This is a genomic window from Curtobacterium sp. 'Ferrero', assembly GCF_002412165.1.
Lineage (GTDB): Bacteria > Actinomycetota > Actinomycetes > Actinomycetales > Microbacteriaceae > Curtobacterium.
This window is the reverse complement of the sequence record NZ_NXIA01000013.1, coordinates 1-57,671: the sequence shown is the minus strand read 5'-3', so window position 1 is coordinate 57,671 and position 57,671 is coordinate 1. Positions and strand designations below refer to the sequence as shown.

Below are 57,671 nucleotides of genomic sequence, written 5' to 3'. Positions count from 1 at the left end.
GTTCAGTCGCGGGCATGCGAGGCCTCGGCTCCTCGGGCGCGACGGACGCGGTTGTGCCGCCGGTTGGCCTCGCGAACGGTGTCGATGCGCCGGGAGATGACCTCGGCGTGCCAAGGGCTCGGCGCCTCGGTGAGAAGCGCGTTCAGCTTGACGATGCTCGTGGGGAGGCTGTTTCGATAGGCAGCAACCGCGCGATCGTTCGCCTTCTTGCGGGCCCAAGCTCGACGTTCGGCGCGGGTGGGCGCGGAATCGACCTTGGGGAGTTCGATCATTGTGCGCATGGGAACGCTCCAATCCGTATACGGAGAAAGCCCCCGAGCCCACCCGCCGCCTGCCAGCGCGAGTAGGCCCGGGGGCCGGTCATGATCCCCATCGTCTGCGGGCAGGCGGTGATGGGGTGAAGCTTGGTGATGGTTCTAATGTGTCGCGGAATCGGGCTGAATCAGGCCGTCCCGGAGGACTCCAGTCGATGGGCCAGGTTGCGGGCCTTGTTCGCCTCACGCCACTTGCGCATGGACTCGGCGCGGGCCTGCCGACCCTCGGGGGTTTGGCGGTACTCGCGATTGAGGCGGTTGTGACAGGGCTTGCATCGGTGGCCGTGGCCGTCAAGAGCGCCAGCGTCAAACGGGAACTGGTCGATGGCCTTGACCTCGTGGCATGTCGAGCACGACTTTGAGGATGGGTAGTACATCAGCCCTCCAGGGCGATCAAGCGCTATATAAGGCTCACGCGGGCGCGCGTGATGGGGTGGCGGGCTCGTACACACATCACCAGTAGCCGGGACTTCGTCCTGGTGACGTCGGCCCGCAGGACTCAGGGCCCCCTACCCCGGGTGAGGTTCCGACTTGGAGCTCGACGCCAGGAGACACCAACCAAAGACCAGCGGAGCTCGCAAGCCAGGAAGATCGTGGGAGCCCGACTGCAACCGGCCTTCCAAGACGTTGCAGTCGGGCTTGTGGCCACGGGACCGAAGGAAGAATCCCCACCACTCTCGGGGTTGGACTGACCCGAGTGAGTGCCTGACCAGGCTTTGACACTTGGCCAGGCTGGAAGCTGATTAGCTCAGCTGCCGAAGCTGTGGAGTGGTCAGGCCGCGGTCGAGACCTTGACGACTGCCTCGGGCAGAACCACGTCGGTGGCGAACCGGGCCTCGACGCGAGCCGTCACCTGGTTCTTTGTGAACCCGGTGTACGGGTCCCACGCGACCTCCATGCCCTGCTTGTCCGTGGACAGGTTCACAGCACCCTGGCCGAGGACTAGAGCCGTGCCGGCCGGGACGTCCGGCGACGTGAGGGTCGGAACGCCCCAGAGCGCGAAGTCATCGCCGAAGAAGGCGCTGTCTCCCAGGATGTACCGGCCGTCCGCATCCTTGAGGAGGCGAATGCTGTTGTACGTCTCGTTGGGAAGCACGATCACCGAGGCGGTGTAGCCGAAGTCCCGCAGGGTGCTCTTCGCGAGGTAGAGCGAGTCAGCAGCCGAGCCGGAGAAGGCCTGAGTGCGAATTCCCGAAGTACCGAGGATGTCGCTGACCGCCAGCGAGGTCACCTTGCGGATGATGCCGTTGCGCATCTCGTTTTCGAGGAAGGCCTGGAGGTCCTCGTTGTCGAGAAGCAGGTACTTGTCGATGGGCTCGCTGGTGTGGGCCACAACGTCAAGGGTGTTCTGGACTTCCGCGACTGTGTACACGGACACCGGCTTGGTTGCTCCGGGAGCGACCTTGTCGGCGTTGTTCTGACGCACGGTTTGAGTGAGGTGCGAGTACGACCGGGTACCCCGGGCACGCGTCTCGATGTACGAGAGAAGGCCGAAGCCGTTCTCGCCCTTCGTGACCGGCTTCGTGTCCAGAGCAATCGGGGTTGCGGTCGACCCTTCGGCCACGAGGGACTTGAAGTCTCGCGAGGACGCGGCCGCAGCCGTGGCCTTGAGGGACGCGGGGGTCAGGAACCCCTTGCGCTCCTCGTGGCGGGTGAAGCTCACTCCGTCGATGCCGTTCGGGAATTCGGTGGAAGTTGCGCCGCCGAGGTCGCCGAGTCGGGCGAGGACGTCAGCGTTCTTCTGTCCGCGCTCGACCGCAGCCTTGAGCAGGATGAGGCGGGAGTTGCCCTCTTCGAGCGTGTTGAGCTCGTCAGGGGTGAGGTCACGGTTCTCGGCCTTGACCGAGGTGACGATGGTGGAGAGACGAGCCTTGAGCTCGCGGAGTTCCTTGATGGGATCCATCAGTGGGTGTCCTTTGCAGGTAGCACTTGAGTGCGATCGTCTGATCGCGTGAAGTGCCTGCCGCTGTCTACGAAGTACGGGAGTTGCCTGGCCAACCCAGGTCTCTGGCCCTCGCTTGACGCCGGTGTCCGGATCGACAACCCCTCGCTCACCAAGAGCCCTCAGGGTGCCGGGGACGCGGCTGATGCTCGCGGACGCTGGGGCGGATCGGGCTCCAGGTCGGCGCGCAGGATGATTGTGGCGCGGTTTATGCGCCTGGGGACGTGTCCCCGTGGAGGTCCAGGCTGCAGAGTTGAGCCTGTTTCTGCCTCCACACGTTATAGAGCATCTTTCGGGTGCGACTGAAGCGCCCAAAACGACCCGTTTAGCCAGATTGTGCGCAGTTGTTAGCGCGGTGTTAGCGCAGGGATGCCGGCGAGCTTGTCGCGGGCACCAAATGCTGGAACTGGCTGGGGAGGGCCCCAGCGCCCACTCGCTTCACTCGTAGCCTCTCGGGTGACTCGGGTCAGACGCTTGACGCGGGGCTCGGCGGGTCAGGCCGGGGGAGTCGGCTTGGTCGGGCGCTTGCGCCGAGAGGGCCGAGAGGATCGGCTGAGCGAGGGGGTCGCTGGGGCTCAGGCTCCGCCCGTGATGACTTGGTCCACGTGGTTGCGTCGATCCTTCCGGACGCGCTCGCGGGATGCCCTCGTGGCGCGGGAGCCGGCCCTGAGCTTGCCGGCCGCCGCCGTCTCGTCGGAAACGTAGAACCCCGGGTACCCGGGGACGCCCTTGCGGGTGGTGCGGGGAAGCCCCCGGGTGCTGAGCTCCCGGTTCAGCTGCTGGGAGCTGAGGGGCGGGAGGCCCTGGTCCGCCAGGTAGCCGGCGGCGACTCGGCGGATTGCAGTGACAGGGGCCCAGGCGTCGGGGTCGAGGACAAGGACCTCGGCGAGGTTGCGCGGAAGCAGGAGGAGCGGGGGGATGGTCACGGGCACCCGGACGCGGGAGTAGTAGATGGTCAGGGGCGTCGAGGTGAACACGCCAGCCCGGGTCCATCGCGGAGACCGGGTGATTCGGATGAGCTGGTCAACTGTGGCGGCGGGGATGCCCGCGGCCTTCATCCAGGCGATGGGGTCGTGGTCGCTCTTGGAACGGTTGCAGGGACCACACGCAGGGACCAGGTTCCACGGGAGGTCCGCGCCCCCGCGTTCGCGAGGCACGAAGTGGTCTACGTGGCCATCAGGGATCGAGCGCCCGCAGTAGACGCAGGACCAGTGCCAGCTGGGTCCCCAGCGGTCCTCGGCGAGCTTGCGGAGGGTGGGGGAGTCGAGCCATCGCGTCATCGCGGGCGCTCCTTTCATGAGGGGCGGGGTGTGAAAGTGAGACATACGTCTCATATATGTCAGGGCTCTTGCCCCCGAAGTTGCCCTGTTGGAGGTCGGACGGGCCCGGATGCCTTTGGTTGCAAGGGATTTGCTCGATGCGGGCGTGGGGCGAAACTGCCCTGGAACTTGCCCTGCGATGCTCTGGGGTGCGCCACTTTCACACCCCCGCTGGGTTAATTGTGCCGTGGATTCGTCGCTCGGAGCCCGCTCCCAGGAACTTCATAGGGTGAGCCAGACGCTTCGTTCCGGTGACACTATTGGTGTTCCTCGACGAGGCGCCGGAGTTCCCGCGCGCCGTGCTCGACGCGCTCCGGCAGCCCCTCGAGTCCGGACGGATCACCGTGCACCGCTCGGCGGGCACGGTGGCCTTCCCTGCGCACTGCCAGGTCGTGCTGGCCGCGAACCCGTGCCCGTGCGGCAACGCCGGTGTCGCGCACGCCCAGGCCTGCGAGTGCACGCCGAGCACGGTGCGGCGGTACCTCGCCCGGCTGTCCGGTCCGCTGCTCGACCGCATCGACATCCGGGTGCCGATCCCGCGCGTCACGAACGCCGCGGTGCGGCGCGCCGATGAGGGGGCGCCCAGCACGGCGGCGGGGCGGGCGCTCGTCGCCGAGGCACGGGATCGCATGGCCGCACGGCTCGCCGGGACCGGATGGGACACCAACGCCGAGGTCAGCGGGCGGTGGCTCCGCGAGGACGGCCGTGCCGAGCCGGGTGCGACCGTCGACCTGGACGGAGCGCTCGACCGCGGGACCCTCACCATGCGCGGCTGGGACCGGGTGATGCGGCTGGCGTGGACCCTCGCCGACCTGGCCCGTGCCGAGCGGCCCGGGGTCGAGCACGTCCGCGAGGCCCTGGCCCTCCGGAGCGCACTGTGAACGGCGCGGCCGTGGCCCCGGACCTCCGAGCCGCGGTGCGGGAAGCGCTCGGCCGACCGGGACCCGGACCGGTCGTGGACGATCCGGTCGACCCGGTCGAGGTCGCGACACGGGTGGCGTGGAGCGTGCTCGTCGAGCCGGGGGACGCCATCGCCGGAGCCCTCGTCGACGGGCTCGGTCCCGCCCACGCCTTCGAGGCGGTCCTGCGAGCCGACGACGACGGCGTGGACGGGCTCCTGGCGCAGTGCGTCGAGCACGGCGTCACGGGCACGGACGACACGGGGCGCTTCGGCGCTGCGCTCACAGCGGCCCTCGCGCGGTGGTCGCCACGCCTCCCCGGTGTCGACGTCCTCGGGGTCCTCGACGCGGCCGCGACCGTCGGTGCCCGGCTGCTCGTCCCCGGCGCTCCCGGGTGGCCGGAGGGCGTGGGCGACCTCGGCGTGCACGCACCGCTCGTCCTCTGGGCGCGGTCCGGCGGTCGTGACCGCCCGGACGTGTCCGACGGCCCCTTCGACGCCCCGACCGTCGCCGTGGTGGGTTCACGAGCGAACACGGTCGCGGGGGCGGAGGCCGCGGGGGAGATCACCTCACGTGCCGCCGACGCCGGGTGCACCGTGGTCAGCGGCGGAGCGTACGGCATCGACGCCACCGCGCACCGGGTGGCGATCGCGGCCGGGGCCACGACGGTCGCGGTGCTCGCCGGCGGGATCGACCAGCTCTACCCAGCGGGCAACGTGGACCTGCTGCGGAACGTGGTGCAGTGCGGGGCGGTCGTCGCCGAGTCACCCCCGGGGACCCGTCCGTCGCGGTGGCGGTTCCTCGCGAGGAACCGGTTGATCGCCGCCATGGCCGACGTGACGGTCGTCGTCGAGGCCGGGGCGCGCTCGGGGGCGCTGAACACCGCGCACCACGCGGGGCAGCTCGGGCGGACGGTGTTCGCGGTTCCCGGTCCGTTCGCGTCGTCGGCGTCGGTGGGGTGCCACCGCCTGGTCGCGGACGGGCGCGCACAGCTCATGGTCCATCCCGGCGACGCCACGGCCGAAGCGCTCCGGGTCCGGGGTGGCCCGGCGCCGATCAGCGCCGCGACACCCATCGCCGCCGCACGGACCGATCCCGAGGTGGTGCGGGCGCTGGACGCACTCGGACGGCGGGCCCTCCCGGTCGAGGAGGTCGCTCGGCGCAGCGGTATGTCCCTGGCCGAGACGACGGACGCGTTGGCGCTGGCGCAGATCCAGGGGCTGGCGCAGTACGGAGTCGGCGGGTGGTCCGGGGTGCCGGGCGGGTGAGTCGTAGCCTGGTGCGGTGGCGGAGCCGACCGGAACGCACCTCGACCGTGCCGTCGAGGCGTTCCTCGCGCACGGCCGGCACGCGCGCGGGCTCAGCGAGCAGACGGTCCGGGCGTACGCGAGCGACCTCGAGCAGTTCGTGGGGTTCGCCCGGGAGCGCGGAGCCGGCGCGGTCGGCGACGTGTCCCTCGAGTTGCTCCGCGACTGGTTGTGGGAGGCGGACCGCCGAGGGCTGGCACGCTCGACGATCGCGCGTCGCTCGGCGTCCGTCCGCGCGTTCACCCGGTGGGCGAGCGAGAGCGGTGTCCTCGCCTCCGATCCGGGAGCACGGCTCCGCGCTCCGAAGGGGGCCGCGCACCTGCCACGGGTCGTGGCGTCCGACCAGGTACGCACGCTGCTCGACGGACTCGCCGCACGTGCGGCCACGGGCGACCCGGGCGCGCTCCGGGACCTCGCGGTCGTCGAGCTGCTGTACGCCGCCGCCATCCGGGTGAGCGAGCTCGTCGGCATCGACACCGTCGACGTCGACCGCTCGCGGCTCACCGTCCGCGTGCTCGGCAAGGGCGGGAAGGAGCGGGTGGTGCCGTTCGGGGTGCCGGCTCGGGACGCGCTGGAGGACTGGTTGCACCGGGGCCGACCGGTGCTGCTCGCGCGGGCGGCCGACCGGAGCGGTGCGCGCGGTGGTGGGCAGGGCGCGGCGCCGAGTGACGGCTCGAGCGGCAGGGGCGGCGGCGAGCGTGCGCTGTTCCTCGGCGACCGTGGTGCCCGGCTGGGCGTCCGCGGAGCCCACCGGATCGTGGCCCGGCTGCTGCAGGACCTGCCGGGGGAAGGCCCCGCCGGCCCCCACACGTTCCGGCACACCGCGGCGACGCACCTGCTCGACGGGGGAGCGGACCTGCGGGCGGTGCAGGAACTCCTCGGACACGCGAGCCTCGGTACGACGCAGATCTACACCCACGTGTCCTCGGCGCGGTTGCGCGAGGTCTACCGGACGGCGCATCCCCGCGCCTGACGACGACCGCAGCAGCCCGCCGTGCGGGATCAGCCCACCAGCCAGCCCGCCCGCCCGCCCGCGATCACCCGTCCGCCCGCGATCACCCGTCCGCGCGTGATCAGCCCGCGCGCCAGCCTGCCCGCGATCACCCCGTCCGCGCGTGATCAGCCCGGCCACGCGGACTCCGGGAGCAGCACCGGCCACGCGGCCGCGGGCAGGTAGGGTGCCGGATCGACGTACCGTTCGTCGAGCCGGGCGCCGAGGTGCACGCAGGGGTCGTTCGCCGGGCAGTGCCCGACCGCGACGATCCCGACCGTCTGACCCTGCGTCACCTCGTCACCCGTCGAGACCGTGGGCGCCACCGAGTCCAGGGTGCTGACCAGCCCGTGCCCGTGGTCGATCGACACGACGGACCGTCCCGCGACGGCACCGGCGAACGTCACCGTGCCGTCGGCGACGGCCACGGCCGGCGTTCCCAGCGCCGCGCGGACGTCGATCCCGCGGTGCCCGGCCGCGTACTCGTCCTCGGGTGCCTCCCACGGCCGCGAGACGACCCTCGACCCGGTCGGCCACACCCACGGTGCACCGGGCTGCACCGCCCCCGCGGCACCGGGCTCCTGCGCAGACGCCGCACGCTCGGCACGCGCTCTCCCGCCGCCCGTCCCGACCCAGGTGCCGTCCCACAGACCGCCTCCGGTCCCGCCCAGTGCCCACGCCCCACCGATCAACGAGGCGAGCACCGCCCAGCACACGGCCCACCGTCCGAGCACCGCCCAGCACCCGGCCCACCGTCCGACGACCGCCCTCGTCCTGTCTCCCATGCCTCGAGCGTCCCGTGCCCACCCGACCACGTGGCGGGGCGAGAGCCGATCCGTGGACGGTGAGCCGTGCCTCCCGACCGGTGCAGGAATGACGGACGCCGACGGCACGCGCGCCCACCAGCACGCGGGGCACGCGGGGCACGCGCGGCACACGCAGCACGCGGGGCACGCGCGGCACGCGCGCCGAGCACGCCGCCCCGACCCTCCCGGTTGGGACCGGACACCTGTCGGGGAGTACAGTCGGGGCCGCTCCGGACCACGCAACGCCGCTCGGACGGCGAACCAGCCGACCGCCGGGGCACCGTGCACCACCCAGCACGGCGGCAGGAACCAGGAGCACCGTGTCGAACACGTCCACCCAGCACGGTGAGGACCGTGCGTTCAAGGGGAAGGTCACCGCGTTCGCGATCGCCGCGGCGGTCGGCGGCTTCCTCTTCGGATTCGACTCGTCGGTCATCAACGGCGCGGTCGACGCGATCAAGAACGAGTTCGGCCTGTCCGACGCCGCGAGCGGCTTCGCGGTCGCCTCGGCACTGATCGGCTGCGCCTTCGGCGCGTACTTCGCCGGCCGTCTCGCGGACCGCTGGGGCCGCACCCGTGTGATGTTCTGGGCCGCCGTCCTGTTCTTCGTCAGCTCGATCGGGAGCGCGTTCGCGTTCGCGACCTGGGACCTCGTGGTCTGGCGCCTCATCGGCGGTCTCGGCATCGGCACCGCCTCGGTGATCGCGCCGGCCTACATCTCCGAGGTCGCCCCGAAGCAGATCCGCGGCACGCTGGCGTCGTTCCAGCAGCTCGCCATCACCATCGGCATCTTCGCCGCCCTGCTGTCCGACCAGCTCTTCGCGGTCACGGCGGGCGGCGCGTCCGAGGTCGTCCTCGGGCTCCCGGCCTGGCGCTGGATGTTCCTCGTCGGCGTCGTCCCGTCGGTGGTCTACGGCATCCTCGCGATCACGCTGCCCGAGTCGCCGCGCTTCCTGCTCGCCAACGGCCGGAAGGACGACGCGCGCGGGGTCATGGAGAAGATCGTCCCCCGTGACACCGTCAACACCAGCCTGGAGGAGATCCAGGACGGCATCGACCGCGAGGCGAACCAGAAGAAGGGCTCGATCCGCGGCAAGCGCTTCGGCCTGCAGCCGATCGTGTGGGTCGGCATCATCCTCGCCGTGCTGCAGCAGTTCGTCGGCATCAACGTGATCTTCTACTACTCGACGACGCTCTGGCAGGCGGTGGGGTTCAAGGAGGAGCAGTCGTTCCTCATCTCGACCATCACGTCCGTCGTGAACGTCGCCGTGACCTTCATCGCGATCTTCACGGTCGACAAGCTCGGCCGGAAGCCGCTCCTCGTCGCCGGCTCCGCGGGCATGTTCGTCTCGCTCGCGATGGTCGCGATCGCGTTCTCGCAGGCCACCGTCGTGGACGGAGCGCCGAACCTGCCCGCGCCGTGGGGCCTCATCGCGCTGATCTTCGCGAACCTCTTCGTCGTGTCCTTCGGCGCCACCTGGGGTCCGCTCATGTGGGTGCTCCTCGGCGAGATGTTCCCGAACCGCATCCGCGCGGCGGCGCTCGGCGTCGGCTCGGCGGCGAACTGGATCGCGAACTTCCTGGTCACGATCACCTTCCCGGTGCTGTCCGGCTTCAACCTGACGGTCACGTACGGCATCTACGCCCTGTTCGCGCTGCTGTCGCTGTTCTTCGTCATCCGGAAGATCCCGGAGACCAAGGGCCGCTCGCTCGAGGAGATGGGCATCACGGCCGAGGGTGAGACGGTCGACGCCAAGTCCTGAGATCGTCACGATCCACGTCCTGGAGGCGCGGTGCGGGTCCGTCCCGCACCGCGCCTCTCCCTGTCGGCACGGCCGACACGCCGCTGGCGCGTCGTGCCGGTACCGGCGACAGGGGCCCAGTCTGTTAGCATCTATCCAGCAGCGCGCTGAGCGCGCTGACTTCGCGTGTCCACTTGTGCCGGCGACGGTACCCTCCGCGGCCATCGGTCCCGCTCTCGCGAGCGGGCGGCCGTCCGGGGTGGGGCACCAGGGGCCACGACCACCGGTCGTGACCGACACAACCGCAACCGTGCACGCGGCTCGAACAGCCGCGCGCCGAGAACAAGGAGGGACGGCATGGCCGTCGTCACCATCCGCCAGCTGCTCGACAGCGGCGTCCACTTCGGACACCAGACCCGTCGGTGGAACCCGAAGGTGAAGCGATTCATCCTCGCCGAGCGCTCGGGCATCCACATCATCGACCTGCAGCAGTCGCTGGCCTTCATCGACCGTGCTTACGACTTCGTCAAGGAGACGGTCGCGCACGGCGGCACGATCCTCTTCGTGGGCACCAAGAAGCAGGCGCAGGGCTCCATCGCCGAGCAGGCGACCCGCGTCGGCCAGCCGTACGTCAACCAGCGTTGGCTCGGCGGCCTGCTCACGAACTTCCAGACGGTCTCCAAGCGCCTCGCGCGCATGAAGGAGCTCGAGGAGATCGACTTCGACGACACGACGAAGGGCTTCACCAAGAAGGAGCTCCTCATCAAGAAGCGCGAGCTGGACAAGCTCCACAAGACCCTCGGCGGCATCCGCAACCTCACGCGGACCCCGAGCGCGCTCTGGATCGTCGACACCAAGAAGGAGCACCTCGCAGTCGATGAGGCGCAGAAGCTCGGGATCCCGATCATCGGCATCCTCGACACCAACTGCGACCCGGACGAGATCACCTACCCGATCCCGGGCAACGACGACGCGATCCGCTCCGTCGGCCTCCTGACCCGCATCGTCGCCGACGCCGCGGCCGAGGGCCTCAAGACCCGCCACAACGGCGGCGACGACGAGGAAGCGGCCGAGCCGCTGGCCGAGTGGGAGCAGGAGCTCCTCGCCGGCCAGACCGAGGGCGAGGGCGCGACCGTCCAGGAGAACGACGCCGACGCCCAGGTCGCGGAGAAGGAGATCGGCGAGCCCGTCGCCGACGCCTCCAAGAACGCCGAAGCCACCCCCGCCGAGTGACCTGCCGGGGCGTCGGACCGCAGCGGTCCGGCGCCCCGTCCCACTCTCCCGACAACACACAGTCCAGAAAGGACTCCAGTCAATGGCCAACTACAGCCTTGCTGACGTGAAGAAGCTCCGCGAGGACCTCGGGGCCGGCATGATGGACGCGAAGAACGCGCTCATCGAGGCCGACGGCGACTACGACAAGGCCGTCGAGCTCCTCCGCATCAAGGGTGCCAAGGCCGTCGCCAAGCGCGACGACCGTGCCACCTCCGAGGGTGTCGTCGTCGCGACGACCGAGGGTGGCGCCGCCACCGTCGTCGAGCTCGCCAGCGAGACCGACTTCGTCGCGAAGAACGAGAAGTTCACCACCCTGGCCGACAAGGTCGTCGCCGCGGTCGCCGCGGCCGGCGCCACCGACGTCGCGTCCGGCAACGCGGCCCCGCTCGACGGCAAGACCGTCGGCGAGGTCATCGACGAGAACGCTGCGACGCTCGGCGAGAAGCTCGAGCTCCGCACGGTCGCCCGTGTCGAGGGCGACGCGTTCGAGGTCTACCTGCACAAGACCAGCCAGGACCTGCCGCCGCAGATCGCCGTCGTCATCGCCTACTCGGGCTCCGACGCCGCCGAGGCGCGTTCGATCGCGCAGCACGTCGCGTTCGCGAACCCGTCGTACCTGCGCCGCGAGGACGTCCCGGCCGCCGAGATCGAGAAGGAGCGCGCGACCGTCGAGGCGATCACGCGCGAGGAGGGCAAGCCCGAGGCCGCCCTCCCGAAGATCGTCGAGGGTCGTGTCAACGCCTTCATCAAGCAGGTGTCGCTGCTCGACCAGGACTACGCGAAGGACAACAAGATCTCCGTCGCGAAGGCCGCCGAGAACGCCGGCATCACGATCCAGGGCTTCGTCCGCGTCAAGGTCGGCGCGTAACGAACCCGTGACGGGGTCAGGAACCAACACGGTTCCTGACCCCGTTTTCGCGCGCCGACCGGGCGCGCGAGTAGATTCCCACGAGACATTCGACGAAGGGTGCGACCAGATGACGAACGAGAAGACCGGGCGACGCCGCGTCCTGCTGAAGCTGTCGGGAGAGGCGTTCGGTGCCGGTTCCCTCGGGGTGAACCCGGACGTCATCAGCACCATCGCGAAGGAGATCGCCCAGGCTGCGCAGGAGGTCGAGGTCGCGATCGTCGTCGGCGGCGGCAACTTCTTCCGCGGTGCCGAGCTGTCGCAGCGCGGCATGGACCGCGGTCGCGCCGACTACATGGGGATGCTCGGCACGGTGATGAACGCGCTGGCGCTGCAGGACTTCCTCGAGCAGGCCGGTGCCGCGACGCGCGTGCAGTCGGCCATCAGCATGACGCAGGTGGCCGAGCCGTACATCCCGCGTCGCGCCGAGCGGCACCTCGAGAAGGGCCGGATCGTCATCTTCGGTGCCGGCGCCGGGCTGCCGTACTTCTCGACCGACACCGTCGCGGCGCAGCGGGCGCTCGAGATCGACGCGCACGAGGTGCTCGTGGCGAAGAACGGGGTCGACGGCGTGTACACCGCGGACCCGAAGAAGGACGCCTCCGCCGAGAAACTCCACCACGTCACCTACCAGGACGCCCTGCTCAAGGGGCTGAAGGTCGTCGACGCCACGGCGTTCTCGCTCTGCATGGACAACGGCATGCCGATGCACGTCTTCGGCATGGAGGGCGAGGGCAACGTCTCGGCCGCCATCCGGGGTGAGCGGATCGGCACGGTGGTCAGCAACTGACCGCAGCGGCTGACTAGACTCGAACGCAGTACCGAAGGAGAACCACCGTGATCAGTGATGTCCTGACCGAAGCCACCGAGAAGATGGCGAAGGCCGTCGACGTCGCCAAGGACGACTTCGCGACCGTCCGCACCGGACGCATCAACGCCGCGCTCTTCCAGAAGATCCCGGTCGACTACTACGGCACGCCGACGCCGCTCGCGCAGCTCGCCGGCCTGCAGACGCCGGAGGCGCGCACGCTCGTCGTGACGCCCTACGACAAGTCCGCCCTGAAGGAGATCGAGCGCGCCATCGCGACGTTCCCGAACCTCGGGGCGAGCCCGTCGAACGACGGCGAGGTCGTCCGTGTGACGATCCCGGAGCTCACCCAGGACCGCCGCAAGGAGTACGTCAAGCTCGTGCGCGGCAAGGGCGAGGACCACAAGGTCGTCGTGCGCAACATCCGCCGCAAGGCGAAGGACGACCTCGACGCGCTCAAGGGCGAGATCTCGGACGACGAGATCGCCCGCGGCGACAAGGAGCTCGACGTGATCACCAAGAAGCACGTCGACCAGATCGACGAAGCGCTCAAGAAGAAGGAAGCCGAACTCCTCGAGGTCTGATGCGTCGTCACGACCAGGGCGACGACCGCCCCGCAACCCCGGAACCCCGGCGAGGGCTCCGTCAGGACTTCGACGCCCGTGCCCGAGCGGCGCGGTCCGACTTCGAGGCGTCCATCCGCCAACGGCGAGCCGACTTCGACGCCAAGAACGAGGCGCTGACGGCCCGCACGGGCCGGAACCTGCCGGCGGCGATCGGCATCGCGCTCGCCTTCGCGGTCGTCATGCTCGCGGCGCTCCTCATCTGGAAGCCCGCGTTCATGGTGGTCGCGGCGTTCCTGCTCGGCGTGGGCGTCTACGAGCTCACGAGCGCGATGCGGTTCGCGGGGCGGGACGTCCCGCGGATCCCGAGCGTCGGGCTGGCGATCGCGGTCGTGCCCGCGGCGTTCGTCTGGGGGCAGGTCGCGGCGCTGTTCACGCTGCTCATCGGCATCCTCGTCATCTCCGCGTGGCGGCTCGTCGAGGTGGCGTTCACGACGCCGAAACCCCCGGCGGGGCACGTCGTCAGGGACCTGACGGACGGGCTGTTCGTCCAGGCGTACATCAGCCTGCTCGGCGCGTGCGTCGTGCTGCTCTCCCGCGAGGACCGGGGGCAGCTGTGGGTGATCGCGTTCATCCTCGTCGTGGTGGCTGTCGACACCGGTGCGTACGCCACGGGGCTCAACCTCGGCAAGCACCCGATGGCGCCGCGGATCAGTCCGAAGAAGACGTGGGAGGGGTTCGCCGGGTCGGTCGCCGCGAGCCTCGTGGTCGGGGTGGTCGTGACGGTCCTCCTGCTCGGGCTGCCGTGGTGGACCGGTCTCGTGCTCGGGGTCCTGATCTCGGGGTCGGCCACGCTCGGCGACCTCACCGAGTCGATGATCAAGCGCGACCTCGGCATCAAGGACATCTCGTCGTTCCTGCCCGGGCACGGGGGACTGCTCGACCGGATCGACAGCATCCTGCCGTCGGCGGCCGTGGCGTACGTGCTGTTCCTCATCGCGCACCACTGACCGTCCGGTCGCGGCGGCGGTGCGACGCGTCCCCGGCTCCCGACGTGCCCGGCTGAACGTGCCCGCCCGCGCGTCCAGGTCGCACCAGGGGACGGTGCTGGCAGAATGACGCCGTGGCCAGCACCTTCCCGAACGCAGAACGCAAGACCCTCGGATACGACGTCGACGAGGTCGAGCGCTTCCTCGAGGACGCCCGTCGCGCCTACACCGCGAACGACAGCTCGCCGGCGATCGAGGCCGCGAAGATCCGGGCGACCGCTTTCTCGATGAAGAAGGGCGGCTACTCGACAGCCCACGTCGACGCCGCGCTCGAACGGCTCGAGGACGCCTTCGCGGCGCGGGAGCGCGAGCGGGAGATCGCCGAGGTCGGACAGAAGGCCTGGTACGCCGAGGCCCGGACGAAGGCCTCGGACGTCGTCGCCCGGCTCGAGCGACCGGACGGGCAGCGCTTCCACCGTGTCAGCTTCCTCGGGACCGGCTACCACCCGAAGGACGTCGACGCGTTCGCGAAGCGCCTGGCCGGGTACTTCCGCGACGGCAAGCCGCTGAGCCTGACCGAGGTGCGCTCCGTGGTGTTCCGGCCGAAGCACGGCGGGTACCGCGAAGCCCAGGTCGACGCGCTCCTGGACGCCGTCGTCGAGGTCATGCTCGCGGTCCGCTGACGACGCGCTGCTCACGGGTGCTTCGCATTCCGTGATGCTTCCGTTATCCTGGTCGGACTCATGGGCAGGCACACGGCAGACATCAGCTCCGACCGCGATCCCCGCGAGCACCTCGACCGTCAGGTCACGGGTGAGCGCCGCGCGGCACTGAACCGAACCCGCAACGCGGCGTCCCCGGTCTCGACGGCGAACCCGGCGACGGTCGCTCCGCAGACGGTTCCCGAGGTCACCGGTCCGGTGGCGATCGCGCCGAAGTCGGTGGCGGCCAACCGCCTGTCCGACGCGGCGGTCGCGCACGCGGTCCCGCGGACCCCCGCCGATCCGCGCATCGTCAAGCAGCGGCGTGCCCGGGCGACGAAGCCGGTCACCGACGCTCCGATCCGCGGCGTGAACACGTTCATGCGTCGTCGTGCCACGATCCCGGCGCTCTCCTTCTTCGCGGTGTTCGGGTTCGTCGGCGGCTCGCTGTTCAACCCGATGCAGCCCGACGTCGCCCAGGCAGCCGTGCAGACCACCGTGCTCGCGAAGGCCCCGGCTCCGCAGCAGTACTCGCCGCACGGCACCTACGCCGCGTTCGACGCCGGTCGCGACGAGTACGGCGTCACCGTCCCGAAGCCCAAGGTGACGAAGGCGCCGACGACGGAGACCACCGACACGACGACGAGCGACTCCTCGACGCAGTCGACCGCTGTCTCGGCGACGAACACGCTGGCAGCCGTCGCCGCGACCCCCGACCCGGGCAGCGCGCAGGCGATCGCCCTGCAGCAGGTCACCGCCCGCGGCTGGGGCACGGACCAGTACAACTGCCTCGTCTCGCTCTGGAACAAGGAGTCGGGCTGGCGGGTCAACGCCTACAACCCGAGTGGCGCCTACGGCATCCCGCAGGCCCTCCCGGGCAGCAAGATGGCTTCGGTCGGAGCCGACTGGCAGACCAACCCGGCGACCCAGATCACCTGGGGCCTGAACTACATCGCGGGCGTCTACGGCACCCCCTGTGGTGCGTGGGGTCACAGCCAGTCCTTCAACTGGTACTGATCGGCGTCCGGGGTGCCGCGGAGCAACCGGCCGCGGCGACCTCGGGGCCGCGGGCCTGAACCCGACGAGGAAACCGGCCTCGAGCGGCTGATGAGTTCCTGGAAGCGCACGGAGACCCGGCGCGGGCGCGAGTACGTCGTGCAGCCCGTGTCGAGTGCGTCCGCGCAGAAGGAGTACGTCTGCCCGGGCTGCGGCGGCACCGTCGTGCCGGGCACCGCGCACGTCGTGGTGTGGCGAGCCGACGGCGTCCTCGGAGACGAGGCCGACCTGGCATCCCGCCGTCACTGGCACAACCACTGCTGGAGCATCGCATGACCGACCAGCCCGCCCCGGCGTCGTCCGCACCGGCCCCGCCCGCCGCGCAGTCGGAGGAGATCCGGTCCGGCACCGAGTTGCCCGCCCGACGCACCGACGTCGAGCTCGTCACCGACGACCACCTGACGCTCGTCGGGGAACTCGCCGAACCGCTCGACCACCCGTCACGCGGCACCCTCGTCACACTGCACCCCCTGCCGACGGCGCACGGCTTCATGGACTCCCACGTCCTGAAGAAGGCGGCGGCGCGGCTGCCCGCGCTCGCGGACCTGGCGGTCCTGCGCTTCAACTTCCGGTCGGTGACCTCGCCGCGCGGCACCTCCGAGGGCGCCTTCGGCGACGGCGTCTCGGAAGGGTTCGACCTCCGCGCCGCGGTCGCCGAGGTCGTCGACCGCGGGCTCCCGACGCCGTGGCTCGTCGGGTGGTCCTTCGGCACCGAGGTGATCCTCAAGCACGCGATCGAGCACGTGGAGGCCGGTCACGTGGCGGGCGTCGTCCTGCTGTCGCCGCCGCTCCACCGCACGACGGACGCTGAGCTCGCGCGCTGGGCGGACGTCGAGGTCCCCGTGGTCGCGCTCGTTCCCGAGCACGACGACTTCCTCCGACCCGACGCCGCACGCGAACGGTTCGCTGTCGCGCCGTCGATCCGGGTGGAGCCGGTCGAGGGTGCCAAGCACCTCTGGGTGGGGGAGCGGTACGTCCGGATCGTGCTCGACCGGATCGCGGACCTCGTGGTCCCGGGGAGCGCGCCGCTGCCGACGCACTGGCCGGCCGGCGCCCGCTGACGCAGCCGACCGCGCTGTCAGCGCGAGCGGCCTGGAGGCTCAGGGCGCGCCTCCAGGCCGGTCACGTCAGCGTGTGATCGCGTCGGCGTCGGTCTGCGCGCCGGTCGCGTCGCCGTCCGCGCCGTCGCCGTCCGCACCGTCGGCGTCCGGCTCGGCCAGGAGGCCGGTGGCGTGCGTGAGCACGCCTCGCAGGTTCTCCAGGTAGCCCGCGACCGCGTCGCGCTCCGTCCGGATCGCCGCCAGCCGGTCCTCCGCGTCGGCGACGATGTCGGCGGTGCGCGCCTCGGCGTCCTCGACCATGCGGTGCACGCGCTCCTGCGCGTCCGCCACGATCGTCCGGGCGTGCTCCTGTGCCTCGGCGGTGCTCGTGCGCTCGAGGTCGTCCGCCTCCTGCTGCAGCCGCTCGGCGCGCTCTCGGGCTTCGGACGCCCGTCGCGTCGCCTCGGCGAGCTGCAGGTTCGCCTCGTCGAGGTACTTCTGCGTCTCCGTCACCGTCTCGTGGTGCTTCTGCAGGTACTCCTGCTCGGCGTCGTCGCGACGGGCGGCGAGCTCGGACTCGAGTGCCGTGTGCGCCTCCTCCCGCATCCGGGCGAGGTCGGCCGCGGCCTCGTCGCGTTCCCGGGCCAGTTCGGCGCGGGCGGTGTCGATCTCCTGGCGCAGGGCGGTGCGCTCGGCCTCGAGGGCTCCGATCTCGGCGGCACGGCGGTCGGCGATCTCGGTGTCGACCTCGGCGTGCTCCCGCTCGCGACGGGCCGCCAGTTCGTCCTCGTGGTCGCGTCGGGCGCGCTCCGCGGCGTCGTCCGCCTCGGCACGTTCGCGCTCGATGCGGGACCGGTGCTCCTCGAGCTCGCGGGCGATGCGGTCGGCCGTCTCCTGCACGAGCCGGTCGTTCTCCGCGCGGGTGCGCTCCTCGTCGACCCGCAGCTGGGCGCGTGCGGCCTCGACCTCCTGCTCGAGCGCCGTGCGTGCGGACGCCAGCTCCCGCTCCCACTCCGCGCGGGCGGCAGCGAGCGACTCCTCGGTGTCGCGGCGCAGGTCGGCGAGTTCGGCATCGAGCTCGGCGCGGCGGCGACCGACCTCGGCGGCGAGGTCCGCGCGGCCGGTCTCGAGTTCCGTCCGGTGCGCCCGCTGCTCCTCGGCCCGCTCGCGGTCCCAGGCGGCACGGCCCTCGGCCAGCTCGCGTTCGAGTGTGGCGCGACGCTCCGTCTCGGTCCGGTCGAGGTCCTCGACACGGCGGGCGTGGTCGGCCTCGAAGACGGCACGGCGGTGCTCGGTCTCGCGGTCCAGGTCCGCCGCCGCAGCTCGGGCGTCCGCGGACTCGCGCTGGACGGTCTCGCGGAGTTCGGCGACCTCGCGCTCGACCTGGGCGCGCAGGGCGTTGGTCTCCCGGATGGCGACGGAGCGCACCTCGGCGGCCTCCGTGACCGCGGCGCCGCGGACGGCCGCCCCCTCGTTGCGGGCGTCCTGCAGCAGCAGGCCGGCCTCGGCGCGGGCACGCTCGATCGTGTCGGCGGCCTCGGCCCGCGCGCGCGCCAGCTCGTCGGTCGCGCGGTTCCGGGCGTCGTCGAGGGTGTCGCGGGCCTCGTCACGCGCCTCCCGCAGGGTGCGCTCGGCCTCGGCCCGGCTCGACGCGCGCAGGCGCTGTGCGTCGATGTCGGCCTGGCTGATGAGGCGTGTCGACTGCTCCTCGGCGACGCGGAGGGTCGACTCGAGACGCGTCCCGAGGCCGCTGTACGTGGGGGTGCCGGCCTCGTCGAGCTCACCCTGCAGCTCCGCGACGCGGGACTGCAGCAGACGGATCTCCTTGGCGGCCTCGGCGCGGTCGTTGTTCGACTTGATCAGCTCGCGGCGCAGGTCACCGAGTGCGCGGTCGACCTCGTCGCGGCGGTACCCCCGCAGTTCGGCCCCGAACTCTGCCTCGTCGTTCGCCACGTGTCGCTCCTGGTGCTCGCCGGCGGACCCCAGCGGCCCGCGGGTCGATCGTAGCGTGGGCGTGGCCGGGGCATTCTGAGTCGCCGGCCACCGCGGACGGATGCGCCGCACAGGGATGCTCGGTATCGTGGACCGCTGATTCGCGCGCCGATCCCCACCCCGGCGCGGTAGGGAGAGAGATCCGTGCGATTCGTCCTGGCGATCGTCAGTTTCGTGGTCGGCCTGCTGTTGGTCGGCCTCGCGGTCGGGCAGCGCACCGTCTTCGCGCCGCCGTCCTCGCTCGTCGCCCAGACGTCGACGAAGAGCTCCGCCCCCGTGACCGTGATCCCGGGCAGCACGCTCAACGCGAACCCCGGCTACCAGCGCGTCAACGTCTCCGGATCGGGCAAGGTGTTCGCGGCGTACGGCACCAGCGCGGACGTCCGGGCCTGGATCGGTGACGCCGAGCACACCACGCTCCGCTACGACGCCGAGGACCACGCGCTCACCGGCAGGACGTCCGGCTCGGAGTCGAGCGTCCCCGACCCGCGCGGCAGCGACCTCTGGTACCAGGAGTACGACGGCGCCGGGCAGTTCACGGTGCGGCTGCCGGAGGACATGTCCGTGATCATCGTCGGCGACGGCACGAGCGCGGCCCCGAGCGACGTCTCGGTGACGTGGCCGCGCGACACCGCGACGCCGTCGGTCGGGCCGCTGCTCGTCGCCGGGGGCGTGTTCCTCCTGGGCGGCGTGGCCCTCCTCATCTGGGCCATCGTGCACCAGCGTCGTGGTCGTGGGCCGCGTCGGCGCAGCGGCGGCACCCGACCGCCGCGGGTCCGCGCGTCACGCCGTGCGGCGGCCGCCGGGGCACAGGTGCCGAGCCGGGGTCGGCGTGGTCGACGGTCCTTCGTCGTGCTGCCGATCATCGTCGTCGGAGCCCTCGGGCTCACCGGCTGCTCGGCCGAGTACTGGCCGCAGGGCGGTGCCGCCTCGCCCACGCCGACCGCCACGGCCACCGGCGCGGCGACGCAGGACGAGCCGGTCGCCGCGACGAAGCAGCAGATCACGCGCATCGTGCAGCGGATCGCAGCGGTCGCGAAGGAGGCCGACGGCCGGCGCGACGGCAAGCTCGCCGCCACCCGGTTCACGGGCGCCGCGCTCGACCTGCGCGAGGCCAACTACACGATCCGCGGCTCCGACCGCGACGTCGACGCGCCGCCGACGATCTCGGCCGACCAGGTCTGCGTCGCGCTGCCGCAGCAGACCGACTCGTGGCCGCGCACGGTCTTCGCGATCACCGCTGAGGACTGCTCCGCCAAGACCGCTGCCCCGCAGGCGCTCACCATGACGCAGGACTCCGCACGCGACCCCTACAAGGTGGCGTACGACGTCTCGCTCGAGGCCGACGCGCAGATCCCGACCCTCGCCCCGACCTCGGTCGGCGCCGCCCTGCTGTCACCGAGCACGAAGCTGCTCACGATCGCGCCCGACCAGGTCGCCTCGGCGTACGCCGACATCCTGTCGAACGACACGTCCAGCAAGTACGCGGACCTGTTCGACGTCGACGGCGACGCGCTCCGGAAGACGATCGGCAAGGCGTACAAGGACAAGAAGTCGCAGTCGCTGCCGGACACGGCGAAGATCGAGTACACGTCCGAGATCCCCGAGGACAGCTCGGTGGCGTTCGCGACCGACAAGGCCGGCGCGCTGGTGTCGGTGGACCTCGACGAGATCGAGACCGTCACACCGACCGCGTCCGGTGCCGAGGTGAACACCGAGGGTGCCGTGAAGGCGCTCTCCGGCGTCGACTCGAGCAATAAGGGCATCAGCGCCACCTACGGCGTCCAGGTGTTGTTCTCCGTGCCGCCCGTCGGCTCGGACGAGAAGGTGGTCCTGCTCGGTTTCACGCAGGGCCTGACCGCAGCGAGTGAGGTGCAATGAGCAACGTCCCCCCGACCCCGTCCGGCCTCCGCGGCGCGGTCGACCTGTCGTCCCTCGTCGACCGGGCCCAGCGTCCGGCGTCGACCCCGGCCACGAGCGGCACGCCCGCGTCGGCGGCTCCGAGCGGCGGACCCGCCGCGGGCGCCGACGGCGGTGCCGACCTGACCGTCCCGTCGCTCGTCCTCGACGTCACCGACCAGACGTTCCAGGACGCCCTGCAGCTGTCGACGGTCGTGCCCGTCATCGTAGACATCTGGGCCGAGTGGTGTGGGCCCTGCAAGCAGCTGTCGCCGATCCTGGAGCAGCTGACCGCCGAGTACGACGGCCGTGTGCTGCTCGCCAAGGTCGACGCGGACACGAACCCGCAGCTGGTGCAGGCGTTCCAGGCGCAGTCGATCCCGACGGTCGCCGCCCTCATCGGTGGTCGGCCGCTCGGGCTGTTCGTCGGTGCGCTGCCCGAGGCGCAGGTGCGCGACGTCTACGAGCAGGTGCTGGCCGCCGCCGAGCAGAACGGCGTCTCGGGTCGGGTCGCCGTCGACGGTGCCGCTCCCGCTGAGGTCGCGGAGCAGGGCGAGCCCGAGCCGGAGCCGCTCCCGCCGCACCACCAGGCCGCCTACGACGCCATCGAGCGGGGTGACTACGCCACCGCGGTCCAGGAGTACAAGACCGCGATCGCGCAGGACCCGCACGACCAGATGGCGGTCGCGGGCTTGGCGCAGGTGTCGCTCCTCGACCGGCTGCAGGGACACACCGCCGACGAGATCCGGGCCGCCGCCGCTGCGGGGCCGGACGACGTGGACGCCCAGCTCGGGGTCGCGGACCTCGACATCAGCGGCGGTCACGTCGAGGACGCCTTCGCACGGTTGCTCGACCTCGTCCCGACGGTGTTCGGCGCAGACCGTGAGCGCGTCCGCGTCCGGCTGGTCGAGTACTTCGAGCTGGTCGGGAGTGACGACCCGCGCGTCGTCGCGGCGCGACGACGGCTCGCGAACGCGCTCTACTGACGCGCTGCGGCGGTCTGCTCGCCCTGACCGACGGGAGGCGCGGTGCCAGCTGGCACCGCGCCTCCCGTCCGTCTGCGCCTCCCGTCGGTTCGGGTGGGCGCTCCGCGACCTTCGCCCGACCTAGCGGGCCAGCTTCAACCAGACCGCGCCGAGCGGCGGCACCACCAGGTGCGCCGACGCCGGTCGTCCGGCCCACGGGGTCTCCTCCGCGGTGACCACGCCCAGGTTGCCGACGCCGGAACCGCCGTACTCGGTGGCGTCCGTGTTCAGCACCTCGTGCCACGCACCGGCGGCGGGCAGACCGAACCGACGCTCCACGGGGACGCCGGAGAAGTTCACGAAGACCGCGAGCCGGTCGTCACCGTCCTTCCGCAGGAACCCCAGCGTGGAGTGCGGCGCGTCACCGCCCTCGATCCACTCGAACCCGTCCGGCGTGGAGTCGTGCGTCCACAGCGCCGGCGTCTGGCGGTACACCCGGTTCAACGCGGCGACGAGGTCTTGCACACCGAGGTGTCCCGGGTCGTCGAGGAGCCACCAGTCGAGCCCTCGGGCCTCCGACCACTCCTGCGACTGGGCGAACTCCTGCCCCATGAAGAGCAGCTGCTTGCCCGGGTGCGCCCACATGAAGGCGAGGTAGGCGCGCACGTTCGCGAGCTTCTGCCACTCGTCGCCCGGCATCTTCCCGAACAGCGAACCCTTGCCGTGCACGACCTCGTCGTGGCTGATCGGCAGCGTGAACTGCTCGCTGAACGCGTAGACGAGCGAGAAGGTGATCTCGTCGTGGTGGTAGCTGCGGTGCACGGGCTCGCGGCCGATGTACTCGAGCGAGTCGTGCATCCAGCCCATGTTCCACTTCTGCCCGAACCCGAGACCGCCCGCACTCGTGGGCTGGGTGACCCCCGGCCACGAGGTGCTCTCCTCGGCGATCATCACGATGCCGGGGTAGCGCTTGTAGGCGGTGGCGTTCGTCTCCTGCAGGAAGGAGATCGCGTCGAGGTTCTCGCGACCGCCGTGGATGTTCGGGAGCCAGTCGGTCCGCGAGTAGTCCAGGTAGAGCATCGAGGCCACGGCGTCGACCCGGAGGCCGTCGATGTGGAACTCCTCGAGCCAGTACAGCGCGTTCGCCACCAGGAAGTTCCGGACCTGGGGGTGCCCGAAGTCGAACACGTACGTGCCCCAGTCGAGCTGCTCGCCACGGCGGGGGTCCGGGTGCTCGAACAGGGCGTGCCCGTCGAACTTCGCCAGTGCCCACTCGTCCTTCGGGAAGTGTCCGGGAACCCAGTCCATGATCACGCCGATGCCCGCGCTGTGCAGCCGGTCGATGAGGTAGCGCAGGTCGTCCGGCGTGCCGAAGCGCGCGGTCGGGGAGTAGTACCCCGTGACCTGGTACCCCCACGACCCGCCGAACGGGTGTTCCGCGAGGGGGAGGAACTCGACGTGCGTGAACCCGAGGTGCTGCACGTGGCCGATCAGCTGGTCGGCAGTGTCCCGGTACGACAGGCCGGGGCGCCACGACCCGAGGTGCACCTCGTAGACGCTCATCGGCCGGTCGTGCGTGGTCGTGCGAGCCCGGTGTTCCATCCAGGCGGTGTCGCCGTCGCTCCACTCGTACGACGACGAGGTGATGATCGACGCGGTCGCCGGGGGGACCTCGGTGCGGCGTGCGAACGGGTCGGCCCGTTCAACCCAGCCGGAGTCGGTGAGGATCTGGAACTTGTACCGCTGCCCCTCGAGCGCGCCGGGCCAGAACAGCTCCCACACACCGAGGTCGGTGAGCCGACGCATCGCGGTGGTGCGGCCCTCCCAACCCTCGAAGTCGCCGATCACGCGCACGGCGGTGGCACGGGGAGCCCACACCGTGAACGCCACCCCGTCGACGCCGTCCACCGTCTTCACGTGCGCTCCGAGGTGGTGCCAGAGCTGTTCGTCGCGGCCTTCACCGAAGAGGTGCAGGTCGAGCTCGCCGATCGTCGGCGCGAAGCGGTACGCGTCGTCGGTCGTCCACGTGATGTCGTCGCCGTCGCCCTCGGGGTCGGGGTCGTAGTCGGCCTCGACCCGGTAGCGCCCGAGCGTGCCCGGCGTCGCTCCCGCCCACAGCCCGTCGCCCTCGTGGACGAGTTCGACGTCGTCGCCGTCGGGGCGGACGACCCGGACGGCGGTCGCGAGGTGCCGCACGACCCGGATGCTCGTCCCGCCGTCGACCGGGTGCGGCCCGAGGACGTCGTGGGGCTGCGACCAGCGGGCTTCGGCGACCTGCTGGCGGAGCCACTCCTCGATCGGTGCCGGACGGGGGCCGGCCGAGGTCGAGGCCGGGGCGGTTCCGGTGGTGGTGGTGGCGGTGTCACTGTCCGGTGCTGCGGCGGTCTCGCTGCTGCTGGCCGTGGCGCTGTCGGTCCCGGTGCCGTTGCCGTCGGTCCGGGTGTCGTCGCGGCTGGTGGCGGTCTCGTCGCCGTCGGTCACGGTGTCGGGTGCCGTGCTCGTGGCTGCCACCGGCGAGCCGCCCTCCGAGGTCGGGGCGTCGGCACCGTCGTCCGACGGGGCGGGGCCGGCGCCCGCACCGTTCGAGGACGGGTCCGCTGTGTTCTCCGCGGTCAGGTGCCGCGGATGCGAGGCATCGTTCGCGTGGCCGGCGAGCGTGGCCGACTCCGGGACGCCACGGTCCGGTGCCTCGCGCTGCGCCGGCGGAGCGCCGGGCAGGTCCTCGCCGGGGGCCGAGACCCGGGGTTCGTAGCGCGGCTCGGAGGCTGCCCGTGGCGAGCGGACGCCCGCACCGGCGGCGTCGGCGGTCTGGTCGGGCCGGGGCGGTACGGTCGGGGCGACGTGCTGCGCGGGGTGCGTCGGACGAGGGGTGTCCGCGGGCATGCGCCTCGGCAGCACGGCGGGCGGGGGCGGCGGCACCGGAGGCACACTGGGACCCTGCCCGCGTCCGGCCTGCGGAGGCTGCGGGGCCTCCGACCGTGCGTCCCGAGTCCGCGCGGTGGTCGTCGGGTCGGTGCTCGTCGGGTCGGTGTTCGTCTGGTCGGTGTTCGTCGGGTCGGCGCTTGTCTGGTCGGTGTTCGTCGGGACCGTCTTCTTCGGGTCCGTCGGGGTCGGTTCGGCGTCGGTCATCGGTGCGGTCCCTCCACGACGAGCAGGTGCACGGGCTCCTGGAACGCATCCAGGCGCACGTAGTTGGACGATCCCCACACCCAGCGCTGACCGGTCACGACGTCACGGACGTCGAAGGGCTCCTCGGTCGGCAGCCCGAGGGCCGCGAGGTCGAGGTGCACCGTGGTCTCGCGCGCCGAGTGCGGGTCGAGGTTCGCGACGACGATCACGGTGTCGTCGCGTCCGGAGCGCACGTAGCGCCCGGGCAGGTGCTTCGAGTACACGACGATCGCCGGGTCCTCGGCGTCGTGCACGTGCAGGTTCCGCAGCTGGCGGAGTGCGGGGTGCGCGGCGCGGAAGCGGTTGAGCATCGTCACGTACGGCGCGAGGCTCGCTCCCTCGGCCTCCGCCAACGCGAAGTCGCGCGGCTTGTACTCGTACTTCTCGTTGTCGATGTTCTCCTCGGAGCCCGGGCGGGCTACGTCCTCGAACAGCTCGTAGCCGGAGTACATGCCCCACGTCGGTGCGCCGGTGGCGGCGAGCGCTGCCCGTACCTTGTAACCGGCGCGACCGCCGAACTGCAGGTACTCGGTGAGGATGTCCGGCGTGTTCACGAACAGGTTGGGCCGGAGGTAGGCGCTCGTCTCGTGGCTGAGCTCCTCGAAGTACGACTCGATCTCCTCCCGCGTGTTCCGCCAGGTGAAGTACGTGTACGACTGCTGGAAGCCGACCTCCGCGAGGGCCCGCATCATCGCCGGGCGCGTGAAGGCCTCGGCGAGGAACACCGTGTCGGGGTGCTCGTCGCGGATCTCGCGGATCACGCGCTCCCAGAACCAGAGCGGCTTCGTGTGCGGGTTGTCGACGCGGAAGATCCGGATGCCGAACGACATCCAGTGGCGCAGGACCCGCAGGACCTCGGCGACCAGACCCTCGGGGTCGGAGTCGAACTGGATCGGGTAGATGTCCTGGTAGCGCTTGGGCGGGTTCTCGGCGGTCGCGATCGAGCCGTCGGCGCGCTGCGTGAACCAGTCCGGGTGCTCGGTGACCCACGGGTGGTCGGGCGAGCACTGCAGGGCGAAGTCGAGCGCGACCTCCATCCCGGTGTTCTTGGCGGTCTCCACGAACTCGCGGAAGTCGTCCTCGGTGCCGAGGTCGGGGTGGATCGCGTCGTGGCCGCCGTCGGCCGACCCGATGGCCCAGGGGCTGCCGGGGTCGTTCGGCCCGGCGTCGAGCGTGTTGTTCGGTCCCTTGCGCGCCGTGGTGCCGATCGGGTGGATCGGCGGGAGGTACACGACGTCGAACCCCATCCGCGCGACCGCGGGGAGCCGCCGTGCCGCCGTCCGGAAGTCACCGCTCTTCCAGGAGCCGTCCGCGTTCTTCTTCGCGCCCTCGCTCCTCGGGAAGAACTCGTACCAGGCGCCGACTCCCGCTCGGGCCCGCTCGACGTCGAGCAGCTGTGCGGGGGAGTGCGTGCGCAGGGAGGTGAGCGGCGAGTCCTCGACCTCCGATGCGACACGGGGGTCGTCGACGGCCGCGAGCCGCTCCGTCGGGTCGAGCGACGTGTCACGGACCCGCGCAGCGGCGCGAGCGGGTGCCGGGGAGTCGGTCTCGGCTGCGAGTCGGTCGAGCAGCACGCCACCGTCGAGGAGGGTCGCCTCGGTGTCCACGCCCGCGGCGATCTTCAGCCGCGCCGCGTGGATCCACGTCGCCCAGTCGTCCGAGAACGACTCGACGTGCCACGACCAGACACCGGTGTGGTCGACCTGGACGGTCGCCTCGTACCGGTCGGTCCCGGGCGCGACGAGGGTCATCGGGACCGTCCTGGTGCCGCCGTCGGGTCGTTCGAGGACGAGCTCGGCGCCGATGACACCGTGCCCCTCGCGGAACACGGTCGCGCCGAACGTGATCACCTCGCCGTCGAACGCCTTGCTGGGGTACCCGTTGGGCGTCGTCGGTGCGAGTTCGGTGATGGGGATGCGCCCGGGCTTCGGTCGCCGGGGTCGGTCTGCGGTGGCCACGGAGCCGACGCTACCCGGCTGGGCGCTCCGCGTTCACCGGAACGCGCCTCCCTTGGACGGTGCGCGTGTCGCACCCGCCTGTGCAGGGGACGGCCTGGAGGCGCGTGCCGGCGCCGCCACGCGCCTCCCGTCCGTCGCCCCACCGCGACGTTCCGACCCATCGCACGCGGAATGGAAAGCCGATCCGCTCGTAGTCGGTCGGAAAGAACGACACCCTACGAGCGGAACGGTCACCTACGAGCGGAACGGTCACCGACGAGCGGAACGGTCACCGACGAGCGGAACGGTCACCGACGAGCGGAACGGTCACCGACGAGCGGAGCGGTCACCGACGAGCGGAACGGTCACCTACGAGCGGGAGCGCCGCCTACTCGACCTCGAACACGTGGATGCCCGGCCCGTACGCCGTGAACACCTGCCCGGCCGGTCGGAGCCGCCGGTGGTCCCGGTGCTTCTCGCTCGACCACGCCAGTCGGTACCCGACCACATCCTCACGCACCGGCAACACCAGGTCCCGCGTCCGCCCGCTGCCGTGCACGACGACGAGCACCCGGTCCTCCGGCTCGTGCTCGGGCGTCGACTCGACGTAGTACTGCACCGCACGGTGGATCGGCTGGTCCCACGCCTCGACGGTCATCGGACCCCCGTCCGGCCCGTACCAGGTCATCCGGGAGGCGCTCGGCGTCTCCTGCCCCTCGACGCCGAACCGGCTCGGACGGAGCGCCGGGTGCGCCGCACGCAGCCGGGTGAGCTCGGCCACCGTGTTCGTCATCGACTCGGCGTCCTCGTCGTCCGACCAGTCCACCGGCGTCAGGTCGTCCGACACCACGTACGCGTTGTTGTTGCCGTGCTGGGTCCTGCTGCGCTCGTCGCCGGCGGTGATCATCGGGACCCCGGCGGAGAGCAGCAGGGTGCCGAACAGGTTCCGCATGCTCCGCCCCCGCGCGGCCCGCACCCCGCGGTCCTCGGTCCGGCCCTCGACGCCGTGGTTGAACGACCGGTTGTCGTCCGAGCCGTCGCGGTTCTCCTCGCCGTTCGCCTCGTTGTGCTTGCGGTCGTAGGACACCAGGTCGAGGAGCGTGAAGCCGTCGTGCGCGGTCACGAACCCGACGCCCGCGAGTGGCCCGCGCTCCGCCCCGAACAGGTGCCGCGACCCGGTGAGCGCCCCGGCGAGCGCACCGATCCCCGTCCGTGGGGCCCCGAGCCGCCGCTCCTCGGCGATGTCGGTCAGCCAGAACTGCCGCACCGTGTTGCGGAACCCGTCGTTCCACTCGCTGGTCCCCGCGCCGAACGCGCCGGTGCGCCACCCGTCCGGACCGACGTCCCACGGCTCCGCGACCACCAGGACGTCCCGCAGGTCGGGGTGCTGCCGGATCCGCTCGAGCAGCGGGTGCGCCGGGTCGAACACGTGCCGCGCGTCGCGGCCGAGCGCTGCCATCAGGTCGAACCGGAAGCCGTCGACGCGGACCTCGCGCGCCCAGTAGCGCAGGCTGTCCACGATCAGGTCCGCGGTGGCGGTCACCGACGTGTCGAGGGTGTTCCCACAGCCGGTGGTGTCGTAGTAGGTGTCGTCGGTCGCCCACCGGTACCGGTTCGCGCCGTCGAGCCCGCGGAGCGACGACGTCGGCCCGCCGAGCCCTTCCTCGGCGGTGTGGTTGTAGACGACGTCGAGGACCACCTGGATCCCGGCCTCGTGCAGCAGCCGCACCATGCCCTTGAACTCGCGAAGGACGGCGGAGGCCCCGGCGGCCCGGGCTGCGGGCGAGGCGTACGCGGCATGCGGCGCGAAGAACCCGAGCGTGTTGTACCCCCAGGCGTTCTCCCGCCCGGCGTCCCGCAGCCAGCGCTCGGTGTCGAACGCGTGCACCGGCAGGAGCTCGATCGCGGTGACGCCGATGCGGTGCAGGTGCGCGATCGTCGACGCGTGAGCCACACCGGCGTACGTGCCGCGGAGCTCGTCCGGCAGGTGCGGGTTGGCGGCGGTGAGCGTGCGGACGTTCGCCTCGTACAGCACCGTGCGGTCCAGCGACGTCGTCGGTGCGGCCCCGTCGCCCCAGTCGAACGTCTCGTCGACGACCTCGCTCGTCCACCGCGCGGGGGAGTCGGTCGCGACGATGCCGCGCGCCGCCGGGTCGAGCAGCGGCCGCGCGGGGTCGAAGTCGTGGCGGGGCCCGGCCGGACCGTCCGCGAGCAGGTGGTAGCGGTCACCCGGACGCACACCGGGCACGTCGACCGTCCAGCGGTCCGACCCGTCCTGGCGCCCGAGCGGGAACGTGCCACGGCCCTCGACCACGAGCGTGACGGCGGTCGCGGTCGCGGAGTGCGTCGTGAACCGGCCGGAGCCGTCGGCGAGGACGAACCCCGGCAGGGCGTCGGTCGCGGTCTCGTGCATGCCGTCCAGCGTACGAGGGGCCGCGGGTATCCTGGAAACGCCCGATCAGGGGGCAGGCATCGTCGATGGGAGAGCAGTGTGACGGTCTACCTGGACCACGCCGCGACGACGCCGATCCTGCCCGGGGCGCTCGCCGCGTTCACCGATGCGCTGCAGACCGTCGGCAACCCGTCGTCGATCCACTCCGCGGGACAGCGGGCGCGCATGCTCCTCGAGGACGGTCGCGCCGCGGTCGCCCGGTCCCTCGACGCCGACCCGGTCGAGGTGGTCTTCACCTCCGGCGGGACCGAGAGCATCAACCTCGCGGTGAAGGGACTGTACTGGGCGCGGCAGCAGGACCGTCCCCGACCCCGCATCGTCGTGCCGGCGGGCGAGCACCACGCGACCGTCGACACGGTCGAGTGGCTGGAGCGCCACGAGGGCGCGGTCGTGGACGTGGTCCCGTTGGACGCGCAGGGGCGCGTGGACACGGCCGCCCTGGAGGCACGGCTCGCCTCCGCCGACGACGTCGCCCTGGTCACGTTCCTCTGGGCCAACAACGAGGTCGGGACGCTCCAGCCGGTGCGGCGGATCGTCGAGACCGCGCACGCCGCCGGCGTGCCGGTGCACTGCGACGCGGTGGCCGCCTACGGGCAGGTCCCGTTGTCGTTCCGGGAGTCCGGGCTCGACGCGCTGAGCGTCTCCGCGCACAAGGTGGGCGGTCCGGTGGGCATCGGGGCGCTCGTCCTCGGGCGCCGTGCCACGGTCGAGCCGCTCATCCACGGCGGCGGGCAGCAGCGCCAGGTACGCAGCGGCACGCAGGACGCTCCGGCCGCGGCGTCGTTCGGGGTGGCCGCCACCGCTGCGGCGGCCGTGGCGGCGGCCGGTGACGACGCCGTGCGGGCGCTGCGGGACCGTCTCGTGGCGGGCGTCCGTGCGGCGGTGCCGTCCGCCCGGCTCATGGGCGACCCGGTCGACCGGCTGCCCGGCAACGCGCACTTCACCTTCGCGGGGTGCGAGGGTGACTCGCTGCTGTTCCTGCTCGACGCGGCCGGGGTCGCGGTGTCCACCGGATCGGCGTGCCAGGCGGGCGTGCCCGAGCCGTCGCACGTGCTCCTCGCCATGGGTCTGTCGGAGGAGGACGCCCGCGGAGCCCTGCGGATCACGCTGGGGCACACCACGACGGACGCCGACGTCGACGCGTTCCTCACAGCCCTGCCCGACGCCGTGGCGCGCGCGAGCGCGGCGGGCATGGCGTCCCGCGCGCCCGTCCTCGGGCGCTGACCGGTCCTCCACAGCCGGCCGTCCCGGCACCGGCGTCCACAGGCACGACGCGGGCCGTGCCTCCCGGGCGGAGAGCGCCGGTAGGATCGACGATCATGGTCGAACTGGACTTCTCCGAGCAACTCTCCGCCCTCCGCGAGACGTTCGGCAACATCCGCTCCGTGGTCGACGTCGACCGCCTGCAGCGGGAGATCGCCGAACTCAGCGAGCAGGCGGGCGCACCCGACCTGTGGGACGACGTCGAGCACGCGCAGCAGGTGACGAGCGCGCTGTCGCACCGGCAGGCCGAGCTCCGGAAGATCACCGACACCGAGCAGCGGATCGACGACCTCGAGGTCCTCGTCGAGATGGCGAACGAGGCCGACGACCAGGACTCCGCGGACGAAGCGCACGCCGAGCTCAAGGCGATCCAGAAGACCATGGGCGACCTCGAGGTGCAGACGCTCCTCGACGGCGAGTACGACGAGCGCCCCGCCGTCATCACGATCCGTGCCGGTGCCGGTGGTGTCGACGCCGCCGACTTCGCCGAGATGCTCCTGCGCATGTACCTGCGCTACACCGAACAGCACGGCTACAAGACCACCGTGATGGACACCTCCTACGCCGAGGAAGCGGGCATCAAGTCGGCGACGTTCGAGGTCGACGCGCCCTACGCCTTCGGTACCCTGTCGGTGGAGGCCGGGACGCACCGACTCGTCCGCATGTCGCCGTTCGGTGCTGCGGGCAAACGCCAGACGTCGTTCGCCGCGGTCGAGGTCATCCCGCTCATGCCGGAGACCGAGGCGATCGACATCCCCGAGAACGACATCCGGGTCGACGTCTTCCGTTCGTCGGGGCCCGGTGGTCAGTCCGTCAACACGACCGACTCCGCCGTCCGCATCACCCACCTGCCGACCGGCACCGTCGTGTCGATGCAGAACGAGAAGTCGCAGATCCAGAACCGGGCCGCCGCCATGCGCGTCCTGCAGTCGCGCCTGCTCCTGCTGAAGAAGGAAGAGGAGAACGCGAAGAAGAAGGAGCTCGCTGGCAACATCACCGCGAGCTGGGGCGACCAGATCCGCTCGTACGTCCTCGCGCCGTACCAGATGGTGAAGGACCTCCGGAGCGAGCACGAGGTCAACAACCCGTCCGCGGTGTTCGACGGCGACCTCGACGGGTTCATCAACGCGGGCATCCGCTGGCGCAAGCAGGGCGACGACGACTGAACGGATCCGAGCACTCCCGAGCCGCGCGCCTCGGTTGATTTCGGGTCGGGTCGACCTACCCTGATCCGGTCATGATCAAATTCGACCAGGTCACCAAGGTGTACTCGGGCAACCCGAGTCCTGCGCTCGACGACATCTCCCTCGAGATCCTCAAGGGCGAGTTCGTCTTCCTCGTGGGCGCGTCCGGCTCCGGCAAGTCCAGCTTCCTGCGCCTCGTGCTCAAGGAGGAGAAGCCCTCCCGCGGGCAGATCCACGTGCTCGGGCAGCGTCTCGGCAGCCTGTCGTCCCGCAAGGTCCCCTACTTCCGGCGGAACCTCGGCGTCGTGTTCCAGGACTTCCGACTCCTGCCGAACAAGAACGTGTTCGACAACGTCGCGTTCTCGCTGCAGGTGATCGGCAAGAGCAAGGGCTTCATCAGCGAGGCCGTCACCGACGTACTCAAGCTCGTCGGTCTCGCCGGCAAGGCCACCCGCATGCCGCACGAGCTCTCCGGTGGTGAGCAGCAGCGTGTCGCGATCGCGCGTGCCGTCGTGAACAAGCCGGCGATCCTCCTCGCGGACGAGCCGACCGGCAACCTCGACCCGACGACGTCCGCGGGCATCATGGCGCTCCTCGAGCGGATCAACCAGGGCGGCACCACCGTCCTCATGGCCACGCACGACGCGAGCATCGTGAACCAGATGCAGCGCCGCGTCATCGAACTGTCGAACGGCACCGTGCTGCGCGACGAGCAGTCCGGCGGCTACCAGACCCAGGCCGTCCCGATCCAGCGAGGCTCCACCGTGTCGAACACCACCGGCATCCAGACCATCCCGGGGATCATCCGATGAGGCTCGGTCTCGTCATGTCCGAGGTCGGCTCGGGACTCCGGCGCAACGCGTCGATGGTCGTCTCCGTCGTCCTCGTGACCTTCATCTCGCTGACCTTCGTGGGCACCGCGATCCTGCTGCAGATGCAGATCAACCAGATGAAGGGGTACTGGTACGACCGGGCGCAGGTCGCCGTCTACCTCTGCACGGACACCGACACCACCGGCAACTGCACGGGCGCGAAGGCGACGGCCGACCAGCAGGCACAGGTGAAGGCGCAGCTCGAGTCGTCGACGCTGAAGCCGTACATCGAGAAGTTCTACTTCGAGGACCAGCAGGACGCCTACACCCGGTTCAAGCAGCAGTTCAAGGACTCGCCCGCCACCGAGTTCGTCAAGCCCGAGTACCTCAACGAGACCTACTGGGTGAACCTCAAGAACCCGTCGCAGTCCGACGTCCTCGTGGAGAGCCTGTCCAAGGTCGCCGGCGTGCAGAGCGTGGTCGACCAGCGCGGGTACCTGCAACCGATCTTCAACCTGCTCAACGCCTCGTCGTACACGGCGATCGGCATCGCGGCGCTCATGCTCGTCGCGGCCGTACTGCTCATCGCGACCACGATCCGGTTGTCGGCGTTCAGTCGACGGCGGGAGCTCGGGATCATGCGACTGGTCGGGGCGTCGAACCGGTTCATCCAGACACCGTTCGTGCTCGAGGGGGTGATCGCCGCAGCCATCGGAGCCGTCCTCGCCGGTGGGGCGATCGTCGCCGTCGTGTGGTTCTTCGTCCGGAACTACCTGGCGATCCGGTTCTCCGGCACGGCGTTCATCGGCATGGGGGACGCGGCCATCGTGGTCCCGGCCGTGATCGTCATCGGCGTGCTGCTCGCGGGGCTGTCGGCATCGATCGCCATCCGCCGCTACCTGAAGGTGTAGCTGAGCCGCACCCGCCGCTGCCGCTGCCGCTGCCGCGCGCCGCGTGCCGCTGCCCCGAGTCTCGGCCGGGCGGACTGATTCGCGGCGATCAGGCCACGGAACTGTCCGCGGAGCCGAGTCTCGGGTCCGGCAGCACGACGCGCGCGAGCCCGACGCGCCGGGAAGATGCGACGCACCGCTGGTGTTCAGTAGTCTGTAGGGCTGCGCCGGACACCGGGTCCGGAGCGCGCCCGCTCGGGAGGAGTCGTCATGGCCAAGGAACGCGGTGAGAAGGTCGTCGCCACGAACCGTCGCGCCCGGCACGACTACCTGATCGAGGACACGTACGAGGCGGGGATGGTGCTCTCCGGCACCGAGGTGAAGTCCCTGCGCCAGGGACGCGCCTCGCTGGTCGACGGGTACGCCTTCATCGACGGCGGAGAGGCCTGGCTCGACGCCGTGCACATCCCGGAGTACACCGAGGGCACGTGGAACAACCATTCGCCCCGGCGCAAGCGGAAGCTGCTCCTGCACAAGCAGCAGATCGTCAAGATCTCGCACAAGACCGCGCAGGGCGGGTACACGTTGGTGCCGCTGCAGATCTACTTCCACGACGGCCGGGCCAAGGTGGAGATCGCGGTCGCCAAGGGCAAGCGCGAGTTCGACAAGCGCCAGGCGCTCCGCGAGAAGACCGACAAGCGTGAGGCTGAACGGGCCATGCGCCTGCGGAACCGCGTCGGCGAGTAGCGTGGCGCGCCCCGGTCGACTAGACTGGGGGACCGCCTGAACGGCGGATTGGGAACTCAACAGTGTGACAGCGGCTCGTCTGTCGGCCCGTACGGGGATGATCGGTTTCGACATCGCCTGTGTGCCGACGGGAAGCGGGCCGAGGACCCACGGTCATCTCGTGAACGATCCGTGGAAAACAACAAGTGCCAATTCCAAGCGCACTGACTTCGCTCTCGCTGCGTAAGCAGCCCAGCACATGAAGTCCGTCGGCCAGGTGACCGTCCCCTAACCTGATCCCGGCGTCATCCAGAGGACTCGCTGCACGGTTGTGCCTCAGGGCCGTGCGGGACTTGCACTGAGACTGGGCCCGTCGTCCAAGATGCCGGTAGCAATGGACGGGGCCGAGCAGAACGCCTCATCCGGCTACGCCCGTAGAAGACGTCGAATCGCAGCGTTGGACGGGGGTTCGATTCCCCCCATCTCCACCAACGCCGACGGAGGCCGCTGTCACGCAGAGTTCCCCGGACGCCCCGCTCATCCGAGCGGGGCGTTCGTCGTCTCCGTCCTGCTCGGGACGCTGTCGGTCTCCGGGAATAGGCTCGAGCCACCGGCGCGAGGACACGCCCGCGCCCACCGAGAGAGGCGCGAGTGTGGTGCAGGAGATCGCGATCCGAGTCCGTCTGCGCGAGCAGGAACGCCTGAGCCTGGGGGAGTACGAGCGCGTCGTCGGGTCGGTCGCCTCGGTCGCCGCGCTGATCCCGTGGCTGTCGACTCCGGACGCCAGGCTGGTGCTCCGCGGTCGTGCCGCCGAACCCGTCCGCGTCGAGACCGTCACGTACGGCGCGGTGTTCGAGATGCTCGTCGTCCTCGACCAGCGGTCGGCCACCGTCGAACGAGCCGCGGCGGCGGTGGCCGCACTCATCGCATCGGTGCGGGACGAGTCCGTCGCCGACGACGCGTCCGGGGTGGTCGGCGAGCTCGACCGGCTCGACCGCTCCGCTCCCCGCGGCCGCTCCGTCGCCGAGCGTGCCCTGCGGTCCGTGCTCGAGGGAGCCCGAGCGGACGTCCTCGCCCGACGGACCACGACGCGGGTGCGAGCCGCGCAGGCACTCCTCCGGCTCGCGGAGGACGGCGCCGAGCTCGAGGTCGAACGCGTCGCAGACGCGCTGGCGCCCGCGGTCGAGGAGCAGCCGGTCGAGGTCACCGCCGACACCGGCGCCGAGGTCGTCGTGGGGTCCGTCAGCGGGACCGACGACGACGAGCAGGCCGAGCGGCAGGACGGCGCGGACGACGGCGGCGAGGACGACCACGGCGCCGAGGCACCCGCAGGCACGCAGGACGGCGGGAAGAAGGACGGCGGGAAGAAGGCCGAGAAGAAGAAGGCCGAGAAGCAGAAGGCCGAGAAGCAGAAGGACGGCGGGAAGAAGGCCGAGAAGCAGAAGGCCGGCGGGAAGAAAGCCGACAAGAAGAAGGCCGAGAAGAAGAAGGCCGAGAAGAAGAAGGCCGAGAAGCAGGCCGGGAAGAAGGCCGACAAGCGCGGGAAGTAGCGTGAGCCTGTGGGATTGTACAGGGCGGATGTTTCCACCTCGTTAAATAATCCGGCGAACCCGCCGTCGAGTGCCATTGTCGTTGCACGCGACCCCCGAGGGAGGGGTGGCGTCATTCGACAGGAGCAACAGTGGCAACAACGACGACACAGGCGCTGCCGGACACCGGCCTCAAGCGCAACGTCGGCTTCATCGGGCTCATCTGGGCATCGACGGGGTCGATCATCGGGTCCGGGTGGCTCTTCGGGTCGCAGGAGGCCCTGAAGACAGCGGGTCCCGCCGCGATCATCTCGTGGCTCATCGGCGGTGTGGCGGTCCTCGTCCTCGCCCTCGTGCACGCCGAACTCGGCGGCATGTTCCCGATCGCGGGCGGAACGGCGCGGTTCCCGCACATCGCGTTCGGTGGCGTGGCCGGCGCATCGTTCGGCTGGTTCTCGTGGCTGCAGTCGGTCACGGTCGCGCCGATCGAGGTCGAGGCCATGATCAAGTACGCGCAGCACTGGGAGTTCGCCCACCCGTGGCTGCACACCACGGTCGTGGACGGCGAGACGCAGCAGCTGCTCACCGGGTCCGGCATCGCGGTCGCGATCGTGCTGATGGCCATCGTCACCGCGGTCAACCTGCTGAGCGTCCGCATCCTCGCGAACACGAACTCGGCCGCGACGTGGTGGAAGGTCGCGATCCCCCTCCTGGTCATCATCGTGCTCGCCTTCAGCGGCTTCCACGGCAGCAACTTCACCGCGGCCGACGGCTTCCTCCCGGGCGGGGCGAAGGGCATCCTCGCGGCGGTGTCGACCTCCGGCATCATCTTCGCGTTCCTCGGGTTCGAGCAGGCGGACCAGCTCGCCGGCGAGGCGAAGAACCCCAAGCGCGACATCCCGCGCGCGGTCATCGGCTCGGTCATCATCGGCCTGGTGATCTACCTGCTCCTGCAGGTCGTGTTCCTCGGCGTGCTCCAGTCGAACGTCATCCAGGGGTCCTGGGCGACCGCGGACTTCACGAAGTACACCGGTCCGTTCGCCGACATCGCGATGGCGGCCGGCATCACCTGGCTGGCGGTGATCATCTTCATCGACGCGATCATCTCGCCCGGTGGCACCGGCCTGATCTACGTGACGGCGACGACCCGCATCTCGTACGGGCTCAGCCGCAACGGCTACTTCCCGAAGGCGTTCGAGTGGACGACGAAGGCCGGTGTGCCGTGGGTCGGCCTGGTCACCGCGTTCGTCGTGGGCTGCGCGTGCTTCGCGCCGTTCCCGTCGTGGCAGGGTCTGGTCTCGCTCATCACGAGCGCCTCGGTGCTCATGTACGCGGGTGCGCCGCTCGCCCTCGGCGCGTTCCGGAAGCGGATCCCCGAGGTCGAGCGCCCGTACCGGATGCCGGCGGCGAGCGTGCTCGCACCGGTCGCGTTCGTCATCGCGAACCTCATCATCCTCTGGACCGGGTGGGACACCGACTGGAAGCTCGGCATCGCGATCCTCATCGGAGCGGTCGTCATCGTCCTGAACAACGTGTTCCGGGGCGCGTCCAGCGTGCAGCCGCGGTGGGACTGGAAGGCAGCCCAGTGGCTGCTGCCCTACCTGGTCGGCATGGGACTCATCGTGTTCCTCAGCGATTTCGGACCGCTCACGACGCCGGTCTTCCCGCTGTGGGTCGACATCGTCGTCGTCGCGGTGTTCTCGCTGGTGATCTACTACTGGGCCGTCAACTCCGCCAGCACGCGGGAGGAGATCCTCCGCACCGCCGAGGACGTCCGCGAGGTCGAGGAGTCGAACGTGGTGGAGCCCGTCCACCACTGAGTCCGCCACCGGATCGCAGGGGGCGACACGAGACGGACGGGAGGCCCGTGGCGATGCCGCCACGGGCCTCCCGTCCGTCCGTCGGTCGCCCGGCGACCGCCCGGTCAGAAGTCGAACAGGTTCGCGCGGATCCCCCCGTCCCCGTACTCCCGGCGGAGCAGCCCGCGCTTCCGGAGCACGGGCACCAGGTCGCCGAGCATCCGGTACACCTGCGCCGGGTGCAGGTCGCCGGAGAGGATGAAGCCGTCGTTGTCGGCGTCCGCCCCGAGCTCCTCGACGAAGTCGGCGAACTCGTCCGCGGTGCCGACGAAACCGCTCCTGGTGCTGATCCGGCCGAGCCGTGCCTTCCGGGCCAGCAGGTCGCGGAGGGGAGCGTCCGGGGTGTCGCCGACGAGTCCGCGGATCGTGCCGGCGGAGACGTGGTCGCCGAACGTTCCCGGCGGGATCGGCGCGTCGAGGTCGAGCGCGAGCAGGTCCGTCTCGGAGTCGCTCGACCAGGCCACGGCTGCGGCACGCAGGGCCTCGTCGGTCGGGTGCTCCGAGGCCGCGACGATCCGGTCGGCCTCCTCCGGCGAGGACACCAGGACCGGCTTCAGGACGAACAGCACGCGGATGTCGTCGGCGGACCGGCCGGCGTCCGAGGCTGCCGTGAGCACCCGGGAGCGGTAGTCGCGGACCGCGGCGGCCGTCAGCGGTGCGAGCGCGAGCTGCACGTCCGAGTGCGTCCCGGCGAACCCGAGCCCGCGACCGGACCCGCCGGGGGAGACGATCACCGGGTCGGTGTCGAGCGGCAGGGCGTTGAGGGGACCGTCGGCGGTGAAGTACGCGCCCTCGTGGTGGAACGCGTCGAGGGCGTCCCCGTCCGCGAAGTGCCAGTCGGTCGCGTCGCCCACGTAGCCGTGCGACCCCCACGAGTGCCAGAGGCGGCGCACGAGCTGCAGCCACTCCTCGGCGCGGTCGTACGCGGCGTCGTGCGGCAGCGGCGCGAGACCCGCGTGCCGGGCGCTGCCGGTGTCGGTCACGACGTTGAGGCCGAAGCGGTCGCCGGACAGGTGCGCGAGCGTGGCGGCCTGGCGAGCCGCGAGGTACGGCGGTGTGAACCCGGCGTTGATCGTCGGCGCGATGCCGAGGTGCGTCGTCGCGGCGAAGAGGTACGGCGCCAGCAGGAGCGGGTCGTGCTTCGGTCCGCCGTACGCCTGGCGGATGCGCAGGTCGAGGGTCGCCGGGCTGCCGAGGGAGATCGCGTCCTCGGCGATCACGAGGTCCATGCCGGCCTGCTCGAGTGCCCGGACCGACTGCTGGTACAGGTCCGGCTTCGTCCAGTCGTGGCCCCAGTGCCAGTCGTCGCGGCCCCACGCCTGCGGGCCGAACCCGCGCGAGAAGAAGTACCCGAAGTGCTGCAGCTCGGCCATGGTCAGACCTCCTCGGCGATGACGTGCCCCTGCGGGACGGTGTGCGCGAGCGAGGCGACCTCCGAGGCGGTCGCGCCCCGTGCCTCCCGGCTGGGTCCGCGCAGCGCGGCGAAGCCGCGGTCGAGGTCGCGGACCAGGTCCGCGACGTCCTCGATGCCGACCGACAGCCGGATCAGGCCGTCCCCGATGCCCTGCTCGGCCCGTTCCTCCGGCGTGCGGCCGGCGTGGGTCGTCGTCGCCGGGTGCAGGATGAGCGACCGCACGTCGCCGAGGTGGGTCATCCGGCTGAAGAGCTCGACCGCGTCGATGAAGGTGCGGGCGGCTGCCTCGCCGCCGGCGAGGGTGAACGCGAAGACGGAGCCGGCTCCGCGGGGCAGGTAGCGCTGGGCGAGGTCGTGGTACGGACTGGAGGCCAGACCCGCGTGGTCGACGCTCGTCACCTCCGGCTGCTGGTCCAGGTACTCCGCGATCGCCAGCGCGTTCGCGCTGTGCCGTTCGACGCGCAGGCTCAGCGTCTCGATGCCCTGGCGCAGCAGGAACGCGTTGAACGGCGACGGTGTGGGGCCGATGCGGGAAGCGATCACATCGCGGGCGAAGACGACGAACGCGCGGCTGCCGAAGCGTTCGACGTAGCTCTGCCCGCCGAGCGACCGTTCCGGCGTGGTCAGGTGCGTCCACCGCTCGGGCGCGGCCGACCAGTCGAACGTGCCGCCGTCGACCACGACACCGCCGAGGCCGGCTCCGTGCCCGGAGAGGAACTTCGACGCGGAGTGCACGACGATGTCCGCACCGTGCTCCACCGGGCGGACGAGGTACGGCGTGGCGAGGGTGTTGTCGACGATCAGGGGGACACCGGCGCGGTGTGCGGCGTCGGCCACGCCCGTGATGTCGAGCACGTCGTTCTTCGGGTTCGGGATCGTCTCGGCGAAGAACGCCTTCGTGTTCGGTCGGACCGCGGCGGCCCAGGCGTCGAGGTCGCGGGCGTCGGCGACGAAGTCGACCTCGATGCCGAGTCGGCCGAGGTTCTGCAGCAGCAGGCCGCGGGTCCCCTCGTAGATGCTGCGGGCGCTCACCACGTGGTCGCCAGCCTGTAGCAGCCCGAGGAACGCCACCGTCGCCGCAGCCTGTCCGCTGCCGACGAGGATCGCCTCCGCGCTGCGCTCCAGCAGCGCGACGCGGCGTTCGACGTCCGCGTTCGTCGGGTTGCCGAGTCGGGTGTACGTGTACCCGTCGTCGGTGCCGGCGAAGCGGTCGCGGGCCTGGTCGAAGTCGTCGAAGAGGAAGCCCGACGACATGTGGATCGCGGGCACCCGCGCGCCGTGCGCCGGGTCGGGGACGAAGCCGCCGTGCACCTGCTCGGTGGCGAAGCCGTGCTGCGGGGCGGTGGGCTCCTCGTTCGTCATGCGGTCCTCCAGCGTTCGACGGGTGGCGGTACCCTCGCACGCTGCGCTCCGCGGACAGGCGAATGCTGCACCGGGTTACAAACGGCCGGGCCAATCCGTGCGGACCGGCGTGCCGATGGAGCGCCGGGCGGCGTCGCGCGCGGCGAGCAGACGGCGCGGGAAGGTCGACGGCAGGGCGTCCGGCAGGGCACCGACGGGGAACCACCGGACGTCGTCGCTCTCGTCGCTGGCCGCGGTGGCGGCCGACGGGTCGACGAGCGCCACGAAGCCGACGTCCCAGTGCGCGGCGCACCGTCCGAAACCGTCGTGCAGGTCGTGCCGGTCGACGTCGACGATGCGACCGTCGAGCAGTTCGAGGTCGGCGATCCCGGACTCCTCCCGTGCCTCGCGTCTGGCGGTGTCCGCGAGGTCGCGGTCGTCGGGTTCGAGGTGGCCGCCGAACTGCACCCAGAAGCCCCCTTTCCGGTGCAGGCAGAGCAGGGTCTGCTCGAGGTCCGGTGAGAAGACGAAGCAGGACGCCGTGAGGTGTTCCGGGCCTCCCTCGCGTCGGAGTGCGGCGGCGCCGTGCCGGTCCACGAAGTGCCGCGCGGCGACGACGCCGGGAACGTCGTCGTCGGTGCGGGCGAGGGCGGTGGTGACGTCGGCGAGGCGCATCGGTCCATCGTCGCAGGTCGCCCGGAGCCGCTCCGGAGCGACGTTGCTCGCGTCGATCGACGAGCGGGACGTCGCACGATGCGCGCGCATCCTCTGCGGGCGCATGTGTCGACGTTGCACCCGTGGAACGACACGTGTCTTGTCGAAACACGCGCGTTTCCTGGACCCGCCGGCCCGCCGGCCGGCCGGCCCGGCGCCCGCGTCAGAGCAGGGAGCGGACGCCCGCGACGACGGTGTCCCACACGGCGAGCAGGGGGCCGCGGGCGAGCCACACCGCGACGCCGTTCACGACCAGGAACAGCACGAACCACAGCGTCGCCGGCACCCGCAGCTCGGCGGCGGCGATGTGGAAGTCGGTCTGTACGCGGGCACCGGTCAGGAGCCACCGCGCGACCTGCAGCACCGACCGGAGCCCGTCGACCACGAAGAACGCCCCCACCGCGGCCACGACGAGCACGGTCGTCTCCGACGGGCGGAGGGCCACCCACAGTGCGAGCGCGTCGAAGCCGACCACCACGAGCAGCCCGAACCAGTTCCGCACGAAGAGCAGCGCGACGAGCCCGATGGCCCCGAGCACCGCGACCGGCAGCCACCGCGACCCGTCCAGCACTCCCGTCACCAGGAGCACACCGGCCCACAGCGGCGCCGAGTACCCGGCGAACAGGTTGAGGACCCGCACGACCCACCGGATCGCGTGCGGGACCCGACCGAGCTGCACCCAGGCCTCGCCCGACCCGTCCGGGTGCAGGTCGATGCGCTGGATGCGGCCGCCGAACGGGACGACCACGACGACGTGGCCGACCTCGTGGGCGATCGTCGCCGCGATCCCCGCGACCCGGCCGGCGACGGGCACGAACGGCAGGACCGCGCCGACGAGGAGCGCGACGGTGACGAGGGACGGGGCAGCGGTCATGAGGCGGCAAGCATCGCAGCCCCGTCCAGGAGGAACCCTGGGATCAGGTGGAGAGCACCGTGACGACGATGGCGACCGAGGCCACCACCGTCAGTCCGGCGAGGACGGCGAGGAACACCGTCAGGCGGTTCACGCGCTGGTGCCTGGCTATTCGACCGTCACCGACTTCGCGAGGTTCCTCGGCTTGTCGACGTCGCAGCCGAGCTGCAGCGCGAGTTCGCGGGCGAGCATCTGCAGCGGCACGACCGCTTCGAGCGGACCCCACGGCGCGGTCGACGCACCCCAGGCCAGTCCACCCGAGCCGCGGCCGGCGAGCGCGGGGATGTCGGAGCCCTCGCCGCCGATCGTGATGACGAACCCGCCACGGGCCCGGACCTCGGCGATGTTCGCCTGCATCCGGTGCTCGCCGTGGTCGACGACGACCACGGGGGTGCCCTCGTCGACGAGCGCGAGCGGGCCGTGCTTGAGCTCGCCGGCCGGGTACGCCTCGGCCCACCGGTAGCTGAGCTCCTTGAGCTTCAGTGCCCCCTCCGCCGCGTACGCCAGACCGGGCCCGCGTCCGAGGAAGAGGAAGCCGGAGGCCTCGCGCACGCTCGACACCAGCAGGGGGATGCGTTCGGCCGCCACCGCGGCGGCGTGCTCCACCCGTGTGGGCAGGTCCGACAGCTCGGCGACGAGGGCCGCCGCCCGGGTCGGCTCGATGCGACCCGACGCGACCATGGCCGAGATCACCGCGGCGACGCCCACGACGACCTGCGCCGTGAACGTCTTCGTCGCCGCGACCCCGACCTCCGGGCCGGCGTGGCAGTCGAGGACCGCGTCTGCCCGACGGGCGAGCGACGAGTGCAGGTTGTTCGTCAGGGCGAGCACCGGGTGCCGGTCGTCGAACCGGTCGAGCGCCCGCAGCACGTCGGCGGTCTCGCCGGACTGGCTGATCGCCACCACGAGCGTGCCGGCGCCGAGCACGGCCTGGTCGGCCTCGCTCGCTACCACGATGTCGGTCGGGACCCCGCCGATCCCGCGGAGCGCGGTCGCGATGACGTGCCCGGCGTTGAGCGACGTGCCACACGCGACGACCGCCAACCGGTGGAAGCCCGGCAGCCCGAGCCCGATCCACATGCTGCCGTCCGCGGCGCGCCGGGCGACCCGCTCGAGGATCGACGCGACGACCGCCGGCTGCTCCTCGATCTCCTTCGCCATGTGGTCCGGGTGGTCGCCGAGCTCGAGCGCGGCGGCGGCGAACGGCGACGGCGTCGGGAACGGCACCGCGACCGCGACACCCCGCGACGACCACGCCCAGGCCTCCCCGAGCTCGACCACGTCGCCGTCCCGGAGCGCCACGAAGGTCTCGCACCACTCGGCGATCGCCCCCACGTCGCTCGCCACGAAGTCGCCCCGCGCCGACCGTGCGACCACGAGCGGGGACCGGTCGGCGGCGACGACCATCCGGCCGTCCCGCGCGTCCAGCACGACGATCGCCCACGACCCCTCGAGCTGCGCCGTCGCGATCTGCACGGCGAGCATCAGGTCCGGGTCCACCGCCAGCGCCCGCTCGACGAGGTGCGCGATGACCTCGGAGTCGACGTCGGAGCGGAACACGTGACCCTGCTGCTCGAGCCGGGCCCGCAGCACGTCCGCGTTCTCCACGATCCCGTTGTGCACGACGCTGATCCGACGCGAGCAGTCGGCGTGCGGGTGGGCGTTCGCCTCGCGGACGGCGCCGTGCGTGGCCCAGCGGGTGTGCCCGATGCCGACGCCGGTCAGGGCGTCCCCGGAGCGTGCCGCGACCAGGGTGCGCAGGTCGCCCACGCGGGACACGGACCGGATGGTCTCGGTCCCGCCGGACGCCGTCCGCACCGCGATCCCGGCGGAGTCGTACCCCCGGTACTCGAGTCGTTCGAGGCCGTCGAGCAGGTAGGGGCTCACGTCGTCACTGACACGGGCCGCGATGATGCCGCACATCGGCTGTCCCTTCGGGCTGGGAGGTGGGGTGGTGCTCGGGGGGAGGAGCGGCACCGACCGCCGTCGGGTCAGCCGCGCGCTCGGTCCGCCGGCCGAGGGCCGACGCCCGTCCGCGGATCAGGCGGGGACGGACGGCGGCGATCTCGGACCGACGGTTCGGGTACCGAACGGGGTACCGCGGACGGGCCCCGGGAGGGGCACGGCGGTCGGTGCAGGAGAAGCCTCACCCGGCCGCGGGACGACGGCAACAGCCGGTGCCCGCTCTTGCGGTTCCCCGCGCAGCCGGGGCACCGCGCGTGCGGCCCTGCGGTCTTCCGCAACCGGTCCGACCGTGCGTCGCCCTGACCGGAAGGCGCGCAGACGGGAGGCCCGGTACCAGCTGGTACCGGGCCTCCCGTCCGTCAGGTGGTCGCGTCGGCGACCGGTGGTCACCGGAGCGCGCGAGCCGCGCGCTCAGGTGAGCAGCGCGACCAGGTGGGAGCGCGACCGCGCTCCGACCTTGCGGTAGATCTGCGTCAACCGCAGCTCCACCGTGCGCTGCGACATGAACAGCGACGACGCGATCTCGCGGTTCCGGTACCCCTCGGTGACCTTCTGCACGACCGCACGCTCCTCGGCCGTCAGCGAGGTCAGCACCGCCGACGCGTCGGGCGCACTCCGCGGCGTGCCGGGAGCCGACAGCACGGAACCGGACCGCTGCGACGACGGCGCACCGAAGGCCGGCATCGCGACCGTCGGGGCGGGCGTCGCGAGGGGACGCCGGAGACCGGCAGCCTCGTACGCCGCCGCGGCCGCCGCACCGAGCCGCGGACGCTCCGTCGGGGTGCCGACGGCCGCCAGGGCCGCGAACGTCCGGGCCCGCTCGAACTGCGAGTCGTGCGGCTGGAACAGCTCCAGCGCCCGACGACGCGAGGTCTCACGGGTGGTGTCGTCCGCCACCAGGGCGAGGCTCCTGGCGAGCACCAGGGCTCCCCAGCGCGACGGGCGGGCGTGGTGGTCGGCAGCGAGCCGTGCGGTGGCCGCACGGGCGTCGTCGGTCCGGCCGAGCCGCACGTACGCCTCCACCAGGTCGCCGAGGTGCCGGAGCACCGCCGGGTTCCGCAGCGGTCGCGCGATGGCGTCGGCGGCCTCCAGGGCCACCGCAGCCTCCTCGATCCGACCGTCGAGCAGCAGGACCTGGCCTCGGAGGGCGTGCAGCTTCGCCGTCGCACCCCACAGCCGCACGGTGGACCGCTGCGTCAGGCACCGGTCGAGGACGTCGAGCGCCTCCGACGAACGACCCTCCGCGAAGTGCCGCCACGCGATCGCGATCACCCGCGAGGGCTCACGCAGCCGCTCCGACGACGCCGAACCGGCCTCCCACACGTCGATCGCACGGAGCGCCTGCCGGAAGTTCCCGGAGCGCACCTCGTTCTCGGCGGACAGGTAGCGGGCGGCCTCGGTCCACACCGGAGCCGTCTGCGGCCCACGGGCCAGCACGAGCGCGAACACCCGACGGGCACTGCGGTACCGCTCACCGAGGCTCAGCGCGTGCGCCAGCAGGAGCAGCGCCGGGTCGGACAGTCGCTGCAGCTCGTGCGCCGCGAGGCCGTCGTGCAGCTCGGCGTCCGCCGGCAGGCTGCCGTCCACCGCGGCGATGAGCTCGCGCGCGGCGGTCGTCATCTCCCGGGTGTGCTCCGACGCCGACGCCTGCAGCGGCTCGGCACGGGTGAGGAGGTCACGGGCCTGGTCGAGCTCCCACACCTCCGCACGGAAGCACGCCACCATCGCCAGCAGGCCCGCGACGGCGTCCGCCTCGACCGGGTCGTCCAGGTCCGTCGGGACGAGCAGCTCGTCCGCGTGCACCGCGTCACCGCTCAGGAACTCCACCGAGTACTGCAGCCGGAGCCGCCGGACCTCGGTCGCCGTGGCACGGAACGGCCGGATCGCCGCCAGGTACCGCGCCGCGAAGCCGAGCAGACGGTTCGCGAGCATCAGCTCGGCCACGCCGAGCAGCGCCTCGTGCTCGTCGTCCGCGCCGCCGCCGACGAGGAGCGCACGCTCGGTGAGCGCGATCGCCGCGTCGGTGTCGCCGTCCACGACGTACGACCGGGCCGCACGGAGCAACGCGACCGCGTCCGGGACGTCGTCGACGAAGCTCGCGTGCCAGGCAGCGGCACGCGGGTCGGTGTCGGCGCTCGCCGCGGCCAGCTCGGTGTGGGCGGTCCGTCGCGCACGGGACGGCATCCGCCAGTACACGGACGACCGGACGAGCGGGTTGCGGACCGTGACGGCCTGCCCCCGCACGGTGACGAGGCCCGCGTCGGCGAGGTCGTCCACGGCGTCGCGGTCCCAGCCGGCGATGCGCGCCGTGGGGACGAGCGCGAGCCGGGCGAGGACGTCCAGATCGCGTCCCGCAGCGGCGTCGAGCTCGACCGCGGCGATGGCCTCGGTCGTCTGGGTGGGGCGGAGCGGCAGCACGAGCGGCTCGGTGCCACTGAGCTGTCCGCGGGAGAGGACGGCGAGCTGTTCGCGCAGGGCGCCCGGGTTGCCCCCGGTCTCCTGTGCGAGCACGGCGAGCACGCCCTCGTTCGCATCGTCCGGTGCCATCTCGCGGGCGAGGGCGAGCGAGTCGTCCACGCCGAGCGGTTCCAGGCGAAGCGCCGGGAGCGCGGCGAGCGGACCGTCGGCGGGGACGGTGCGCACGGTGGCGACGACCCGCAGCGCGGTGCCGGCGAGACGCCCGGCGAGGAACGCGATGAGCTCCTGGCTCTCCTCGTCCATCCGGTCGAGGTCGTCGATGAGGACGACCGTCGGCGGCAGGGTGAGGGTGTGCACGGCCTCGAGGAAGTCGTGCGCGGCCGCCAGACCGGCACGGTCGGCCACCGCCTGGCCGGTGGCACCGGCCTGCAGGAGGTGGGCGATGTGCGCGGTGGCGCGGGGATCGTCCAGCGCGGTGAACAGGGCGGTCACGCCGGCCAGGGGCCAGCGGGACTCAGATCCGTTCACCCCGACGCGGACGACGGGGAGGGAGACGCGGTTCGCGACCGCGTCGAGGACGCTGCTGCGTCCGGAACCAGGGTCGCCGACGACGACCATCGCGGACTCCCGGGGGAGCACTGCGAGGGTCGCGATCCGGTCGACCTCGAGACGGCGACCGGTGAGTGCCATGACTCACCGGCCTCCGGGTCCGGAGACGGATGCTGCGACGGACGGGCGCGCGGAGGCGGACCGGTTCCGGGCACGGAGGGAAGCCGCGCGGTCGACCGGTCGTGAAGGAGCTTCGTGGTTGGGATGCGGACGACGAGTGAGGGTGCACTCGGTTCCGCTCGGGAACGATGATGTCATCGTCTGTATCACCCCTCGGGTTAGGGTCTTCGACGAACTGACGTCAGGTGCGGTGGTGAACCGGATCTAGGGAATCCGAGACGTCTCCTGACCTGGCGTCGACATGACAGTAACCCAGGTCAGGCCCGGGTGGACCGGTCGTGCGCGAAGTGGTCGTGCCTCCCGTGTCCCCAGTCCGGGGGGACTCCCTGCCGCCGGTCCGGTCCTCCGAACGGCGGACCCGATCCTCGCCGGGGGACACGCGCGATCCCCGTGTCCGCGCGGATCGCGATGGGGTCCACCCCGCGACTCGAGCGACCGGGGTACAAGGGCGGTCGTTGCCGCGCGACCATCGGGGGACACCCGTGTCGTCGTCGATGGCCCGCGGTGGAGTGCACGGCGCAGCGTCAGCCCGACCTCGAACCGGTGTCGGTGAGTCCTGGCGCGCCTCCCGGACAGGCGGTCCCGTGGATCAGCGGCGGACGACGTCCACGACGGCGTCGTGCACGAGGCCGTTCGTGGCGAGGGCGCTGCCGTGCCACGGGCCCGGCTCACCGTCCAGGGACGTGAACCGACCACCGGCCTCCTCGACGATCGGCACGAGCGCGGCGATGTCCCACGGCTTCAGGTCGGGTTCGCCGGCGACGTCGAGCACGCCCTCCGCCACCATCATGTAGGACCACATGTCGCCGTAGGCCCGCGTGCGCCAGACCTGCCGCGAGAGCGCCACGAGCGGCTCGAGCCGGCCGTCGTCGTCCCACTGCTGGATGCTGTTGTAGCTGATGCTCGCCTCGGAGAGCGACGCGACACCCGACACCCGGAGCGGCCCGTCGGGGGAGTGCGCCCCGAGGCCCTCGGCGGCCCACCAGCGCTTGCCGAGGGCGGGCGCGCTGACGACGCCGAGGACCGGTCGGCCGTCCACGGCGAGGGCGATGAGCGTGGCCCACACCGGGACGCCGCGCAGGTAGTTCGCGGTGCCGTCGATCGGGTCCACGACCCACTGCCGGTGCCCCGAGCTGACGGCCGCGGTGCCGGCGTCGGCCGTGGTCTCCTCGCCGAGGAACGCGTCGTCCGGCCGTTCGGCCGCGAGTCGCTCGCGGAGCGCCCGTTCGACCGCCTGGTCGGCGTCGGTGACGTGCGTGCTGTCGGCCTTGCGGGACACGTGCAGGTCGGCGGCACGGAACCGCTCGAGGCTGATGGCGTCGGCGGTGTCGGCGAGGGAGCGGGCGAAGTCGAGGTCGGCGCTGAGGTCCACGCGACGAGCGTAGCGGTCGCGCACCGGGCGACTCGGGACGGCTCGGGTCGGCCCGGGTCGGCTCGGGTCGGCTCGGGCCGGCTCAGGCCGCGACGACCTCGGCTTCCTCGTCCGCGGTGACCGTGCGTTCGCGGGCGATCCGGGTGCGTCGGGCCACCAGGCCGTGCACCACGATGCAGAGCACGACGGCGACGACGAACCACGCTCCGAGGGTGGCGACGGGGCGAACGAGCGAGGCGCCCGGGAAGTACAGCAGGTCCTGTGCCGCCCGGAGCCACGCGGCACCGCTCCAGAAGGTGTTCAGGGCGGCGAAGAACCCGGGCTGGAACGCCGGCTGGAAGATGCCGCCCGAGCTCGTGAAGTTGAGCATCACGAACAGCATCGTCAGGATCGGGGTCGTCCAGCGACCGAGGACCGGGTGCAGACCGACGCCGAGCGCCACGATCACGGCGTCGTAGAGCCATGCGACGAGGAACACCTCCCACCGGTGGGTCGTCACGATGCCGTACACGGGGCCGGCGATCACGACCCCGATCGCCGCGACGACCGCCGAGGTCGCCGCTCCCACGATCGAGGTCCAGACCGGACGGAGCCGCGCGGCGACACCGGCGACGGCGATGGCGGACGCGTAGCCGCCGACGCTCAGGCCGACGAGGAGGAAGAAGAGCCCCTGACCGGTCGTGTCCTGGTCGCCCGCGCGGACCACGTCGACGACACGGAACGGCAGGTGCTGCTCGTACGCGATCGGCAGGAAGACCTTCTGCGCGGCGCTCGCGGTCGTCTCCGAGGCCGCCGTCGAGACGTAGAGCGTGGCCGCGGTGCTCGTCGGCGCGTAGACGGCGGCGAGCTCGCGGTCGCGCACCTGCTGCTCGGCCCGCTCGGTGTCGCGGACGACGTGGGCGACGAGGGCGCCGTCGGAGCGGTCGGTGACCGTCTGGGCGAACACCTGCGTCGCCGGGGCCTGACCGACGATGCCGACGGGCAGGTCGTGCGGCGTGGGGGCGTGGAAGGCGCCCAGGTACGCCAGCCCCATGCCGGCCGCGAGGAACAGCGGGATGAGGACGTGCGAGCCGAAGGTCGCGAGCACACGGCCGAGCCCGGCAGGTCGGAGGATCCCGGACGCGGACGGGCGGCGGTGCGGACGGGCGGGGGCGTGGATGGCGGCGTGGGCAGCGGACGAGCCGTGACCGCCCGAGGGGCCGTGATCGGCCGGCGCGGTGTGCTCGGCCGACGGCGCGTGATCGGCCGATGCGGCGTGCTCGGCCGATGCGGCGTGCTCGGTGGACGGTGCACGCCCGGTGGACGGGGCGTCGGCCACGGCGGTCGACCCTAAGTTGTACTTTGCAACTTCAGACACGAGGGGCAAGGGTACACCCGCCACGCCCGGACGCGTGCCGTCACTCCTGCCCGGGGTCCTCCGCGCCCATGCCGGTCAGCAGCGCCCGGAAGGAGTCGAGCCGCTCGACCCCTGTCGGCCCGAGCTCACCCGCAGCCACCCGGTCGACGATCTCCCAGTCGTGCGCCTGCGACAGCGGGATCCCGTCGGCGGGCTCGCGCACCGGCACCGCGTGGGCCGCGAACGCCCGGAAGACGTTCGCCGGGTCGACGTGCCCGAGCCCGAACGACCGGACGCCCGGGGTGTCGATGATCCAGCCGCCGTCCCGCACCCGGAGGGCGATCGACGACGACGACGTGTGCCGCCCCCGGCCGGTGACGGCGTTGACGTGTCCGGTCGCACGGGTCGCCCCCGTGATCGCGTTGACGAGCGTCGACTTGCCGACCCCGGAGTGCCCGACCGTCACCGTGACGCGGTCGTCGAGGACCTCGTGCAGCGCGTCGAACGGGACGTCGTCCGACCGGCTCGTGACGATCCGCAGGTCGAGGCAGGCGAAGTGCGCGAGGAACGGACCGGGATCGGCGAGGTCGGTCTTCGTGATGCAGAGGATCGGGTCGAGCCCGGCGTCGAACGCCGCGACGAGGTACCGGTCGACGAGCCGTGTCCGGGGTTCGGGGTCGGCCGCGGCGACGACGACGAGCATCTGGTCCGCGTTCGCGACGATGACGCGCTCGACCTCGTCGGTGTCGTCGGCACTGCGGCGGAGCAGGGTGGTGCGGTCGGCGACCTTCACGATCCGCGCGAGCGACCCCGGCTCACCGGAGGTGTCGCCGACGAGCGACACGTGGTCGCCGGTGACGACCGACTTCTTGCCGAGCTCGCGCGCCTTCGTCGCCGTGATCACCCGCTCGTCGCCGTCACCGCGCACGAGCACTCCGAAGCGTCCGCGGTCGACGTTGGTCACCCAGCCGGCGGTCGCGTCCTCGTGCGTCGGACGGACCTTCGTGCGCGGCCGGTTGCCCTTCGGGTTCGGTCGGATCCGGACCCTCGACTCGTACTGCCCGTACGGCTCGTCGTCGTCCGGGTCGTCGCCGTCGACGTCGTCCCACCAGCTCACGGGGTCACCCGTCCGTCCCGGTCGGGGTGCCGTCGGCGAGACCGGTCCCGCCGGACGTGGCGACGAGGTCGGCCCACAGCTCGGGGAACTGCGGCAGCGTCTTGGCGGTCGAGCCGATGTCGTCGACGGCGACGCCGTCGACGACGAGGCCCACGACGGCTCCGGCGGTCGCCATCCGGTGGTCGTCGTACGCGGCCCACGCCGCGCCGTGGAGCCGAGCCGGCTCGATCCGGAGGCCGTCGTCGAGTTCGTGCACCGCGCCTCCCGTCCGGTTCAGGTCCGCCGCCAGCGCGGCGAGCCGGTCCGTCTCGTGCCCGCGGAGGTGTCCGATCCCGGTGATCTCGCTCGGCTCGGAGGCGAGCGCGGCCAGCGCGACGAGCGCGGGGGCGAGTTCGCCGCCGCGGCTCAGGTCGAGCTGCACGCCGGGCAGGGAGGCGCCGCCCGCCACCCCGACGCCGCCGTCGAACACGAGGTCGTCGCCGTCCCGCGTGACGGTCGCGCCCCACAGCGGCAACAGCGTCTCGAGGTCGGCACCGACCTGGGTCGTCGCCGTCGGCCAGGTGCGGATGCGGACCGTGCCACCCGCCACGAGTGCGGCGACCGCGAACGGCGCCGCGTTCGACAGGTCGGGCTCGATGGTCACGTCGCGTGCCCCGATCGACCCGGGGTGGACGACCCACTCGCCGACGGCGGGCTCGTCGACGCGGACGCCGCGGGCGCGGAGGGCCGCGACCGTCATCTCGATGTGCGGCAGGCTCGGCAGCCGGTCGCCGTCGTGGGTGAGGTGCAGGCCCTCGGTGAAGCGCGGCGCCGAGAGCAGCAGGCCGGAGACGAACTGCGAGGACGCGGACGCGTCGATCGTGAGCGATCCGCCGCGGACGGCCCCGGTGCCCGTGAACGAGAACGGCATCGCGCCGCCGCCGTCGTCGGTCACGTCCACCCCGAGGTCGACGAGTGCGCGGATGATCGCGCCCATCGGGCGCTTGCGGGCGTACGGGTCGCCGTCGACCGTGACCGGCCCGGTGGCGAGGGCGGCGAGCGGGGGCAGGAAGCGCATCACGGTGCCGGCGAGGCCGCAGTCGACGCGGACGTCGCCGTGCATCGGTGCCGGAGTGATCCGGAGGTCGGGCCCGTACGGGTTCTGGGCACCGGGCCTGCCGTCGGGACCGGGGGCCGGGACCACCTCGTCGATGCCCACACCGAGCTGGCGGAGCGCCGCGACCATGAGCGCCGAGTCGCGGGAGTGCAGGGGCAACCGGATGGTCGACGGGCCGTCGGCGAGGGCCGCGAGCACGAGCTCCCGGTTGGTCAGCGACTTGGAGCCGGGCAGCGCCACGTCGCCGCGGAGCGGACCCCGGGCACGCGGGGCGGTCCAGGGCGCGGGGGCCTGGTGGGAATGCGTCGTGGCAGCCATCGGTTCACCAGGGTACTGAATCCACCGGGAGGACCATTGGCGACAGCAACCCTGACGCGCGAGCGGGCGCACCTGCCCGTCGTGGTCACCACGCTCGGCCTAGACTCGGCCGTGATGACCACCGACGAACCGCAGGCAGCACCACACGACCTGGTCGAGGAGACCGAGGCGCAGCTCGACGCGGTGCAGGACGAGGACGAGGTCCTCGCCGACGAGACCACCGTGTCGGAAGCCGAGCTGCGCGACCTGTTCGAGTCGCAGGCGCTGCCGTTCATGGACCAGCTGTACGGCGCGGCGATGCGGATGACCCGCAATCCGGCCGACGCGTCCGACCTGGTGCAGGAGACGTTCGTCAAGGCGTTCGCGGCCTTCCGGCAGTTCCGGCAGGGCACGAACCTCAAGGCCTGGCTGTACCGCATCCTGACGAACACGTTCATCAACACGTACCGCAAGAACCAGCGGAACCCGTACCAGGGCACGATCGACGAGCTCGAGGACTGGCAGCTCGGTGGCGCGGAGAGCGTCACGCAGTCGATCTCGGCGCGTTCGGCCGAGGCGGACGCCATCGACCACCTGCCCTCGTCGGCGGTGAAGGACGCGCTGCAGGCGATCCCCGAGGACTTCCGGATGGCCGTGTACTTCGCGGACGTCGAGGGGTTCTCCTACCAGGAGATCGCCGACATCATGAAGACCCCCGTGGGCACGGTCATGAGCCGTCTCCACCGAGGCCGCCGACTCCTGCGGGGGCTGCTGGCGGAACACGCACGAGAGACCGGCATCGTCCCGGACGCAGCGTCGACGGCGACGATGCGCGGGCGGGGTCGGAAGGCCACCGCGGCCGCTGGTCGCGCTGAAGGGAAGGACGCACGATGAGCGGCTGCGACTGCTCGAAGGCGAAGGCGGAGCTCGAGGAGTTCCTGCACGGCGAGCTCTGCCGCGAGGACGCCGCGGACATCCGCGAGCACATGGAGCACTGCGACGACTGCACGTCGGAGCACCGCGTCGGGGTCGTCCTCATCGAGACCGTCCGTCGTGCGTGCAAGGAGACGGCGCCGGAGCAGCTGCGGGCCGAGGTCCTCGCCCGCATCCGCGTGGAGCAGGCGACGCACTAGTCCGACGGACCGGGCCGGCGTGCTGCGTGCACGCTCATCCAGCGTGTCGTCACACGTCGCCCGTGCTCGGTAGGGTCGCGGCATGACCCTTGCTGTCGAGTCCGTCACCTCCTGGTCCGATGCCGACGTCGCCGACGTCACCGCCCTCGTCCGGCTCCTCGGACACGAGGTCGAACCGTCGGGGATGCGGGCCCGGCTCGAGCGGCTCACGCCGGCGGCCGGTCACCGCACCTGGTTGGTGCGCGGTGACGACGGCCGGGTCGCGGCCGTCGCGGGAGCGCAGGTGACGTGGGCGTACGTCGCGGACGAGCCGACGGCGCAGCTGCTCCTGCTCGTCGTGGACGACTCGGCCAGGAGGCGCGGCACCGGTTCGGCGCTCCTCGGCACGTTCGAGACGTGGGCGGCCGAGCAGGGTGCGCGTCGGCTCAGTGCCGTCAGTGCGGCTGCGACGGACAGCGCGCACCGGTTCTACCAGAAGCGCGGGTACCACGAGGCCGGGGTCCGGTACACCCGCATCGCCTGAGCGCGAGCTGCGCGGCGCCCGCCTCGCGCGGGCGCGGCGTTCCGCCGCGTGGCCTTCGCGCCGCGTGGCGTTCGCGCCCCCGTGGTGGACACCGCGCCCCGTCTCTGCGGGGCGCGGTGTCCACCACGAGGTGCCGTGCTCGGTCGGGCGCCGCGTGGCGTGGGCCCGACCGAGCAGCCGGCTAGCCGAGTGCCGTGCGGATGACCTCGGCGGCTTCCTGGGCCGAGCGCTTCGACGACCCCGTGGCCGGAGCCGCACTGGCCGGACGCGATGCCACCGACAGCGGACGGCCCTGCAGGTGCGGGGAGAGGTTCATGCACACGAACGGCCAGGCACCCTGGTTCTCCGGCTCCTCCTGCGCCCAGACGACCTCGGCCTCCGGGTACCCGGCGAGCACCTCGAGGATGCGGTCCAGGGGCAGCGGGGCGAGCTGCTCGAGCCGCACGAGGGCGACGTCGTCGCGCCCGGACTTCTCGGCCTCGGCCCGGAGGTCGTGGTGGACCTTGCCGGAGTGCAGCACCACGCGGCGCACGGCGGCGCGGTCGAGCTGCCGGTCGTCGTCGATGACCTCCTGGAAGGTGCCGGTCGTGAACGCCTCCACCGGGCTCGTGGCCTGCCGGAGCCGGAGCATTGCCTTCGGGGAGAAGACGATGAGCGGCTTCTGCGGACGCTCCCACGCCTGACGCCGGAGCAGGTGGAAGTACGACGCCGGCGTCGATGGCCGGGCGATCACCATGTTGTCCTCGGCGAAGAGCTGCAGGTACCGCTCGATGCGCGCCGAGGAGTGGTCCGGCCCCTGGCCCTCGTAGCCGTGGGGGAGCAGGAGGACGAGGCCGGAGCGCTGCCCCCACTTCTGCTCGGCGGACGAGATGAACTCGTCGATGACCGTCTGGGCGCCGTTGGCGAAGTCGCCGAACTGCGCCTCCCAGAGCACGAGTGCCTCGGGCCGCTCGACCGAGTAGCCGTACTCGAACGCCATCGCGGCGTACTCGCTCAGCAGCGAATCGTAGATGGTGAAGCGGGCCTGGTCCTCGGTGAGGTTCGCGAGGGGGAGCCACTCCTGGCCGTTCGCGCGGTCGTGGAAGACGGCCTGCCGCTGGACGAAGGTGCCGCGCCGGGCGTCCTGTCCGGCGAGTCGCACCGGCTTCCCCTCGACGAGGACCGAGCCGATCGCGATGAGTTCCGCCATCGCCCAGTCGATGCCGCCGTTCCGGGTCATGTCGGTGCGCTTGGACAGGAGCTGCTGCAGCTTCGGGTGGATGGAGAACCCGGCGGGCGGGTTGCTGTGCGCGTCGCCGACCGCGCGGACGAGGTCCTCGGAGACGGCGGTCTCGTGCACGTCGTTCTCGGAGTCGTCGCGCTGCGCGGTCGGACGCTCGAGGCCGTTCACCGCGCCGTCGTCGTCGCCCGTGATCACCGGGATGGTGCCGGTCTGCGCCTCGTGCGTCTCCGCGAACGCGCGCTCCAGACGGTCCTGGAAGTCGCGGTGCGCCTCGTCGTACTCCTCCTGCGTGATGTCGCCGCGACCGACGAGCGCCTCGGTGTACAGGGTGCGGACGGAGCGCTTGGCCTCGATGAGGTTGTACATGAGCGGCTGCGTCATCGACGGGTCGTCGCCCTCGTTGTGGCCGCGGCGGCGGTAGCAGACGAGGTCGATGACGACGTCGCGGTGGAACTCCTCGCGGTAGGCGAAGGCGAGCTCGGCGACGCGCGCCACGGCCTCGGGGTCGTCGCCGTTCACGTGGAAGATCGGCGCCTGGATCGTCTTCGCGACGTCGGTGGAGTACACCGAGGTCCGAGCCGACTCCGGCGGCGTGGTGAACCCGACCTGGTTGTTGATCACCAGGTGGACCGTGCCGCCCGTGCGGTAGCCGCGCAGCTGCGACATCTGGAGGGTCTCGACGACGACGCCCTGGCCGGCCATGGCCGCGTCGCCGTGCACGAGCACGGGGAGGACGTCGGTCGAGCCGGGAGCCTGCTTGTCCTGCTTCGCCCGGACGATGCCCTCGAGCACGCCGTCGACCGCCTCGAGGTGCGACGGGTTCGCGGCGATGGTCACCGGGATGCTCGTGCCGTCGCTCGCGCGGAAGACGCCCTCGGTGCCGACGTGGTACTTCACGTCGCCCGAACCCTGGCCCGACACGGCACCCGGCAGCGACGAGCCCTCGAACTCGCGGAAGATCTGCCCGTAGGTCTTGCCGGCGATGTTCGTCAGCACGTTCAGGCGACCGCGGTGCGCCATGCCGATCGCGACCTCGCGGAGCCCGGCGCCGGCCGCGTGCTGGATGAGCGTGTCGAGGAAGGCGATCGTCGACTCGCCGCCCTCGAGCGAGAACCGCTTCTGCCCGACGTACTTCGTCTGCAGGAAGGTCTCGAACGCCTCGGCCTCGTTGAGCTTGCCGAGGACGCGGAGCTGCTCGTCCTTCGACGGCTTCGCGTACGGCACCTCGATCCGGGACTGCACCCAGCGGCGCTGCTCCGGGTCCTGGATGTGCATGTACTCGATGCCCGTGGTCCGGCAGTAGGCGTCGCGGAGGATGCCGAGCACGTCCCGCAACGGCGCGGTGGTCGTGCCGGCCAGGCCGCCGGTGACGAACTCGCGGTCGAGGTCCCAGAACGTCAGCCCGTGGCTCTCGATCTCGAGGTCGGGGTGCGTGCGCTGCCGGTACTCGAGCGGGTCGATGTCCGCCATCAGGTGCCCGCGGACGCGGAAGCTGTTGATGAGCTCCTGCACCCGGGCGGTCTTGTTGACGCGGTGCGCGAGGTCGACGTTGATGTCGTTCGCCCACTGGATCGGCTTGTACGGGATGCGGAGCGCGGCGAAGATGCCCTCGTAGAAGCCGTGCCCGCCGATGAGCCGCTCGTGCACCTTCTTCAGGTACTCGCCGGATCCCGCGCCCTGGATGACACGGTGGTCGTAGGTGCTCGTCAGCGTGATCGTCTTGCCGATGCCGAGCTCGACGAGCGTCTTCTCCGCGGAGCCCTGGAACTGCGCCGGGTACTCGAGCGCGCCGGCACCGATGATGCAGCCCTGGCCCTTGGTGAGCCGCGGCACCGAGTGCACCGTGCCGATGCCGCCCGGGTTGGTGAGCGAGATCGTCGTGCCCTGGAAGTCGGCGGGGGTGAGCTTGTTGTCCCGGGCACGCTTGACGAGGTCCTCGTAGGCGGCGAGGAACTGCCCGAACGTCAGGGTCTCCGCGCGCTTGATGCTCGGGACGAGGAGGGAGCGGGTGCCGTCCTTCTTCGGGACGTCGATGGCGATGCCGAGGCCGACGTGCGCGGGCTCCACCACGAACGGCTTGCCGTCGCGCTCCTCGTAGAAGACGTTCTGGCTCGGGAACTCCTGCAGCGCCTGGACCATCGCCCACCCGATCAGGTGCGTGAACGAGATCTTGCCGCCGCGTGCCCGACGCAGGTGGTTGTTGATGACGATGCGGTTGTCGATCATCAGCTTCGCGGGGATCGTGCGGACGCTCGTCGCGGTGGGGACGGTGAGCGAGGCGTCCATGTTCGACGCCAGGGTCTTCGCCATGCCCCGGAGCGGGGTCGCCACGTCCTCGTGGGTCTCCTCGTGCTCGTCGGCGGCGTCGTTGGCCTCGGCCGGGATGGGCTGCGGAGCGGGCTGCCGCGAGGTGGTCCTGGCCTGGATCGGGCCGGACTTCGCCTCTGCCGGGGCGTCACCGGTGGCGGGCTGCTGCGTGCTCGACTGGGTGGTCGGGGCGGTGCCGGACGGAGCGGGGGCGGTCTGCGCGGGGTCGGCCTGCGCTGCCGGAGCCTGCCCGGTCTGCGAGCGGTGGAACTTCTCGAGGACCGGCCACCACGACTCGTCGACCGAGGTCTTGTCCGCGACGAACTGCTCGTAGAGCTCGTCGACGAGCCACTCGTTGGCCCCGAAGTCGCCCGCGGTCTCGTCAGTTCCGGTCAGATGGCTCGACACAGCCGATCGCCCACTCTCCGTCGATAGATGC

At 71.6% G+C, this 57,671-nt stretch carries 44 protein-coding genes, 1 other RNA gene and 1 pseudogene; 26 read left to right on the top strand and 20 right to left on the bottom strand.

The genetic code is table 11. The annotated features are described in order from the left end of the window. Positions 1-2: 2 nt before the first annotated feature. The 4 genes and pseudogenes from Csp2054_RS17805 to Csp2054_RS18570 all read right to left on the bottom strand — a co-directional run. Positions 3-272 (bottom strand): hypothetical protein, encoded by a 270-nt coding sequence (locus tag Csp2054_RS17805; RefSeq protein WP_141399251.1) that lies wholly within the window; start codon positions 270-272, stop codon positions 3-5. Positions 273-1,086: 814 nt separating this feature from the next. Continuing rightward, a complete protein-coding gene (locus Csp2054_RS12135) occupies positions 1,087-2,217 on the bottom strand; it encodes a phage major capsid protein (RefSeq protein WP_096899573.1) in 1,131 nt (376 codons plus the stop codon). A gap of 614 nt (positions 2,218-2,831) precedes the next feature. Further along, positions 2,832-3,233 (bottom strand): hypothetical protein, encoded by a 402-nt coding sequence (locus Csp2054_RS18575; protein ID WP_255252730.1) that lies wholly within the window; start codon positions 3,231-3,233, stop codon positions 2,832-2,834. Positions 3,234-3,344: 111 nt separating this feature from the next. After that, positions 3,345-3,536: pseudogene (locus Csp2054_RS18570) on the bottom strand (HNH endonuclease); the annotation flags it as partial. 290 nt (positions 3,537-3,826) lie between these two features. Between Csp2054_RS18570 and Csp2054_RS12125 the strand changes: the two are divergent. Genes Csp2054_RS12125 through Csp2054_RS12115 form a run of 3 tightly spaced genes read left to right on the top strand, consistent with a single transcriptional unit; the run spans position 3,827 to position 6,754 of the window. Beyond that, complete coding sequence (locus Csp2054_RS12125) at positions 3,827-4,456, top strand: ATP-binding protein (protein ID WP_096899571.1); 630 nt, start codon at positions 3,827-3,829, stop codon at positions 4,454-4,456. A gap of 11 nt (positions 4,457-4,467) precedes the next feature. Next, positions 4,468-5,742, top strand: coding sequence for a DNA-processing protein DprA (locus tag Csp2054_RS12120; RefSeq protein WP_176491678.1), 1,275 nt, complete (start codon positions 4,468-4,470; stop codon positions 5,740-5,742). Between the two features lie 16 nt (positions 5,743-5,758). After that, complete coding sequence (locus Csp2054_RS12115) at positions 5,759-6,754, top strand: tyrosine recombinase XerC (RefSeq protein WP_096899569.1); 996 nt, start codon at positions 5,759-5,761, stop codon at positions 6,752-6,754. Positions 6,755-6,900: 146 nt separating this feature from the next. Here the strand turns inward: Csp2054_RS12115 and Csp2054_RS12110 are convergent, their stop codons facing one another. Continuing rightward, positions 6,901-7,557: a M23 family metallopeptidase gene (locus Csp2054_RS12110; protein WP_096899568.1), complete on the bottom strand. Its 657-nt coding sequence runs from the start codon at positions 7,555-7,557 to the stop codon at positions 6,901-6,903. A 341-nt stretch (positions 7,558-7,898) separates the two neighbouring features. Here Csp2054_RS12110 and Csp2054_RS12105 point away from each other — a divergent pair, with 341 nt between their 5' ends. The 10 genes from Csp2054_RS12105 to Csp2054_RS12060 all read left to right on the top strand — a co-directional run bounded on the left by Csp2054_RS12105 (position 7,899) and on the right by Csp2054_RS12060 (position 16,680). After that, entirely contained in the window at positions 7,899-9,341 is a 1,443-nt protein-coding gene (locus Csp2054_RS12105; RefSeq protein ID WP_096899567.1) for a sugar porter family MFS transporter, read from the top strand. A gap of 336 nt (positions 9,342-9,677) precedes the next feature. Continuing rightward, complete coding sequence (gene rpsB, locus Csp2054_RS12100) at positions 9,678-10,553, top strand: 30S ribosomal protein S2 (RefSeq protein WP_096899566.1); 876 nt, start codon at positions 9,678-9,680, stop codon at positions 10,551-10,553. Between the two features lie 82 nt (positions 10,554-10,635). Then, entirely contained in the window at positions 10,636-11,463 is an 828-nt protein-coding gene (tsf, locus tag Csp2054_RS12095; RefSeq protein ID WP_096899565.1) for a translation elongation factor Ts, read from the top strand. A gap of 109 nt (positions 11,464-11,572) precedes the next feature. Beyond that, positions 11,573-12,292 (top strand): UMP kinase, encoded by a 720-nt coding sequence (gene pyrH, locus Csp2054_RS12090; protein ID WP_096899564.1) that lies wholly within the window; start codon positions 11,573-11,575, stop codon positions 12,290-12,292. A 47-nt stretch (positions 12,293-12,339) separates the two neighbouring features. Next, positions 12,340-12,894, top strand: coding sequence for a ribosome recycling factor (frr, locus tag Csp2054_RS12085; protein WP_096899563.1), 555 nt, complete (start codon positions 12,340-12,342; stop codon positions 12,892-12,894). Continuing rightward, positions 12,894-13,883: a phosphatidate cytidylyltransferase gene (locus Csp2054_RS12080; protein WP_096899562.1), complete on the top strand. Its 990-nt coding sequence runs from the start codon at positions 12,894-12,896 to the stop codon at positions 13,881-13,883. The genes frr and Csp2054_RS12080 overlap by 1 nt, the downstream gene beginning before the upstream one ends. 113 nt (positions 13,884-13,996) lie before the next feature. After that, positions 13,997-14,545: a DivIVA domain-containing protein gene (locus tag Csp2054_RS12075; protein ID WP_096899561.1), complete on the top strand. Its 549-nt coding sequence runs from the start codon at positions 13,997-13,999 to the stop codon at positions 14,543-14,545. Positions 14,546-14,944: 399 nt separating this feature from the next. Continuing rightward, positions 14,945-15,580 carry a transglycosylase SLT domain-containing protein gene (locus tag Csp2054_RS12070; RefSeq protein ID WP_411897154.1) on the top strand — a complete coding sequence of 212 codons (636 nt, stop codon included), beginning with the start codon at positions 14,945-14,947 and terminating at the stop codon, positions 15,578-15,580. 12 nt (positions 15,581-15,592) lie between these two features. Continuing rightward, positions 15,593-15,895 (top strand): hypothetical protein, encoded by a 303-nt coding sequence (locus tag Csp2054_RS12065; RefSeq protein WP_176491677.1) that lies wholly within the window; start codon positions 15,593-15,595, stop codon positions 15,893-15,895. Continuing rightward, the gene (locus Csp2054_RS12060; protein ID WP_096899559.1) at positions 15,892-16,680 is read left to right on the top strand and encodes an alpha/beta hydrolase; all 789 of its coding nucleotides are present in this window, start codon (positions 15,892-15,894) and stop codon (positions 16,678-16,680) included. Before Csp2054_RS12065 ends, Csp2054_RS12060 begins: the two co-directional genes overlap by 4 nt. Before the next feature lie 66 nt (positions 16,681-16,746). Here Csp2054_RS12060 and Csp2054_RS12055 read toward each other — a convergent pair whose 3' ends face one another. Continuing rightward, a complete protein-coding gene (locus Csp2054_RS12055; protein ID WP_096899558.1) occupies positions 16,747-18,612 on the bottom strand; it encodes a hypothetical protein in 1,866 nt (621 codons plus the stop codon). A gap of 183 nt (positions 18,613-18,795) precedes the next feature. On the opposite strand from Csp2054_RS12055, the gene Csp2054_RS12050 reads away from it, so the two are divergent. Together Csp2054_RS12050 and Csp2054_RS12045 are read left to right on the top strand one after the other, a co-directional pair. After that, positions 18,796-20,532 carry a hypothetical protein gene (locus tag Csp2054_RS12050; protein WP_096899557.1) on the top strand — a complete coding sequence of 579 codons (1,737 nt, stop codon included), beginning with the start codon at positions 18,796-18,798 and terminating at the stop codon, positions 20,530-20,532. Then, positions 20,529-21,536, top strand: a complete 1,008-nt coding sequence (locus Csp2054_RS12045; RefSeq protein WP_096899556.1) for a tetratricopeptide repeat protein — start codon at positions 20,529-20,531, stop codon at positions 21,534-21,536. The genes Csp2054_RS12050 and Csp2054_RS12045 overlap by 4 nt, the downstream gene beginning before the upstream one ends. A 120-nt stretch (positions 21,537-21,656) precedes the next feature. Here Csp2054_RS12045 and glgB read toward each other — a convergent pair whose 3' ends face one another. The 3 genes from glgB to Csp2054_RS12025 all read right to left on the bottom strand — a co-directional run bounded on the left by glgB (position 21,657) and on the right by Csp2054_RS12025 (position 29,033). Next, on the bottom strand, positions 21,657-24,644 hold the full coding sequence (glgB, locus tag Csp2054_RS12040; RefSeq protein WP_255252723.1) for a 1,4-alpha-glucan branching protein GlgB: 2,988 nt from the start codon (positions 24,642-24,644) through the stop codon (positions 21,657-21,659). Further along, positions 24,641-26,641 (bottom strand): alpha-1,4-glucan--maltose-1-phosphate maltosyltransferase, encoded by a 2,001-nt coding sequence (locus Csp2054_RS12030; protein WP_255252722.1) that lies wholly within the window; start codon positions 26,639-26,641, stop codon positions 24,641-24,643. The genes glgB and Csp2054_RS12030 overlap by 4 nt, the downstream gene beginning before the upstream one ends. A gap of 367 nt (positions 26,642-27,008) precedes the next feature. Next, positions 27,009-29,033: a glycogen debranching protein gene (locus Csp2054_RS12025; protein WP_096899555.1), complete on the bottom strand. Its 2,025-nt coding sequence runs from the start codon at positions 29,031-29,033 to the stop codon at positions 27,009-27,011. 78 nt (positions 29,034-29,111) lie between these two features. Between Csp2054_RS12025 and Csp2054_RS12020 the strand changes: the two genes are divergently transcribed. From Csp2054_RS12020 to Csp2054_RS11985, 8 genes are all read left to right on the top strand, one after another. Continuing rightward, on the top strand, positions 29,112-30,296 hold the full coding sequence (locus tag Csp2054_RS12020) for a cysteine desulfurase family protein (protein WP_096899554.1): 1,185 nt from the start codon (positions 29,112-29,114) through the stop codon (positions 30,294-30,296). Between the two features lie 95 nt (positions 30,297-30,391). Then, positions 30,392-31,501 (top strand): peptide chain release factor 2, encoded by a 1,110-nt coding sequence (gene prfB, locus Csp2054_RS12015; RefSeq protein WP_096899553.1) that lies wholly within the window; start codon positions 30,392-30,394, stop codon positions 31,499-31,501. Between the two features lie 71 nt (positions 31,502-31,572). Beyond that, entirely contained in the window at positions 31,573-32,331 is a 759-nt protein-coding gene (gene ftsE / locus Csp2054_RS12010; protein ID WP_096899552.1) for a cell division ATP-binding protein FtsE, read from the top strand. Then, the gene (gene ftsX, locus Csp2054_RS12005; protein ID WP_096899551.1) at positions 32,328-33,242 is read left to right on the top strand and encodes a permease-like cell division protein FtsX; all 915 of its coding nucleotides are present in this window, start codon (positions 32,328-32,330) and stop codon (positions 33,240-33,242) included. Before ftsE ends, ftsX begins: the two co-directional genes overlap by 4 nt. Positions 33,243-33,491: 249 nt before the next feature. Further along, complete coding sequence (smpB, locus tag Csp2054_RS12000) at positions 33,492-33,968, top strand: SsrA-binding protein SmpB (RefSeq protein WP_096899550.1); 477 nt, start codon at positions 33,492-33,494, stop codon at positions 33,966-33,968. Between the two features lie 93 nt (positions 33,969-34,061). Then, positions 34,062-34,438: a transfer-messenger RNA gene (ssrA, locus tag Csp2054_RS11995) on the top strand. Positions 34,439-34,600: 162 nt separating this feature from the next. After that, positions 34,601-35,497, top strand: a complete 897-nt coding sequence (locus tag Csp2054_RS11990; RefSeq protein ID WP_096899549.1) for a hypothetical protein — start codon at positions 34,601-34,603, stop codon at positions 35,495-35,497. Positions 35,498-35,628: 131 nt separating this feature from the next. Further along, positions 35,629-37,296 carry an APC family permease gene (locus Csp2054_RS11985; protein ID WP_217990918.1) on the top strand — a complete coding sequence of 556 codons (1,668 nt, stop codon included), beginning with the start codon at positions 35,629-35,631 and terminating at the stop codon, positions 37,294-37,296. Positions 37,297-37,400: 104 nt separating this feature from the next. Here Csp2054_RS11985 and Csp2054_RS11980 read toward each other — a convergent pair whose 3' ends face one another. From Csp2054_RS11980 to aroA, 10 genes are all read right to left on the bottom strand, one after another. Then, entirely contained in the window at positions 37,401-38,708 is a 1,308-nt protein-coding gene (locus Csp2054_RS11980; protein WP_096899548.1) for an LLM class flavin-dependent oxidoreductase, read from the bottom strand. Between the two features lie 2 nt (positions 38,709-38,710). Further along, the gene (locus tag Csp2054_RS11975) at positions 38,711-40,111 is read right to left on the bottom strand and encodes an O-acetylhomoserine aminocarboxypropyltransferase/cysteine synthase family protein (protein WP_096899547.1); all 1,401 of its coding nucleotides are present in this window, start codon (positions 40,109-40,111) and stop codon (positions 38,711-38,713) included. A 75-nt stretch (positions 40,112-40,186) separates the two neighbouring features. Beyond that, positions 40,187-40,765, bottom strand: coding sequence for an NUDIX hydrolase (locus tag Csp2054_RS11970; RefSeq protein ID WP_096899621.1), 579 nt, complete (start codon positions 40,763-40,765; stop codon positions 40,187-40,189). Between the two features lie 202 nt (positions 40,766-40,967). Next, positions 40,968-41,678, bottom strand: a complete 711-nt coding sequence (locus Csp2054_RS11965; protein WP_096899546.1) for a M50 family metallopeptidase — start codon at positions 41,676-41,678, stop codon at positions 40,968-40,970. Between the two features lie 147 nt (positions 41,679-41,825). Beyond that, the gene (gene glmS / locus Csp2054_RS11960; RefSeq protein WP_096899545.1) at positions 41,826-43,640 is read right to left on the bottom strand and encodes a glutamine--fructose-6-phosphate transaminase (isomerizing); all 1,815 of its coding nucleotides are present in this window, start codon (positions 43,638-43,640) and stop codon (positions 41,826-41,828) included. A 453-nt stretch (positions 43,641-44,093) separates the two neighbouring features. Next, positions 44,094-46,790 carry an AAA family ATPase gene (locus Csp2054_RS11955; RefSeq protein ID WP_096899544.1) on the bottom strand — a complete coding sequence of 899 codons (2,697 nt, stop codon included), beginning with the start codon at positions 46,788-46,790 and terminating at the stop codon, positions 44,094-44,096. A gap of 628 nt (positions 46,791-47,418) precedes the next feature. After that, a complete protein-coding gene (locus Csp2054_RS11950; protein WP_096899620.1) occupies positions 47,419-48,201 on the bottom strand; it encodes an inositol monophosphatase family protein in 783 nt (260 codons plus the stop codon). An 82-nt stretch (positions 48,202-48,283) separates the two neighbouring features. After that, positions 48,284-49,558: a hypothetical protein gene (locus Csp2054_RS11945; RefSeq protein ID WP_141399250.1), complete on the bottom strand. Its 1,275-nt coding sequence runs from the start codon at positions 49,556-49,558 to the stop codon at positions 48,284-48,286. A 40-nt stretch (positions 49,559-49,598) separates the two neighbouring features. Continuing rightward, the gene (rsgA, locus tag Csp2054_RS11940; protein WP_096899542.1) at positions 49,599-50,654 is read right to left on the bottom strand and encodes a ribosome small subunit-dependent GTPase A; all 1,056 of its coding nucleotides are present in this window, start codon (positions 50,652-50,654) and stop codon (positions 49,599-49,601) included. 4 nt (positions 50,655-50,658) lie between these two features. Further along, positions 50,659-52,068 carry a 3-phosphoshikimate 1-carboxyvinyltransferase gene (gene aroA, locus Csp2054_RS11935; protein ID WP_096899541.1) on the bottom strand — a complete coding sequence of 470 codons (1,410 nt, stop codon included), beginning with the start codon at positions 52,066-52,068 and terminating at the stop codon, positions 50,659-50,661. A gap of 114 nt (positions 52,069-52,182) precedes the next feature. Between aroA and Csp2054_RS11930 the strand changes: the two genes are divergently transcribed. The 3 genes from Csp2054_RS11930 to Csp2054_RS11920 all read left to right on the top strand — a co-directional run bounded on the left by Csp2054_RS11930 (position 52,183) and on the right by Csp2054_RS11920 (position 53,703). Continuing rightward, positions 52,183-52,941, top strand: a complete 759-nt coding sequence (locus Csp2054_RS11930; protein ID WP_096899540.1) for a sigma-70 family RNA polymerase sigma factor — start codon at positions 52,183-52,185, stop codon at positions 52,939-52,941. Then, a complete protein-coding gene (locus Csp2054_RS11925; protein ID WP_096899539.1) occupies positions 52,938-53,180 on the top strand; it encodes a zf-HC2 domain-containing protein in 243 nt (80 codons plus the stop codon). Before Csp2054_RS11930 ends, Csp2054_RS11925 begins: the two co-directional genes overlap by 4 nt. Positions 53,181-53,262: 82 nt before the next feature. Beyond that, positions 53,263-53,703, top strand: coding sequence for a GNAT family N-acetyltransferase (locus tag Csp2054_RS11920; RefSeq protein ID WP_096899538.1), 441 nt, complete (start codon positions 53,263-53,265; stop codon positions 53,701-53,703). A gap of 181 nt (positions 53,704-53,884) precedes the next feature. Here Csp2054_RS11920 and Csp2054_RS11915 read toward each other — a convergent pair whose 3' ends face one another. After that, positions 53,885-57,640, bottom strand: coding sequence for a multifunctional oxoglutarate decarboxylase/oxoglutarate dehydrogenase thiamine pyrophosphate-binding subunit/dihydrolipoyllysine-residue succinyltransferase subunit (locus tag Csp2054_RS11915; RefSeq protein WP_176491676.1), 3,756 nt, complete (start codon positions 57,638-57,640; stop codon positions 53,885-53,887). Positions 57,641-57,671: the final 31 nt, after the last annotated feature.

Coding starts and splice junctions, on each gene's coding strand:
- Csp2054_RS12045 (WP_096899556.1), top strand. CDS start 20,529: ATGAGCAACGTCCCCCCGACCCCGTCCGGCCTCCGCGGCGCGGTCGAC.
- Csp2054_RS12060 (WP_096899559.1), top strand. CDS start 15,892: ATGACCGACCAGCCCGCCCCGGCGTCGTCCGCACCGGCCCCGCCCGCC.
- glmS (WP_096899545.1), bottom strand. CDS start 43,640: ATGTGCGGCATCATCGCGGCCCGTGTCAGTGACGACGTGAGCCCCTAC.
- Csp2054_RS11955 (WP_096899544.1), bottom strand. CDS start 46,790: ATGGCACTCACCGGTCGCCGTCTCGAGGTCGACCGGATCGCGACCCTC.
- aroA (WP_096899541.1), bottom strand. CDS start 52,068: ATGGCTGCCACGACGCATTCCCACCAGGCCCCCGCGCCCTGGACCGCC.
- Csp2054_RS11930 (WP_096899540.1), top strand. CDS start 52,183: ATGACCACCGACGAACCGCAGGCAGCACCACACGACCTGGTCGAGGAG.
- Csp2054_RS11975 (WP_096899547.1), bottom strand. CDS start 40,111: ATGACGAACGAGGAGCCCACCGCCCCGCAGCACGGCTTCGCCACCGAG.
- Csp2054_RS12025 (WP_096899555.1), bottom strand. CDS start 29,033: ATGCACGAGACCGCGACCGACGCCCTGCCGGGGTTCGTCCTCGCCGAC.
- Csp2054_RS11980 (WP_096899548.1), bottom strand. CDS start 38,708: ATGGCCGAGCTGCAGCACTTCGGGTACTTCTTCTCGCGCGGGTTCGGC.
- prfB (WP_096899553.1), top strand. CDS start 30,392: ATGGTCGAACTGGACTTCTCCGAGCAACTCTCCGCCCTCCGCGAGACG.
- Csp2054_RS12080 (WP_096899562.1), top strand. CDS start 12,894: ATGCGTCGTCACGACCAGGGCGACGACCGCCCCGCAACCCCGGAACCC.
- Csp2054_RS12110 (WP_096899568.1), bottom strand. CDS start 7,557: ATGGGAGACAGGACGAGGGCGGTCGTCGGACGGTGGGCCGGGTGCTGG.
- Csp2054_RS11970 (WP_096899621.1), bottom strand. CDS start 40,765: ATGCGCCTCGCCGACGTCACCACCGCCCTCGCCCGCACCGACGACGAC.
- ftsX (WP_096899551.1), top strand. CDS start 32,328: ATGAGGCTCGGTCTCGTCATGTCCGAGGTCGGCTCGGGACTCCGGCGC.
- pyrH (WP_096899564.1), top strand. CDS start 11,573: ATGACGAACGAGAAGACCGGGCGACGCCGCGTCCTGCTGAAGCTGTCG.
- Csp2054_RS11965 (WP_096899546.1), bottom strand. CDS start 41,678: ATGACCGCTGCCCCGTCCCTCGTCACCGTCGCGCTCCTCGTCGGCGCG.
- tsf (WP_096899565.1), top strand. CDS start 10,636: ATGGCCAACTACAGCCTTGCTGACGTGAAGAAGCTCCGCGAGGACCTC.
- ftsE (WP_096899552.1), top strand. CDS start 31,573: ATGATCAAATTCGACCAGGTCACCAAGGTGTACTCGGGCAACCCGAGT.
- glgB (WP_255252723.1), bottom strand. CDS start 24,644: ATGACCGACGCCGAACCGACCCCGACGGACCCGAAGAAGACGGTCCCG.
- Csp2054_RS17805 (WP_141399251.1), bottom strand. CDS start 272: ATGATCGAACTCCCCAAGGTCGATTCCGCGCCCACCCGCGCCGAACGT.
- Csp2054_RS12070 (WP_411897154.1), top strand. CDS start 14,945: ATGCGTCGTCGTGCCACGATCCCGGCGCTCTCCTTCTTCGCGGTGTTC.
- Csp2054_RS11920 (WP_096899538.1), top strand. CDS start 53,263: ATGACCCTTGCTGTCGAGTCCGTCACCTCCTGGTCCGATGCCGACGTC.
- rpsB (WP_096899566.1), top strand. CDS start 9,678: ATGGCCGTCGTCACCATCCGCCAGCTGCTCGACAGCGGCGTCCACTTC.
- smpB (WP_096899550.1), top strand. CDS start 33,492: ATGGCCAAGGAACGCGGTGAGAAGGTCGTCGCCACGAACCGTCGCGCC.
- Csp2054_RS11925 (WP_096899539.1), top strand. CDS start 52,938: ATGAGCGGCTGCGACTGCTCGAAGGCGAAGGCGGAGCTCGAGGAGTTC.
- Csp2054_RS12135 (WP_096899573.1), bottom strand. CDS start 2,217: ATGGATCCCATCAAGGAACTCCGCGAGCTCAAGGCTCGTCTCTCCACC.